The 56126-nt window shown below is 72.5% G+C and carries 53 protein-coding genes (2 of these 53 running past the window's edge); 28 read left to right on the top strand and 25 right to left on the bottom strand.

Features of this window, described 5'->3' with window-relative positions; genetic code table 11:
• On the bottom strand, positions 1-599 hold the 5' portion of the coding sequence (locus GE115_RS08585) for an MFS transporter (RefSeq protein ID WP_246190628.1). It extends 1027 nt beyond the left edge of the window; only the first 599 of its 1626 coding nucleotides appear in the window; the start codon lies at positions 597-599; the stop codon falls past the left edge of the window.
• Positions 596-1612, bottom strand: a complete 1017-nt coding sequence (glsA, locus tag GE115_RS08580) for a glutaminase A (protein WP_312855031.1) — start codon at positions 1610-1612, stop codon at positions 596-598. Before glsA ends, GE115_RS08585 begins: the two co-directional genes overlap by 4 nt.
• 157 nt (positions 1613-1769) lie before the next feature.
• On the opposite strand from glsA, the gene GE115_RS08575 reads away from it, so the two are divergent.
• Positions 1770-2396, top strand: a complete 627-nt coding sequence (locus tag GE115_RS08575; RefSeq protein WP_153684324.1) for a pyridoxamine 5'-phosphate oxidase family protein — start codon at positions 1770-1772, stop codon at positions 2394-2396.
• Between the two features lie 51 nt (positions 2397-2447).
• Here GE115_RS08575 and GE115_RS08570 read toward each other — a convergent pair whose 3' ends face one another.
• The gene (locus GE115_RS08570) at positions 2448-3806 is read right to left on the bottom strand and encodes a pyridoxal phosphate-dependent decarboxylase family protein (protein ID WP_153684404.1); all 1359 of its coding nucleotides are present in this window, start codon (positions 3804-3806) and stop codon (positions 2448-2450) included.
• A gap of 282 nt (positions 3807-4088) precedes the next feature.
• On the opposite strand from GE115_RS08570, the gene GE115_RS08565 reads away from it, so the two are divergent.
• The gene (locus GE115_RS08565) at positions 4089-5195 is read left to right on the top strand and encodes a phospholipase D-like domain-containing protein (RefSeq protein ID WP_153684323.1); all 1107 of its coding nucleotides are present in this window, start codon (positions 4089-4091) and stop codon (positions 5193-5195) included.
• On the opposite strand, the gene GE115_RS08560 is transcribed toward GE115_RS08565, so the two are convergent.
• Positions 5158-5436: a CDGSH iron-sulfur domain-containing protein gene (locus GE115_RS08560; protein ID WP_153684322.1), complete on the bottom strand. Its 279-nt coding sequence runs from the start codon at positions 5434-5436 to the stop codon at positions 5158-5160. The two genes, GE115_RS08565 and GE115_RS08560, sit on opposite strands and share 38 nt — an antisense overlap.
• A complete protein-coding gene (locus GE115_RS08555; protein WP_246190627.1) occupies positions 5433-6494 on the bottom strand; it encodes an iron-containing redox enzyme family protein in 1062 nt (353 codons plus the stop codon). The genes GE115_RS08560 and GE115_RS08555 overlap by 4 nt, the downstream gene beginning before the upstream one ends.
• A 179-nt stretch (positions 6495-6673) precedes the next feature.
• Between GE115_RS08555 and GE115_RS08550 the strand changes: the two genes are divergently transcribed.
• Positions 6674-7588, top strand: a complete 915-nt coding sequence (locus GE115_RS08550; protein WP_312855030.1) for a DNA-3-methyladenine glycosylase family protein — start codon at positions 6674-6676, stop codon at positions 7586-7588.
• 37 nt (positions 7589-7625) lie between these two features.
• Here GE115_RS08550 and GE115_RS08545 read toward each other — a convergent pair whose 3' ends face one another.
• Both GE115_RS08545 and GE115_RS08540 read right to left on the bottom strand, forming a co-directional pair.
• Entirely contained in the window at positions 7626-8537 is a 912-nt protein-coding gene (locus GE115_RS08545; protein ID WP_153684321.1) for a carbohydrate kinase family protein, read from the bottom strand.
• Positions 8538-8642: 105 nt separating this feature from the next.
• Positions 8643-9122: a DUF805 domain-containing protein gene (locus GE115_RS08540; protein ID WP_153684320.1), complete on the bottom strand. Its 480-nt coding sequence runs from the start codon at positions 9120-9122 to the stop codon at positions 8643-8645.
• A gap of 152 nt (positions 9123-9274) precedes the next feature.
• On the opposite strand from GE115_RS08540, the gene GE115_RS08535 reads away from it, so the two are divergent.
• Positions 9275-10240, top strand: a complete 966-nt coding sequence (locus GE115_RS08535; RefSeq protein ID WP_153684319.1) for an acetylxylan esterase — start codon at positions 9275-9277, stop codon at positions 10238-10240.
• Positions 10241-10244: 4 nt separating this feature from the next.
• On the opposite strand, the gene GE115_RS08530 is transcribed toward GE115_RS08535, so the two are convergent.
• Both GE115_RS08530 and GE115_RS08525 read right to left on the bottom strand, forming a co-directional pair.
• Positions 10245-12431 carry an alpha-galactosidase gene (locus tag GE115_RS08530; RefSeq protein WP_312855029.1) on the bottom strand — a complete coding sequence of 729 codons (2187 nt, stop codon included), beginning with the start codon at positions 12429-12431 and terminating at the stop codon, positions 10245-10247.
• A complete protein-coding gene (locus tag GE115_RS08525) occupies positions 12428-13453 on the bottom strand; it encodes a LacI family DNA-binding transcriptional regulator (RefSeq protein WP_153684317.1) in 1026 nt (341 codons plus the stop codon). Before GE115_RS08525 ends, GE115_RS08530 begins: the two co-directional genes overlap by 4 nt.
• Positions 13454-13727: 274 nt before the next feature.
• On the opposite strand from GE115_RS08525, the gene GE115_RS08520 reads away from it, so the two are divergent.
• From GE115_RS08520 to GE115_RS08495, 6 genes are read left to right on the top strand one after another with little or no spacing between them, the layout of a single operon-like run.
• On the top strand, positions 13728-15041 hold the full coding sequence (locus GE115_RS08520; protein ID WP_153684316.1) for an ABC transporter substrate-binding protein: 1314 nt from the start codon (positions 13728-13730) through the stop codon (positions 15039-15041).
• A gap of 23 nt (positions 15042-15064) precedes the next feature.
• Complete coding sequence (locus GE115_RS08515) at positions 15065-16060, top strand: carbohydrate ABC transporter permease (protein ID WP_153684315.1); 996 nt, start codon at positions 15065-15067, stop codon at positions 16058-16060.
• On the top strand, positions 16057-16929 hold the full coding sequence (locus tag GE115_RS08510; protein WP_153684314.1) for a carbohydrate ABC transporter permease: 873 nt from the start codon (positions 16057-16059) through the stop codon (positions 16927-16929). Before GE115_RS08515 ends, GE115_RS08510 begins: the two co-directional genes overlap by 4 nt.
• The gene (locus tag GE115_RS08505) at positions 16926-19544 is read left to right on the top strand and encodes a glycoside hydrolase family 2 protein (RefSeq protein ID WP_312855028.1); all 2619 of its coding nucleotides are present in this window, start codon (positions 16926-16928) and stop codon (positions 19542-19544) included. The genes GE115_RS08510 and GE115_RS08505 overlap by 4 nt, the downstream gene beginning before the upstream one ends.
• Positions 19541-20515: a glycoside hydrolase family 113 gene (locus GE115_RS08500; protein ID WP_246190626.1), complete on the top strand. Its 975-nt coding sequence runs from the start codon at positions 19541-19543 to the stop codon at positions 20513-20515. The genes GE115_RS08505 and GE115_RS08500 overlap by 4 nt, the downstream gene beginning before the upstream one ends.
• Complete coding sequence (locus GE115_RS08495) at positions 20512-21426, top strand: BadF/BadG/BcrA/BcrD ATPase family protein (RefSeq protein ID WP_153684313.1); 915 nt, start codon at positions 20512-20514, stop codon at positions 21424-21426. The genes GE115_RS08500 and GE115_RS08495 overlap by 4 nt, the downstream gene beginning before the upstream one ends.
• Positions 21427-21441: 15 nt before the next feature.
• Here the strand turns inward: GE115_RS08495 and GE115_RS08490 are convergent, their stop codons facing one another.
• Genes GE115_RS08490 through GE115_RS08480 form a run of 3 tightly spaced genes read right to left on the bottom strand, consistent with a single transcriptional unit; the run spans position 21442 to position 22521 of the window.
• Entirely contained in the window at positions 21442-21837 is a 396-nt protein-coding gene (locus GE115_RS08490) for a type II toxin-antitoxin system VapC family toxin (RefSeq protein ID WP_312855027.1), read from the bottom strand.
• A gap of 16 nt (positions 21838-21853) precedes the next feature.
• Positions 21854-22090, bottom strand: coding sequence for a type II toxin-antitoxin system Phd/YefM family antitoxin (locus GE115_RS08485; protein ID WP_153684311.1), 237 nt, complete (start codon positions 22088-22090; stop codon positions 21854-21856).
• Positions 22091-22128: 38 nt separating this feature from the next.
• Positions 22129-22521, bottom strand: a complete 393-nt coding sequence (locus GE115_RS08480; RefSeq protein ID WP_153684310.1) for a winged helix-turn-helix transcriptional regulator — start codon at positions 22519-22521, stop codon at positions 22129-22131.
• A 77-nt stretch (positions 22522-22598) separates the two neighbouring features.
• On the opposite strand from GE115_RS08480, the gene GE115_RS08475 reads away from it, so the two are divergent.
• Positions 22599-24866, top strand: coding sequence for an LLM class flavin-dependent oxidoreductase (locus GE115_RS08475; protein WP_153684309.1), 2268 nt, complete (start codon positions 22599-22601; stop codon positions 24864-24866).
• 30 nt (positions 24867-24896) lie between these two features.
• Here GE115_RS08475 and GE115_RS08470 read toward each other — a convergent pair whose 3' ends face one another.
• Entirely contained in the window at positions 24897-25892 is a 996-nt protein-coding gene (locus GE115_RS08470) for an SDR family oxidoreductase (protein ID WP_153684308.1), read from the bottom strand.
• Positions 25893-25986: 94 nt separating this feature from the next.
• Positions 25987-26178: a hypothetical protein gene (locus tag GE115_RS08465; protein WP_153684307.1), complete on the bottom strand. Its 192-nt coding sequence runs from the start codon at positions 26176-26178 to the stop codon at positions 25987-25989.
• A 171-nt stretch (positions 26179-26349) separates the two neighbouring features.
• Here GE115_RS08465 and GE115_RS08460 point away from each other — a divergent pair, with 171 nt between their 5' ends.
• The gene (locus GE115_RS08460; RefSeq protein ID WP_153684306.1) at positions 26350-27216 is read left to right on the top strand and encodes a DNA/RNA non-specific endonuclease; all 867 of its coding nucleotides are present in this window, start codon (positions 26350-26352) and stop codon (positions 27214-27216) included.
• On the opposite strand, the gene GE115_RS08455 is transcribed toward GE115_RS08460, so the two are convergent.
• Entirely contained in the window at positions 27206-28258 is a 1053-nt protein-coding gene (locus GE115_RS08455) for a cation diffusion facilitator family transporter (RefSeq protein WP_153684305.1), read from the bottom strand. The genes GE115_RS08460 and GE115_RS08455 overlap by 11 nt on opposite strands.
• 56 nt (positions 28259-28314) lie before the next feature.
• Here GE115_RS08455 and GE115_RS08450 point away from each other — a divergent pair, with 56 nt between their 5' ends.
• Both GE115_RS08450 and GE115_RS08445 read left to right on the top strand, forming a co-directional pair.
• Complete coding sequence (locus GE115_RS08450) at positions 28315-29952, top strand: FAD-dependent monooxygenase (protein WP_216648792.1); 1638 nt, start codon at positions 28315-28317, stop codon at positions 29950-29952.
• 265 nt (positions 29953-30217) lie between these two features.
• Positions 30218-31135, top strand: coding sequence for an NAD(P)-dependent oxidoreductase (locus GE115_RS08445; RefSeq protein WP_153684304.1), 918 nt, complete (start codon positions 30218-30220; stop codon positions 31133-31135).
• 130 nt (positions 31136-31265) lie between these two features.
• On the opposite strand, the gene GE115_RS08440 is transcribed toward GE115_RS08445, so the two are convergent.
• Positions 31266-31727 (bottom strand): MarR family winged helix-turn-helix transcriptional regulator, encoded by a 462-nt coding sequence (locus tag GE115_RS08440; protein WP_153684303.1) that lies wholly within the window; start codon positions 31725-31727, stop codon positions 31266-31268.
• Positions 31728-31771: 44 nt separating this feature from the next.
• Here GE115_RS08440 and GE115_RS08435 point away from each other — a divergent pair, with 44 nt between their 5' ends.
• The 11 genes from GE115_RS08435 (at position 31772) to GE115_RS08385 (ending at position 44351) form a co-directional block, all read left to right on the top strand.
• Positions 31772-31990, top strand: a complete 219-nt coding sequence (locus tag GE115_RS08435; RefSeq protein WP_153684302.1) for a hypothetical protein — start codon at positions 31772-31774, stop codon at positions 31988-31990.
• A 98-nt stretch (positions 31991-32088) separates the two neighbouring features.
• A complete protein-coding gene (locus tag GE115_RS08430) occupies positions 32089-32745 on the top strand; it encodes an asparagine synthase (RefSeq protein WP_153684301.1) in 657 nt (218 codons plus the stop codon).
• A 182-nt stretch (positions 32746-32927) separates the two neighbouring features.
• The gene (locus tag GE115_RS08425; RefSeq protein WP_312855026.1) at positions 32928-33836 is read left to right on the top strand and encodes a TIM barrel protein; all 909 of its coding nucleotides are present in this window, start codon (positions 32928-32930) and stop codon (positions 33834-33836) included.
• Entirely contained in the window at positions 33833-34981 is a 1149-nt protein-coding gene (locus tag GE115_RS08420; RefSeq protein ID WP_172979782.1) for a Gfo/Idh/MocA family protein, read from the top strand. Before GE115_RS08425 ends, GE115_RS08420 begins: the two co-directional genes overlap by 4 nt.
• A 56-nt stretch (positions 34982-35037) precedes the next feature.
• On the top strand, positions 35038-36447 hold the full coding sequence (locus tag GE115_RS08415; RefSeq protein WP_153684299.1) for an extracellular solute-binding protein: 1410 nt from the start codon (positions 35038-35040) through the stop codon (positions 36445-36447).
• Complete coding sequence (locus GE115_RS08410; RefSeq protein ID WP_153684298.1) at positions 36447-37382, top strand: carbohydrate ABC transporter permease; 936 nt, start codon at positions 36447-36449, stop codon at positions 37380-37382. Before GE115_RS08415 ends, GE115_RS08410 begins: the two co-directional genes overlap by 1 nt.
• Positions 37379-38251: a carbohydrate ABC transporter permease gene (locus tag GE115_RS08405; RefSeq protein ID WP_153684297.1), complete on the top strand. Its 873-nt coding sequence runs from the start codon at positions 37379-37381 to the stop codon at positions 38249-38251. The genes GE115_RS08410 and GE115_RS08405 overlap by 4 nt, the downstream gene beginning before the upstream one ends.
• The gene (locus tag GE115_RS08400) at positions 38251-39324 is read left to right on the top strand and encodes an ABC transporter ATP-binding protein (protein ID WP_153684296.1); all 1074 of its coding nucleotides are present in this window, start codon (positions 38251-38253) and stop codon (positions 39322-39324) included. Before GE115_RS08405 ends, GE115_RS08400 begins: the two co-directional genes overlap by 1 nt.
• Before the next feature lie 3 nt (positions 39325-39327).
• A complete protein-coding gene (locus tag GE115_RS08395) occupies positions 39328-40584 on the top strand; it encodes a CehA/McbA family metallohydrolase (protein ID WP_153684295.1) in 1257 nt (418 codons plus the stop codon).
• 77 nt (positions 40585-40661) lie between these two features.
• Entirely contained in the window at positions 40662-43502 is a 2841-nt protein-coding gene (locus GE115_RS08390) for a glycoside hydrolase family 38 N-terminal domain-containing protein (protein WP_153684294.1), read from the top strand.
• Positions 43503-43586: 84 nt separating this feature from the next.
• Positions 43587-44351, top strand: a complete 765-nt coding sequence (locus GE115_RS08385; protein WP_153684293.1) for a GntR family transcriptional regulator — start codon at positions 43587-43589, stop codon at positions 44349-44351.
• 47 nt (positions 44352-44398) lie between these two features.
• On the opposite strand, the gene iolD is transcribed toward GE115_RS08385, so the two are convergent.
• The 4 genes from iolD to iolC form a co-directional block, all read right to left on the bottom strand.
• A complete protein-coding gene (gene iolD, locus GE115_RS08380) occupies positions 44399-46297 on the bottom strand; it encodes a 3D-(3,5/4)-trihydroxycyclohexane-1,2-dione acylhydrolase (decyclizing) (protein WP_153684292.1) in 1899 nt (632 codons plus the stop codon).
• Positions 46294-47235: a 5-deoxy-glucuronate isomerase gene (gene iolB / locus GE115_RS08375; protein ID WP_312855025.1), complete on the bottom strand. Its 942-nt coding sequence runs from the start codon at positions 47233-47235 to the stop codon at positions 46294-46296. The genes iolD and iolB overlap by 4 nt, the downstream gene beginning before the upstream one ends.
• A 65-nt stretch (positions 47236-47300) precedes the next feature.
• A complete protein-coding gene (locus tag GE115_RS08370; RefSeq protein WP_153684290.1) occupies positions 47301-48206 on the bottom strand; it encodes a class I fructose-bisphosphate aldolase in 906 nt (301 codons plus the stop codon).
• Positions 48193-49179, bottom strand: coding sequence for a 5-dehydro-2-deoxygluconokinase (gene iolC / locus GE115_RS08365; protein WP_153684289.1), 987 nt, complete (start codon positions 49177-49179; stop codon positions 48193-48195). The genes GE115_RS08370 and iolC overlap by 14 nt, the downstream gene beginning before the upstream one ends.
• Before the next feature lie 147 nt (positions 49180-49326).
• Here iolC and GE115_RS08360 point away from each other — a divergent pair, with 147 nt between their 5' ends.
• A complete protein-coding gene (locus GE115_RS08360) occupies positions 49327-49830 on the top strand; it encodes a GNAT family N-acetyltransferase (protein WP_153684288.1) in 504 nt (167 codons plus the stop codon).
• Positions 49831-49851: 21 nt separating this feature from the next.
• Here the strand turns inward: GE115_RS08360 and GE115_RS08355 are convergent, their stop codons facing one another.
• The 5 genes from GE115_RS08355 to GE115_RS19225 form a co-directional block, all read right to left on the bottom strand.
• Positions 49852-51165, bottom strand: a complete 1314-nt coding sequence (locus tag GE115_RS08355) for an FAD-binding oxidoreductase (protein ID WP_172979780.1) — start codon at positions 51163-51165, stop codon at positions 49852-49854.
• 79 nt (positions 51166-51244) lie between these two features.
• A complete protein-coding gene (locus GE115_RS08350; protein ID WP_312855024.1) occupies positions 51245-53392 on the bottom strand; it encodes a S9 family peptidase in 2148 nt (715 codons plus the stop codon).
• Positions 53393-53424: 32 nt separating this feature from the next.
• Positions 53425-53865, bottom strand: a complete 441-nt coding sequence (locus GE115_RS08345) for a hypothetical protein (protein WP_153684286.1) — start codon at positions 53863-53865, stop codon at positions 53425-53427.
• Positions 53862-54284 carry a hypothetical protein gene (locus GE115_RS08340; protein ID WP_153684285.1) on the bottom strand — a complete coding sequence of 141 codons (423 nt, stop codon included), beginning with the start codon at positions 54282-54284 and terminating at the stop codon, positions 53862-53864. The genes GE115_RS08345 and GE115_RS08340 overlap by 4 nt, the downstream gene beginning before the upstream one ends.
• A gap of 54 nt (positions 54285-54338) precedes the next feature.
• Positions 54339-54830 (bottom strand): LysM peptidoglycan-binding domain-containing protein, encoded by a 492-nt coding sequence (locus tag GE115_RS19225; RefSeq protein ID WP_153684284.1) that lies wholly within the window; start codon positions 54828-54830, stop codon positions 54339-54341.
• A 113-nt stretch (positions 54831-54943) separates the two neighbouring features.
• On the opposite strand from GE115_RS19225, the gene GE115_RS08330 reads away from it, so the two are divergent.
• Both GE115_RS08330 and GE115_RS08325 read left to right on the top strand, forming a co-directional pair.
• Positions 54944-55264 carry a hypothetical protein gene (locus GE115_RS08330; RefSeq protein ID WP_153684283.1) on the top strand — a complete coding sequence of 107 codons (321 nt, stop codon included), beginning with the start codon at positions 54944-54946 and terminating at the stop codon, positions 55262-55264.
• Positions 55261-56126 carry the 5' portion of a hypothetical protein gene (locus GE115_RS08325; protein ID WP_153684282.1) on the top strand. Its footprint extends 211 nt past the window's final position, so 866 of the gene's 1077 nt are visible here — the first part of the coding sequence; the start codon lies at positions 55261-55263; its stop codon lies beyond the right edge, outside the window. Before GE115_RS08330 ends, GE115_RS08325 begins: the two co-directional genes overlap by 4 nt.

The raw sequence follows: 56126 nt of genomic DNA, 5'->3' as shown, positions 1-56126 counted from the left end.
ATGCCGGGGTCGCCGCGGTCGGAACGCAGCGTGAAGCTCAGCGCGAAGACCACCACGGCGAGCACGATGAGGATGACGAACACCGGTCGCCAGCCGACGAGCGTGCCGAGCGCGCCGCCGATGAGGAAGGCGCTCACGCCCGAGATCGCGCGGGCCGAACCGAGCGACCCGACCGCGGTCGCCTGCTGGCGCCCGTGGTAGTTCTCGGCGATCAGTGCGACCAGCGAGGGCACGATGATCGCGGCGGATGCCCCGGCCAGCGCCTGCGCGCCGATGACCCAGCCGACCGTCGGCGCGAACACCATCATGAGTTCGGCCACGCCGAAGAGCCCGACGACGACCCGGAACACGAGCACCCAGCCGAAGCGCTGGCCGATCTTCGCACCGACCATGACGAGGGCCGCGACCGCGAGCCCGTACATGACGATCGCCGTGCTCACATCGGTCGGGGAGACCCCGAACTCCTCGACCATGCCGCCGATCGACACCGGCAGGGCGGAGACGTTGAACGACATGAGCACCTGCGCCAGGAAGAGGCCGATCATCGGCCCCCAGGAGGCGCGGGCGGTGGTCTCGGCGGCGGGTGCGGCGGTCGTCATGACGGTGATCCCTTCGGAGGGGCGGATGCTGCGGGCGCGGAGGCGAAGAGGTTCAGCCCGAGCGCCCGCGAGAGGTAGGCGGCGGCGCGCTGGCCGCGCACGCTGTTGCCCGCCGGGTCGAGCCGCGGCGAATAGGCCCCGATGCCGGCCTTGCCCGGGGAGATCGCGACGATCCCGCCCGCGACACCCGACTTGCCGGGCAGGCCGATCTCGAACAGCCATTCGCCCGAGCGTTCGTACATGCCCGTGGCCGCCAGCACCGCCAGGGTGTCGCGGCACACCTCGGGCGCGACGACCCGCTCGCCGGTGACCGGGTTCACGCCGCCGTCGGCGAGCGTCGCGCCCATGACCGCGAGGTCGTGCGCCGTGACCAGCAGCGCGCACTGGCGCGTGTAGACATCGACCGCATCGAGCGGGTCGCCGGCGATGCGTCCGTAGCTCTCGAGGAGCCGCGCGATCGCCCGGTTGCGCTGGTTGGTCGCGGCCTCGGACTCGTAGACGACCTGATCGACCTCGAGCGGCCGGCCGGCGAACCGCGACAATCCGTCGACGATGAACCGCCACTGCTCGTCGACGTCGCCCGGCACGAGCGCGGTCGTCGCGATCGCGCCGGCGTTCACCATCGGGTTGCGCGGATGCCCCGCCGCGAGCTCGATCGCCATGACCGAGTTGAACGCCAGGCCGGTGTTGTCGACGCCGACCCGCTCGAGCACGACCTCGTGGCCGAGTTCCTCGCAGGCGAGCGCGTAGACGAACGCCTTCGAGATCGACTGGATCGAGAACGCGACGTCGACGTCGCCCGCGTCGTGGGTGCTCCCGTCGACCTCGACGACCGCGAGGCCGAAGGCCGCCGGGTCCGCCTCGGCGAGGATCGGGATGTAGTCCGCGACGACCCCGTCGTCGACCCCGCGATTGCGCTGCCACGCCTCGACGACCAGCGCCTCGACATCGTCCCAGCCGGGCAGCGACCCGGTCGACGCGCGCTGTGCGACGTCTCCGACCTCGAGATCCACGACCACCCCCGTAGCCAGCGGGCCGTGACGGCCGGCCCGAGTCCGATCCTGCTGGGTCGCGGGCGCGGGGCACAAGAGGCGCGCGGCGGGGGCGTCGGCGCGGCGGGGGCGCCGACGGGGCAGGTGCGCCGCCGCGGGGGAGGCGTACGTTGGAGGCATGGACCACGGAGGAACCCCGGTCACCTCGGTCGACGAGCTCGAGGCGCTCGTCGGAGAGCCGCTGCCGACGGCGAAGAACAAGACGCGCGATCGGCTGCACGAGATCGATCGGCGATGGCTCGAGGCATCCCCGTTGTGCTTCATCGCGACCGCCGACGCCGCGGGCAACGGAGACGTCTCGCCGAAGGGCGACCCGCCGGGCTTCGCGCTCGTGCTCGACGACCGCACCATTGCGATTCCCGAGCGCCCCGGCAACCGTCGTGCCGACGGGTTCCACAACCTGCTCGCGAACCCGCACGTCGGCCTCGTGTTCGTGATCCCGGGCCGCGGCGACACGCTGCGCATCAACGGGCGCGCGCGGCTGCTGCGCGACGTGCCGTACGCCGACCGCATGGCGGTGCGCGGCCACACCCCGACCCTCGTTCTGGAGGTCGCCGTCGACGAGGTGTTCTTCCACTGCTCGAAGGCGTTCCTGCGCTCGAAGGCGTGGTCGCCCGAGACGTGGAATCCCGATGCCGCACCCCGGCGCGCGGTCATCGCGCAGACGCTTGAGCGCCGCACCGACTCGCTCGAGGAACTCGAGGCGTACTACGGTCCGTCGTACGCCGAGCGCATCTACGGCTGAGCGCACCCGGCGCGGGCACCGGCCGCGACGACGTCGCCCGCGCCGGGCGCCTCAGCCCATGCCGTCGAGGATGGCCGTCAGCTGTTCGAACGTCGTGCGCGGGTTCAGGATCGCGAAGCGCGTGTTGGGTCGCCCGTCGTGCGAGCTCGGCACGACGAAGGCCCGCTGCTCGTCGAGCAGGTGCGCCGACCAGGCGTCGTAGTCGGCCTTGGCCCAGCCGTCGCGCTCGAAGACGACGATGCCCAGTTGCGGCTCGCGCACGAGCGTGAAGCCGTCGCGGCGGCGGATCTCGTCGGCGATCCGCCGGGCGAGCTCGATCGCGGCCGTGATGGCGTCGCGGTACGCCGCCGCGCCGTAGCTCGCGAGCGAGAACCAGAACGGGAGGCCGCGCGCTCGCCGCGTGAGATGCGCCGCATAGTCGGAGGGGCTCCAGTCGGCCGTCTCGGTGAGCGTGTCGAGGTACTCGGCGTGCTGCGTGTGCGCACGCCGGCCCGCCTCGGGGTCGCGGTAGATGAGTGCGCACGCGTCGAACGGCGCGAACAGCCACTTGTGCGGGTCGACGATGACCGAGTCGGCGTCTTCGACGCCCGCGAACCGGTCGCGCGCGAGCGGCGAGAGCATGGCAGCGAGCCCGTACGCGCCGTCGACGTGCAGCCAGAAGTCGTACTCGGCCTTCAACGCCGCGATCGAGGCGAGGTCGTCGACGATGCCGAAGTTGGTCGAGCCGCCGGTGGCGACGACCGCGAAGACGGATGCCCCGTGCTCGTCGAGTGCGGCGCGCACGGCGTCGCCGCGCAGCGTGCCGTCCTCGCCCGGGCGCACGGCGACGATCTCGATGTCCATGACGCGGGCGGCCGATGCGATCGACGAGTGGGCCTCGGCGCTGCAGACGACCTTCCACCGGGGCGGCTGGTCGACTCCTGCGAGGCCCGCGCGCACCCGCGCGGCCTCGCGCGCTGCGACGAGTGCGGAGAGGTTGCCGAGCGTGCCGCCCTGCACGAACACACCGCCCGCCCCGTCGGGGAGCCCGAACTCGTTCGCGAGCCAGGCGAGCACCTCGTTCTCGGCGTGCACGGCGCCGGCGCCCTCGAGCCACGACCCGCCGTAGAGTGCGCTCGCCGACACGACGAGGTCGAACGCGGTCGCGGCCTTCGTCGGCGCGGTCGGGATGAACGAGAGGTACCCGGGGTGATCGGTCGTGATGCAGGCCGGGGCCAGTACGTGCTCGAAGATCGACAGCGCACGCTCGGAGCCGATGCCGCGCTCGTCGATCGTGCGGCCCGCGAGCCGGGTGAGCTCGGCGGGCGACGCCGGCTTGTCGAGGGGCGTGTCGCTCGAGAGGATGCGACGGCGAGAGTAGTCGAGCACGAGGTCGACCAGCCGTTGGTTCTCGGCGGTGACGTCGTGCATGCGCGCGGGGGTCGGGGTGATCGGTCGGTCGGCGGCCACGGGGGCATCCTCTCATCGCTGGTCGTTCGCAGAGCAGGGTGACACGATCGGAGAGTGCGCGCAAAATCCACGCGCGGAACCTGCGTCATGCGCAATCGATCATGCAATCCGCACGCCGTGATGCACCTGAATGGATGCCTCAGGCCGATCTCGCGCATCACCGGTCAAGCTCGGTGCACGCCCTGATCCGGCGGCTCGCCGGTTCGTCGAGCATGAGGAAGACTCAGGAGAGCGGGGTGCGCGATGCCGATCAGGGTGGGCGGAGTCGAGCTGTACGTCGGACCGTCATCGGTCGGCGGACCCGATGACCTCGACCTCGCGATCCGCGAGTTCATCGGCGCGGCCGAGCACTCGCTCGCGATCGCCGTCCAGGAGATCGACTCGCGCCCCATCGCCGAGGCGATCATCGCGGCCCGGCAGCGCAAGGTGCGGGTGCGGGTCATCCTCGAGGGCGACTACCTGACCGAGGAGAAGGCGATCGCCGACCCGTGGCTCGGTGCCGGAGCGCACGACGAGAACCGCGTGATCCAGGGCGCACTGCTGAAGGCGAGGGTCGACGTCGTCAGCGACCTGAACCCGAAGATCTTCCACCAGAAGTTCATCGTGCGCGATGCGGGCAAGCCCGGCGCTGCCGTGCTCACGGGCTCGACGAACTTCACCCGCACCGACACCGGCACGAACGCGACCTCGGGCGCCGGATCGGGCCAGAACCTGAACCACGTCGTGGTGCTGCACGGCCAGCGCGCGGCCGCCCAGTACCTGCGCGAGTTCGAGCGGATGCGCTCGGGCACGTTCGGCGCCCTGCGCGACCGCGTCGAGCCGAGGCCCGCCGAGTTCGGCCTGCCGAAGCTGCGCGTGAAGCCGCTGTTCGCGCCGCGCCACGGCCCCGAGATGGAGATCATGAAGCAGATGCTGAAGTCGAGGCACCGCATCGACTTCGCGATGTTCACGTTCGCGCAGTCCTCGGGCATCGACGACACGATGATCCGCCTGCGGCCCTCACTCGGAAGCATCCGCGGCGTGCTCGACCGCGACCAGGGCGCGGCGACCTGGGCGGCGACCGCCGGGCTCGGCGACGGCGACGTCGACCTGTTCTCGAATCGCCGCGGCAGCGGCGTGCGCAAGCTCCACCACAAGCTCATGGTCATCGACGAGCGGCTCACGATCGTGGGCAGCTTCAACTACACCGCGCCCGCGAACACGCTGAACGACGAGAACATCGTCGTGCTCGGCGACCTCGAGGAGACGGATGCCGCCGCCGAGGACGCGCAGCGCGAACTCGCCGCCTACGCGCTCGCCGAGATCGACCGGATCATCGCCGACCTCGCGGTCCCGGTTCCAGCCGGGTGAGTTCGTCGTACACGACGGCCGGCTCGCGCTCGGGCCGCACGGTGCGGAATCCAGTGAGCTTGTGGCTGCCGTCGCAGAAGGGCCGGATCGCCGACGCGCCGCAGCGGCAGAGCGCGACGGTGCGCCGATGCGGGTCGAGCAGCTCGCCGCGCTCGTCGCGGATCTCGACGTCGCCGCGCACGATGAGCGGGCCGTTCGGGCACGCGACGACCGACGGGGCGCCGGCGCCGGCGCCGGTCATGGCCGCGCCTCGTCGAGCGGCTTCCGCAGGGCCGAGCCGCCGGCTTCGAACGCGGCGCGCACGCTCGCCCAGAGCCGGCCGTCGACCGTCAGGCACGCGGACGCCCCGAACAGGATGTCGTCCGCGAGGTCGGGTTCGTCGTCGGCGAGGGCGCCGGCCAGGTCGCGTGCGGCCAGCTGCTCGTGCACCGCGTCGGCCTCGACGTGCTCGTCGAAGTAGTCGGCGGCTTCGTCGCCGAGTCCCAGCCGGCGGAAGCCGTTCGCGTACGCGCGGCACGGGATCGAGCTCGTCATCTCGTACGCGGCGAGGTGCCCTGCGATCGCGCCGCGGAGGCGCCGCTGCAGGCCGAGCAGCGACATCAGGTTCATCGACGCGTAGACGAGCGCCGGCACGTGGTCGGCGTACGCGCCGTACCGGTCGTCGAGGTCGAGTTCGCGCATCGTCTTCGCGAAGATCTCGGCGTGCAGGCGCTCGGGCCGGCCGCCGCCGTACTCGTCGGCCTGGATCTCGACGAGCGCCGACTTCGCCCGGCCGTGCAGGCGCGGGATGGCCCAGCTGTGCGGATCGGCCTCCTTCAGCGTGTAGATCGAGCGGTGCACCATGACCTCGCGCACCTGCTCGGCCGTGGCATCCGTCTCGACCCAGCTCGACAGGCCGGGGCCGTCGTCGGCGGCCTCGACGAGCGCGAACAGCGCCTCGGGCACGTCGCGCGTCGCGTGCGGCTGCGGGATGAGCGCGCGCAGCGCGGCCTCGTAGCCGCGTTCGAGCTCGCGCCGGAAGGCGAGCACCTCGGGCTCCCACTCGAGCGCGTCGTCGACGCCGTCGAGGCCGCCGTAGTGCAGCTCGTACAGCAGGAACAGCGCGAGCTGCACGTCGTCGTCGTCGAGCAGGTCGGCCGAGCGGCGCACCGCCGCGGCCGCGACGGCCGGGTCGAGGGCGGATGCCACGTCGCCCCGCAGGCGCTCGATCACGAGCCCGCTCACCTCGCCCCGCGGTTCGGGCAGGCGCATCGGCCATCGCTCGCCCGTGCGGACCGGGACCGGTGCCGAGATCGTCATCGGATGCCTCCTCGCGTGGCTGTGGCTCAACCGTAGGAAGCGGGGGCCGCGCGGGCACAGGGGTTGACCCCGCGAAGCGGCCGGTGTTACCTGCTGGGACGAGCCGGGACGGCGCGTGGTCGGGCAGCGCGATCGGGCGCGCGGGGCGCGCTGTCAGCCGCCGGGTGCACACTGGAGCGGTGATCGCCGAGCACGCCCTCGAGTGGCGGCCGAGGCATCCGACCGACCTGCTGCAGACGGTCGGCAGCCTCCGCCGCGGTCCCGGCGACCCGGCGTTCCTGGTCGATGCGGGCGCCGTCTGGCGCACGACGCGCACCGCAACGGGTCCGGCGACCATCCGGCTCACCCAGCTCGCACCCGACGTGCTGCGCGCCCAGGCGTGGGGAGCGGGGGCCGCGCTCGCCGTCGCCCAGGCGCCCGAACTCTGCGGCGACCGCGACGACCCGGCGCCGTTCGACCCGCTCATCGACCCGCTCCGCGACGCGCACCGGCGCAACCCCGGCCTGCGCATCCCGCGCACGGCCGCCGTCTTCGAGGCGCTCGTGCCCGCCATACTCGAGCAGAAGGTCATCACGCTGCAGGCGCACGCGTCGTGGCGATGGCTGCTGCAGCGGTACGGCACGGACGCCCCGGGCCCGGTGCCGCGGCCCATGAAGGTCGTGCCGACGCCCGCCGAATGGGCGCGCATCCCGTCATGGGAGTGGCATCGGGCGGGCGTCGACCCGCGCCGGTCCCGCACGATCGTGGAGGCCGCCCGCTTCGCCGATCGCATCGACGAGGCATCCGCCCTGTCACCCGAGCAGGCGGCGGCGCGACTGACGCTCTTCCCGGGCATCGGGGCGTGGACCGCCGCCGAGGTCGCCCAGCGCGCGCTCGGCGACGCCGACGCGGTGTCGGTCGGCGACTACCACCTGGCGAAGCAGGTCGGCCACGCGCTCGCCGGCCGCGACATGACCGACGACGAGATGCTCGCCGCGCTCGAACCGTGGGCGGGCCAGCGGTACCGGGTCGTCCGGTTGCTGGGCAGCGCGGGCGGGCTGCGCCGGCCCCGACGCGGCCCGAAGCTGCCGTTCGTCGACCACCGCGCGCGCTGAGGGCCGCGGGCCGCGCCGGTCGCTCCGCCGCCCTGCTTCAGGCGCCCAGGATCGCGTCGAGCGACGGGTGCAGGTGGCGGGTCGTCAGCACGGATGCCGCGTGCCGGGCGCCGGCGCGAAGGGCGTCGTCGAGCCCCGAGCCGGTGAGACCAGCGCCCGAAAGCACGGCGTCGAGCACGCCCGACATGAAGGCGTCGCCCGCGCCGTTGGTATCGAGCACCTCGACCGGCTCGGCCGCGACCGTGTGGCGGGTCATGCCGCCGTCGACCGCGATCGCGCCGTCGGCGCCGAGGGTGCACACCGCGAGCGAGGCGCCGCCGCGGATGCACCGCTCGAGGAACGGCCACGGATCGCCGATGCGGTCGGCGTTCATGAAGACGACGTCGGCGGCGTCGAGGAAGGGGCGGTGGAAGGCCGACTCCCCGTCGTAGTCGTGTACGTCTGTCCAGATGGGGCGGTTCGCGGCCCGCGCGAGCGGGATGCGTCGCGCCGCGCGCGGCGAGAGGTCGAGCACGATCGCCTCGGCGGCCGACATCGCGGCGAGGGTGGCCTCGTCGGTACCGGCCTCGTCGGTACCGGTCTCGCCGGCCGGCTCGGCCGCCGGGTCGTCAGTCGGTGTCGACAGGTAGAGCGAGACCCGCTCGCCCGCTCGGGTCATCAGGTTGAGGTGGCGCTCGGTGCGGTCGGCGACGGGCCCGGTCAGGGCGATGCCCGCGGCCTCGAGTGCGCCCCTCACGCGCCGGCCGTCGGCGTCGTCGCCGATGAGGGCCTCGAGCGCGATCTCGCGGCCGAGCCCGGCGAGCCCGAGGGCCTTGCCCGCCGAGGTGCCGCCGAGCGTCTCCCACTCGTCGAGGGCGAACTGCATGTGCGGCACGGGCTCGGGGAGCCGGTCGAGCACGACGAGCCGGTTCCACGCGGCCGGGCCGATGATGTAAACGCTTGCAGGCATGCTCGCGATCGTAGCGGGATGGGCGCTCGCGGCGCCAGAACGCACCCGAGCGGGACGCGCGAGGGGCGGGCGCCGCACGGCGCCCGCCCCTCGGATCGGCGTGGATCAGGCGTCGAAGCGCGAGCCGGCCGGGTCGGTGTCGAGCGCCAGCAGCACGAGCAGGATGAGGCTGCCCACCGCGGGGATGAAGCTCAGGAAGAAGAACCCACCCGAGCGGTTCGTGTCGTGCAGGCGGCGCCAGATGACGGCCAGGCTCGGCACGAGCACCGCGAGCAGCCAGACGCCGAGGATCGCGTAGCCGATGAAGAAGCCCGGGCCGGGAACGGCCGTGCCGGTCGCCGGGTCGATCGTCGCCCCGGCGAGGCTGATCGGGACCAGGATGATCGACAGCACGAACACGACGAGCGCGTTGACGAGGAACCACCACCAGTACTCGCTGCGGCTCGCGCGGCCCGAGAACGTGGCGTACTTCTTGAAGAATCGCGTGACGGCCTGGCCGATGGTCGCGCCGTAGAGCGGCTGCGAGAGCGGAACGTCGCCCGTCGAGGCGGCGTACGACTGGGGCGGCGGGGGAACGGTGCTCATGATGCTCCTCGTGAGTGATCGCTGCTCCGCGGATCGCGGACGGCCCATCGTGGCATGCGCCGTCCCCGGCGCGGAAGACCTGCGAGGCACTGCGTCGCTTCGCTACGCTGGCGGGCGGCGCACGCTGACCCACGTCCAAGGAAGGACCCCGGATGCCCCGCTTCGACCTCTCGCCCGCTGAGCTGCGCGAGTACCGCCCCGAGGTCGCCGAGCCGGCCGACTTCGACGCGTTCTGGGCGCGTACGCTCGCCGAGTCGCGCGCGGTCGGGCAGGCACCGGAGTTGACCCGGGTCGAATCGCCGCTGGCGCTCGTCGACGTGTACGACCTCGCGTTCAGCGGGTTCGCGGGCGACGTCGTGCGGGCGTGGGCCGTGGTTCCCGCCGGCACGACCGAGCCGCTGCCGACCGTCGTGGAGTTCAACGGGTACAACGGCGGGCGCGGCCTGCCGCACGAGCGGCTCGCGTGGGCGGCGTCGGGCTACGCGTGGGTGTTCATGGACACGCGCGGCCAGGGCAGCGGGTGGGGCACCGGTGGTTCGACGCCCGACCCGCACGGCACGGGTCCCTCGGTGGCCGGGTTCATGACCCGGGGCATCCTCGACCCCGAGCAGTACTACTACCGCCGCGTCTTCACCGACGCGGCCCTCCTCGTCGACGCCGTGCGCGAGCTCGAGTTCGTCGACGCGGCCCGCGTCGCCGTGACCGGCACGAGCCAGGGCGGCGGCATCGCCTTCGCCGCCGCCGGCCTCAGCGAGGGGCTGGTCGCCGTGATGCCGGATGTCCCGTTCCTGTGCCACTTCGAGCGTGCGGTCGGCCTCACCGACCGCGACCCGTACCACGAGGTCGAACGCTACCTCGCCGTGCACCGCGGCGACGCGGAGCAGGTGTTCCGCACCCTGTCGTACTTCGACGGCGTCAACCACGCCCGACGCGCAACGGCGCCCGCGCTCGTCTCGGTCGCACTCATGGATCCCGTCTGCCCGCCCTCGACGGTCTATGCGGCGGCGAACCACTACGGCGGCGAGGCATCCGTCGTCGAGTACGCGTTCAACGAGCACGAGGGCGGGCAGGGCGTGCACTGGGAGCGCCAGGCCGCCTGGCTCGCCGACCTCGTCTAGGCCGCTATCGCGCCTCGAGGTGCAGGACGAAGGCCTGCTCGGGCCACAGCGTGGGCAACTGCAGGCCCACCTCGGCGAGCACCGCACCCGGCAGCTCGAGCTCGCCGGCGGCGAACCACCCGGGGGTGATCCAGCCGTGGGCGGCGGCGCCGATCTCGTCGCGCACGCGAACGCGATACGTGCGATCGGGGTCGAGGCCGGGCAGCCGCAGGCGTTCGGCCCGCGCGTCCTCGAGGCTCGCGACCGTGGCGACCACGAACACCGCCGCGTCGGATGCCACGTAACCCGTGACCCGCCACGCGGGGTCGCGCAGGTCGGGGTGCACGACCCGGCCGTGGTGCGTGATCGGGCGCAGCTCGCGGTACAGCGCGGTGAAGCGCGAGATCGCCGCGAGCTCGTCCTCGTCGCAGCCGAGGATGTCCCATTCGAGCCCGGCGGAGCCCATGAGGCTCGTCGCCATGCGGTAGGACAGCGCCGTGGTGCGGCCCGAGCTGTGCGAGGTCGCCGGTCCGACGTGCGCGCCCACGAGCTCGGGCGGCAGGAGCAGGCCCGTCCAGCGCTGCACGTCCTGTCGCTCGACCGGATCGTTGGAGTCGCTCGCCCACACCCGGTCGGTGTGCTCGAGGATGCCGAGGTCGGTGCGGGCTCCGCCGGAGGAGCACGACTCGATCTCGAGCGACGGATGCCGGCGCCGGAGCTCGTCCATCAGCCGGTAGGTCGCGAGCGTCTGCCCGTGCACCCCCGGGCGGCCGTCGTGCACGCTCTCGACGAGGTCGCGGTTGTGATCCCACTTGATGAAGTCGATGCCGAGGTCGGCGACGAGCGCGTCGACCTGCCCCAGCACGTGGTCGAAGGCGGCGGGGTTCGCGAGGTCGAGCACGAACTGGGTGCGCCAGCTGAGCCGCGGGTCGTGGTCGAGGTGCCCGGCATCGTGGAGGAGCCAGTCGGGGTGCGCGCGCGCCACGTCGGAGTCGCGGCTCACCATCTCGGGCTCGAACCACAGCCCGAACTGCATGCCGAGCTCGTGCACGCGGGCGGCGAGCGGACCGAGCCCTTCGGGCCACACGGCGCGGTCGACGACCCAGTCGCCGAGCGAGGTCGTGTCGTCGCGACGCCCGAGGAACCAGCCGTCGTCGAGCACGAACCGCTCGACGCCGACCGCCGCCGCCTGCTCGGCCAGCGCGAGCACGCGCGCTGGGTCGTGATCGAAGTAGACCGCCTCCCACGTGTTGAGCACGAACGGCCGGGGCGTCGTCGGGTGGTGCGGCCGGCTCCGCAGCAGGGTGTGGAATCCGTCGGCCACGCCGTCGAGCCCGGCGCGCGAATGCGCGAACAGCACGCGCGGCGCGGCGTAGGCGTCGCCGGGGGCGAGCACCACCTCGCCGGGCCGCAGCAGCTCGCCGCCGCCGATCAGGGTCGCCTGGTCGGTCACGCGGTCGACCCGGTACGAGGCATCCGACGACCAGGCGACGTGTGCCGCCCAGACGCGGCCGTCGCCCCACCGCGGCGCCGCCTCGAGGGCGGCGAACAGCGTCGGCGCGTCGTGCCCGGGCCGGCCGCGGCGCGACTGCCGCACGGTCGAGCCGGCGGGCATGTCCGTGGTGACGGGCCGCTTCTCGCGGGTCCAGCGGCCGTCGAAGCTCAGCAGGCGGTCGGTGGTCGAGGGCACGGGCAGCGTCGCCTCGAGCCAGTCGACCTCGATGGCGGGTGCCGCGTCGCCGGCGGTCTCGCCGCCGGCTGTGTCGTCGCGGCGAAGCCGCTGGTCGACGGCGACGACGCCGCCCGCCTCGATCGACAGTTCGAATTCGAGCACCAGGTCGGATGCCTCGTCGCGCGCGACGACCTCGAATCGCGTGGCCGTCGCGCTCGAGTGCTGCACCGCCCAGCGGGGATGGTGCAGGACGCCGCCGACCCGGACCTGGAGGCCCGGCCGGCCGCTCCACCCGTCGCCCTCGAGCGGCGAGAGCGAGAGCTGCCAGGCGGCGTCGAGCGTTCCGGGTGCGGCCTGCCGATCGACCGCGGCGACGATCGCCGCCGCGCTCGCGTCCGCGGCCGCGGACGTCGATCCGTCGTCGTCGCCGATGCGGCGGCCGAGCGCCGCGCCCCAATGCAGCACGCGCGGCAGACCGGGCGCCGAGGCGTCGATCAGCACGGCCACGCCGTCGGACTCGAGGTGGACGAGGTCGCTCACTGGGCTCCTTCCGCCGGCGGTCGTTCGCCGGTGCCGCGTTCGACCAGCCAGGTCGGCAGTTCGATCTGCTTGGTGAATCCGGCCGGTTCGCCGATGCGCTCGAGCGCGAGCCGGGCGGCCTGGCGGCCGAGAGCGACCGGATCGTACGAGATGACGCTCACGCCGAGCACGTCGGCGGTGTCGAAGTCGTCGAACCCGATGAGCGCGATGGCGTCGGCGTCGCCCCGCGCGCGGAACGCCCTGAGGGCCCCGATGGTCATGCGGTTGTTGCCCGTGATGATCGCGGTCGGTGCGTCGTCGCGCGCGAACAGATCGGCGACCAACTGCTCGGGCGCCGCGCTGCGGTCGTCGACGAGCCGCTCCCAGCGATGGGTGTCGTGGATGCCGGCGGCCGCCATCGCGTCGCGGTACCCGCGCACGCGCTCGGCCTGCGTGTAGACGGCGGCCGGGTTGCAGGCGTACGCGATCCGGCGGTGCCCGAGCGCGAGCAGCCGTGAGGTGGCCTCGAACGCGCCGCGGTGGTTCTCGAGCACGAGCGCGTCGGCCACGAGGTTGCGGGCCGGGCGGTCGATGGCGATCACGGGAGTGCCGAGATGACGCTCGCCCTCGAGGTAGGACTGGTCGTCGGCCACGGGGATGAGCAGGAGCGCGCCGATGCGCTGGGCGAGGAGGGCGTCCGCCACGCGTTCTTCGCCATCGGGGGTGTCGTCGGTGGTCGCGACGAGCAGGGCGTGCCCGTTTCGCGCCAGTTCCTGCTCGATGCCGGCCGCGACCTTGTAGTAGAAGGGGTTGCCGAGCTCGCCCATGATGAACCCGATCGTGTTCGTCGACCCACCGCGGCGGAGGTTGCGGGCGAGCGAGTTCGGGCGGAACCGCAGGCGCTTCGCCGCGGTGAGCACCCGTTCGACGGTCGCGGGGGAGACGAGCTCACGGTCGGCGAACACCCGTGACACGGTCTTCGAACTGACCCCGGCCAGACGAGCCACGTCGTCGAGCGTGGCTCGTTGCTGTTGCCCCGACATGCTCGGCCCCTTCGTCGATGCCGCGAGCCTAGCAACGCGATGCGGCCGGTGTCCAACGTCGGACATTCACGAGACATTCGCGGACAGGTTGCGACATCCAGTGCTTGAGAAATCCCGGTTGAAACGCAGATTCGTATCGATTCGAGATTCTCGATGCCGATCGGACAGCGTTGTCATCATCATTGCGGAGAGCGCTCTCGTGCCCCTAATCTGGCGACGCGTTCGCATCCTGAGGCGGGCGGCGTTCAAGGGTGAACTGACAAGGAGTACACACATGGCAAAGAAGGCAGTGGCGGGTTTCGCGCTCCTCGCCGTCGCCGGACTCGCGCTCAGCGGGTGCTCGGCTGGCGGCGCTGACGACGCGTCGAACACGATCGACGGTGAGGTGAAGGGCGACATCACGGTCGTCACCTGGCGCACCGACCTCGTCGAGGACGGCACGTTCGACGAGTACGAGAAGGAGTTCCAGAAGCTCCACCCCGACGTGAACATCGAGTTCGAGGGCATCACCGACTACGAGGGCGAGATGAAGACGCGCCTCTCGAGCACGAACTACGGCGACGTCATCGGCATCCCCACGATGCAGCCCAGCCAGTTCGAGCAGTTCCTCGAGCCGCTCGGCGAGACCGCCGACTTCGAGGACACCTACCGGTTCCTCACCACGCACACCTACGAGGGCACCCAGTACGGCCTCGCCATCGGCGGCAACGCGCAGGGCGTGCTCTACAACAAGCGCGTCTTCGAGGAGGCCGGCGTCACCGAGCTGCCGACGAGCGAGGCCGAATGGCTCGCCGCGCTGCAGAAGGTCAAGGACAACACCGACGCGATCCCGCTCTACACGAACTACAAGGACGGCTGGCCGCTCTCGCAGTCGTTCAGCAACCTCGGCTCCATCACGAACAACCCCGACGCGGGCATCGACATGGCCGAGGACCCGGCGCCCTGGACCGAGGGCAGCGACATCTACGCCATCGACTCGCTGCTGTACGAGTCGGTCGCCGCAGGCCTCACCGAAGAGGACCCGCTGACCACCAACTGGGAGCAGTCCAAGGTCGACATCGCTACGGGCAAGATCGGCGCGATGACGCTCGGCTCGTGGGCGATCTCGCAGATGCAGGCCGCCGCTGAAGACAACGGCGCCTCCGCCGACGACATTGGCTACATGGCGTTCCCGTCGAACCTCGACGGCACCCAGTACTCGCTCATCGGCGGCGACTACAACCTCGGCGTGAGCAAGCACTCCACGTCGAAGGCCGCCGCGTGGGCGTGGATCCAGTGGCTCATCGAGGACTCCGGGTTCACCGAGACGCAGGGCATGATCTCGACCGTCACCGAGAAGCCGCTGCCCGACAACCTCTCGGGCTTCACCGAGAACGGCGTCGAGCTGTTCGAGGTCAATCCGGCACCCGCCGGCAAGGAGAGCCTGCTCAGCGACGTCTCGAACGACTCGCAGATCGACCTGTGGGGCCAGCTCTACCGCCAGAAGATGGTCGACATCGCGCGCGGCGCCGCCGAGGGCGACAAGGACAGCTACTTCGCCGAACTCAACGAGCGCTGGGGCGCCTCGGTCGAGAAGCTCGCCGGCTGACGCCGGAAGCATCCGGGACGATCATGACGAACACGGCAGTCGATACCGCTCCGGCGGACACACGCGCCGCCGTCACCGTGCCGGCAGCAGGTCGCCGGTTCCGCGGGGCACCCCGCGGAGCCGGCGACCGGGCGGCCGGCGGGGTGGCGCGCCGGCCCATCATGCGGCACCTCACCCCTTGGCTCTTCGTGGCCGGGGCGGTGGGACTGCTGCTCCTGTTCACCTACTGGCCGGCCGTCAACCTGGTGTACTACAGCCTCACCGACTGGGACGGGCTCGACCTCACCAAGACCTTCATCGGGTTCGACAACTACGTCGAGGTGTTCACCAACCCGCGCATCTTCAGCGTCTTCGGCGTGAGCCTCTACTACTTCGCGGCGTCGTTCGTGCAGATGGCGATCGCGCTGTATTTCGCGGCGCTGCTGAGCTTCAGCACGCGGTTCGCGAACTTCTTCAAGGGCGTGCTGTTCTTCCCCTACCTGATCAACGGCGTCGCCATCGGCTTCGTCTTCCTCTACCTCTTCCAGCCCGGCGGCACGCTCGACACGGTGCTCGGCTGGTTCGGCATGAGCGACCCGCCGCACTGGCTGGGCGACCCCGACATCGTCAACACGTCGCTCGCGGCGACCTCGGTGTGGCGGTACACGGGCCTGAACTTCGTGCTGTTCCTCGGCGCGATCCAGTCGATCCCGCACGACATCTACGAGGCGGCCGAACTCGACGGCGCGAACCGCTGGCAGCAGTTCTGGGCGATCATCTTCCCCGGCATCCGCCGGGTGGTCGGCCTCTCGTTCATCCTGGCGATCGCGGGCAGCCTCAGCGTCTTCGAGGTGCCGTTCATCATGACGGGCGGCGCGAACGGCTCGAGCACGTTCGTCATCGAGACGATCTCGACCGCATTCAACTTCCGCAACGTCGGACTCGCGTCGGCCATGGCGGTGGTGCTCCTCGTCATCGTCCTGATCGTCACGTGGATCCAGCGCAAGGTGTTCCCCGACGAGAAGGTGGACCTGACATGAGCACCCTGACCGCGCGCGACCGCCGTTCCGGCCTCACACCGGGCGCCCGGATCCGCGGGCTCAGCGCGACGACCGCCAAGTACCTCAGCCTCGGCATCGCCGTGCTGGTGACGCTGCTGCCGCTGTCGGTGGTGCTCATCGCGAGCCTCAAGACGAGCCAGGAGTACGGGCAGACGGGGCCGTTCGACCCGCCGTCGAACTGGCTGAACTTCGAGAACTTCGTGACGGCGTTCACGAGCGGCGAGATGCTCGAGGGCTTCTTCAACACCCTCGTGGTGCTCGTGATCTCGCTGATCGGCACGATCCTGCTCGGCACGATGTGCGCGTACGCGCTCGACCGGTTCGCGTTCCGCGGCAAGAAGTTGATCTTCGGGCTCTTCCTCGTCGCGACGCTGATCCCGAGCGTGACGAGCCAGGTCGCGACGTTCCAGCTCGTCAACGGGCTCGGGCTCTACGACACGAAGGCCGCGCTGATCCTGCTCTTCATGGGCACCGACATCATCGCCATCTACCTCTTCATCCAGTTCATGCAGGCGATCCCGCTCTCGCTCGACGAGGCCGCGATGATCGACGGCGCGAACCGGTGGACGATCTACTGGCGCATCATCCTGCCGCTGCTGAAGCCCGCGATCGCGACCGTCGTGATCATCAAGGGCATCGCGGTCTACAACGAGTTCTACATGCCCTTCCTCTACCTGCCGTCCGAGGGGCTCATCTCCACGTCGCTGTTCCGGTTCAAGGGACCGTTCGGCGCGCAGTGGGAGGTCATCGCGGCCGGCACCATCCTCGTCATCGTCCCCACGATCATCGCCTTCGTCCTGCTGCAACGCTGGATCTACAAGGGCCTGACCTCCGGAGCCGTGAAGTGACCCTGCCCCTCTCCCGCCGCGACCTTCACGACGGCTGGCGCCTGCGCGCCGCCGCCGGGCCGGTGCCCGCCGCCCTCGCCGACGCGCTATCGGGCGACGCGACCGGCGCCGCCGTGCCCGCGACCGTGCCCGGCTGCGTGCACACCGACCTGCTCGCGGCCGACCTCATCCCCGACCCGTACCTCGACGACCACGAGTCGCTGCTCGCCTGGATCGGCCAGGTCGACTGGACCTACGAGACGACGTTCGACTGGCGGCCCGACGGGCACGAGCGGCACGACCTCGTCTTCGACGGGCTCGACACGGTCGCGACGGTGCGGCTCAACGGCCGCGTCGTGCTCGAGGCGGCGAACCAGCACCGCTCGTACCGGGTCGACGTGCGCGACGTGCTGGCCGAGGGCGAGAACACGCTCGAGGTCGCGTTCCGGTCGCCCGTTCGGTACGCGAACGCCCAGAGCCTCGAGTTCGGCGCGCGCCCGCGGCCGTATCCGCTGCCGTACGAGGCGATCCGCAAGTCGGCGTGCAACTTCGGCTGGGACTGGGGCATCGCGACCTACACGAGCGGCATCTGGCGGCCCGTGCGGCTCGAGTCGTGGTCGACGGCGCGCCTCGCCGAGGCGCGCGTGGTCGCGACGCCCGACGGCGACGGCGGCACGATCGACGTGGACGTGACCATCGAATGGGCGACGGATGCCGCTTCGGCGGGTGCCGGCGCGACGGATGCCGTGGCGAGGGCTCCGTTCGTGAGCGTCGCGGTGGCCGGGCCCGGGCTCGGTGACGGCCCGCTGCCGTCGGCGATGGACGACGTCGAGGGCGACCGCGCGCGCGTGACGCTCGCGCTGCCGAAGGCCGAGCGCTGGTGGCCGGTCGGCCACGGCGGCCAGCCGAGGTACGTCGTCGACGTCCGGCTGCACGGCGACGGCCCGCACACGCTCGACGCGACGCACCGCGTCGTCGGCTTCCGCACCGTGCGCTGGGACACCGAGCCCGATGCCGAGGGCACGCCGTTCACGCTCGTCGTGAACGACCGGCCGATCTTCGTGAAGGGCGTCAACTGGATTCCCGACGACGCGCTGCCCGTGCGTGTCGACCGCGCCCGCTACGAACGCCGGCTGCGCCAGGCCGTCGCCGCGAACCTCAACCTCGTGCGCGTGTGGGGCGGCGGCATCTACGAGTCGGAGGACTTCTACGACCTCTGCGACGAGCTCGGCCTGCTGACGTGGCAGGACTTCCTCTTCGCGTGCGCCGCGTACCCCGAGGAGGAGCCGCTGCGCAGCGAGGTCGAGGCCGAGGCGCGCGAGCAGATCGTGCGCCTGGCATCGCACCCGTCGCTCGTGCTGCTCACCGGCAACAACGAGAACCTCTGGGGCTACGAGGACTGGGGCTGGAAGCAGTACCTGGATGGCAAGACCTGGGGAGCGTACTACTACCACGACCTGTTCCCGCGGCTCGTGGCCGAGCTGGCCACGCACGTGCCGTACTCGCCGGGCAGCCCGTTCAGCCCGAACGGCGAGCACCCGAACGCCGAACCCCACGGCACGATGCACCTCTGGGAGCAGTGGAACCGGCAGGACTGGCTGACCTACCACGATCACCGGCCGCGGTTCGTCGCCGAGTTCGGCTGGCAGGGCCCGCCGGCGTGGTCGACGCTCGTGCGGTCGGTGTCGGATGACCCGCTGACGCCCGAGTCGCCCGGCATGATCGTGCACCAGAAGGCCATGGAGGGCAACGTCAAGCTCACCAACGGGCTGCTGCCGCACTTCCGCGTGCCCGCCGACATGGAGACCTGGCACTGGGCGATGCAGCTCAACCAGGCGAACGCGGTGCGCTTCGCGCTCGAGCACTTCCGCTCGTGGGCGCCGCACACGATGGGCGCCGTCGTCTGGCAGCTCAACGACTGCTGGCCGGTCACGTCGTGGGCCGCGATCGACGGCGACGAGCGGCTGAAGCCGCTGTGGCACGGTATCCGCGCGGCGTTCGCGCCGCGGGTCGTGAGCGTGCAACCGCGCGACGGCGGGCTGGCCGCCGTCATCGGCAACGACACGGATGCGCCGTGGCCGGGCGAGCTCGTCGTGCGGCGGCTCTCCTTCGACGGCGCGGTGCTCGCCGAGCGGTCGGTGCCGTTCGAGGTCGAGCCGTACGGCAACGCCACCGTCGCGATCGCGGCCGACATCGCGACGCCGGGGGATGCCTCGGCCGAACTCGTGACGGCGACGGTTGCGGCGAGCGGCGAGCGGGGCCTCTGGTTCTTCGCGGAGCCGCGCGACTCCCGGCTCGAGTCCGCCCGGTTGTCGGTCGAGACCGCCCCCGCCGACGGCGGCACCGCGGTGCTCGTCACGGCGGGGAACCTCGTGAGGGACCTCTGTCTACTTGTAGACAAGTTGCGGGTAGACAAGTTGCTCGATCCGGCGGTGGGTAGTGGGGAATCGGGTGGACTTGTCGACAAGTCGACCGCGGTGGGTGAGGCGTACACCGAGGACGGGCTCGTCACCCTGCTGCCGGGTGAGACGGCGCGGTTCCTCGTACGGCACGGCGGCGATGCCGGAACGCTCGACGCGGCGGCGCTCGCCGACCAGCGCGTGCTGCGCTCGGCCAACCAGTTGGTGGCCGGATGAGCGCGCGAGCTGCGGGCGACGCCCAGGCGGCGCTCGCCCCCTACCTCGCGGGCATGACCTGGGGCTGGACCGGCGTGCACGGCACGTGGGCCGTGCCCGAGGCATCCGAATCGATGCGTCTGATGGCCGAGCACGGCGTGAACTGGACCGCGCTCGCGTACTCGGCCGGGCAGGAGACCGCGCAGTCGACCGAGGTGCTCTTCGGCGGGGCGCCGGGGCTCGTCGACGACGAGATCGTCTGGGGCATCCGCGAGGCGAAGGCCCTCGGCTTGAAGGTCTGCCTGAAGCCGGTCGTGAACGTGATCGACGGCACGTGGCGGGCCCACATCGGGTTCTTCGATCACGATGTGCCCGGCGAGCCGACGTGGGGCGAGTGGTTCGCGTCGTACGGCGAGTTCATCCTGCACGCCGCTCGCATCGCCGAGGCCGAGGGGTGCGAGATGCTCTGCATCGGCTGCGAGATGGTGCGCGCCGACGCCCGCGAGGTCGAATGGCGCGCGCTCATCGCGGCCGTGCGCGAGGTGTACTCGGGCCTCGTCACCTACAACTGCGACAAGTACCAGGAGGACCGCGTCACCTGGTGGGACGCGGTCGACGTGGTCACCTCGAGCGGGTACTACCCGATCGACCGGTGGGAGGCAGAGCTCGACCGCATCGAGCGCGCGGTCGAGGCATCCGGCAAGCCCTTCCTCTTCATGGAGGCGGGCTGCCCGTCGCGCGCGGGCTCGCCCGCCCGCCCGAACGACTGGACCCTGCCCGGCGCACCCTCGGGCGAAGCGCAGCTGCGCTACTACGAGGCGATGTTCCGGGCGTGCGACGCGCGCCCGTGGGTACGCGGCTTCATGCTGTGGGACTGGCCGCCGCGCCTCTACGCCGAGGCGGATGCCGCGGCGAACGACGACTACTGCCCGTACGGCAAGCCCGCGGGGGCGTTCCTGCGCGAGGTGTACCGCGCGAGAGGCAGCGCATGAGCACAGTGCTCGCGATCGACGCGGGGCAGACCGGCATCAAGGTGCGGCACGTCGGCGAGGGGGTCCACGACGAGTGGGCCGCCCCCGGCATCCGCACCGACCTGCCGCTGCTGCCGCAGCTGGTCGCCGTGCTCGGTGCGACCGCGGCCGGCGGGCGGCGGGCCGAGGCGGTCGGTGTCGGGGTGTCGGGACTCACCGACCGCGACGCCGACGCCCCGGCCCTGCTCGACGCCGCGCGGGCGCTCGGCGCGCGGTCGGTCACGCTCGCGCACGACTCGGTCACGGCGTACCTCGGCGCGCTCGGCGACGAGCGCGGCGTGGTCGTCGCCGCCGGCACCGGGGTCGTGACGCTCGCCGTCGGCGCGCGCGACGTCGCCCGGGTCGACGGCTGGGGCAACCTCATCGGCGACGCCGGCAGCGGATACTGGATCGGGCGGGCGGCCCTCGAGGCGGTAATGCGTGCCCACGACGGTCGGGGGCCGCGCACGGCGCTGACGGGTGTCGTCTCCGAGGAGTTCCCCGACCTCGAGCTCGCGTACATCGAACTGCAGGCCGCGCCCGACCGGGTGCAGCGCATCGCCGCGTACGCGCGCGCGGTCTCGGAGCTCGCCGGCGACGACCGGGTCGCCGCATCGATCGTTCGCCGCGCCGGTCGCGAGCTCGCGCGCTCGGCCGTGACGGGTCTGCGCCGCGTGGGCGAGGACCTCGCCACCGAGCCGCAGGTGCGGGCGGTCGGCGGCGTCTTCCGCTCGGCGCACGTCACGCGGGAGTTCGAAGCGGCGATCCACCAGGTCTTCCCGGGCGCGCACCTGCACGTCGGCACGTCCGACCCGCTCGACGGCGCGGCGCGGCTGCTCGAGGTGACCGACGCGAGCGCCCTCAGCCGGCGGCTCGTTCGCGCGAGCGCGTGAGCTTCGGCAGCATCATCAGCTGTCGAGGAGGGGAACCGGTCGCAGGTCGAGCCTGGGGATGCCGGTGAAGTCGGCTGGATTGCAGGTGTGGAGCGGGAGTCCTCGGGAGATCGCCGTGGCCGCGATGAGGGCGTCGTAGGCACGCGCTGCAGGCTTGCGCCCTGCTGCGCGCAGTGAGCTCGCGACGATGGCGAAGGCGCGTGCCGCGGCGGAGTCGAAGGGGATCGGGTCGAAGTCCGATTCCGCGAGCTGGAGGTGCGCGAGGCGCGCGACCCGTTCCTCTTCCGTCGCGGCAACGACTGGCCCGACGGAAAGCTCGGCAAGCGTGATCGCGCTGATGGTCGGCTCGTCGGGAAGCGCAGCCGGGTCGCTCACTCGGGCGAGCAGGATCAGCGTGGACGTGTCGAGCACGCCTACGGAGCCCATCTCAGAGGGCCTGATCGATCAGCGCGTCGATGTCGGCGCGGAGCCCTGCCGGATCGACTCGCGGGAGCAGCCGTCGCCGGTCGATCAGGACCGACACCTGCTGCCGTGGCGCCGGCACGGGAACGAGTTCCGCGACCTCGGTGCCGTCTCGGGTGACCACGAGATGCTCCCCGCGGATCACTCGGTCGAGGATCTCTCCACCGTGGTTGCGGAGTTCGCGAACGCTGACGGTCTGCATGCGGTCAGTGTATCACCCGTGATACACAGCCGTGTCTGCTAGCCGGCGGCTCGTCCGCGCGAGCGCGTGAGGTCCCATTCGACGAGCGGCTGCAGCGCCTCGATGAGGCGGAGTCCGGCCGCGGTCGGCGTGTAGCTGATCGACACGGGCGTGGTCGGCCGCACGTGCCGCTCGATCATGCCCTCGGCCTCGAGTTCGCGCAGCCTCGCCGCGAGCACGCGGTCGGAGATGCCCTCGACGGTGTCGCGGTACTCGCTGAAGCGTCGTGCGCCGCGCACGCCCGCGAGCAGGATCGCGGCGCTCCACTTGCGGCCGGCGAACTCGATCGAGGCGGTGAACCGGCGGCACGCCTCGTCGTCGATGTGGCCGAGTTCGCGCAGCCGCGCGGAGCGGTGCGCGTCGAGGTCGTCGCCCGGTACCCGCTTACTCATGGTTAGCAGCTTACCAGCGGGATGCCTCGGGTGGGGCATCCGTCGGAGGATGGAGGCACCGCGAGGAACGGAGCACCATGCACTACGGCCGCGACCTGCAGTTCGGCACCTTCATCACCCCGACCAACGACCCGCCCGAGCTGCCCGTGCGCCTCGCGCAGATCGCGGAGGCCGCCGGCTTCGACCTCGTCACCTTCCAGGACCACCCGTACCAGCCGGGCTTCCATGACACGTGGACGCTGCTGTCGTGGGTCGCCGCGTCGACCGAGCGCGTGCACCTCGCGGGCAACGTGCTGAACCTGCCGCTGCAGCGCGAACCCGTCGTGCTCGCGCGCGCGGCCGCGAGCCTCGACCTGCTCTCGGGCGGCCGGTTCGAACTCGGGCTCGGCGCCGGCGGCTTCTGGGACGCGATCGAGTCGGTCGGCGGTCGCCGCCTGACGCCCGGCCAGGCGGTCGACGCGCTCGCCGAGGCGATCGGCATCATCCGCGGAACCTGGGATGCCGCCGACCGCGGCCGCTTCGCCGTCGACGGCGACCACTACCGCGTCGACGGTGCGAAGCGGGGGCCCGCGCCCGCGCACGACATCCCGATCTGGATCGGCGCGCTCAAACCGCGGATGCTCCGGCTCACCGGCCGGATCGGCGACGGCTGGCTGCCCTCGCTGGCCTACCTCCAGCCGGGGGAGTACGCCCGGTCGGCGGCCCGCATCGACGAGGCCGCGGTCGACGCCGGGCGCAACCCCGCCGAGATCCGGCGCCTGCTGAACGTCTTCGGGCGCTTCTCGGCGGGCGGCGGGCGCCTCCTCGACGGCCCGCCCGAGCAGTGGGTCGAGCAGCTGCTGCCGTTCGTCGTCGAGGACGGCGTCGACACGTTCATCCTCGCGAGCGACGACCCGGCGACGATGCAGCGGTTCGCCGCCGAGGTCGCGCCCGGCCTGCGCGAGGCGGTCGCCCGCGAACTCGGCGATGCCGCGGTCGCGCCCGCCCGTGCCCCGCGCTCGAGCCTCGCGATCGCGAAGCGCCGCACTGGCATCGACTACGACGCGGTGCCGGCCTCGCTCGCGGCATCCGCCGTCGAACCGGGCGACGCCGGCTACGCGCGCGTGAGCTCCACCTATATGCGAGGCGGCGCGCCCGGCCTCGTGCTCCAGCCGGCGACGACCGCCGAGGTGGTCGACGCGGTCGCGTTCGCGCGCGAGCACGCCCACCTGCCGCTCAGCCTCCGGAGCGGCGGCCACGGCATCAGCGGCCGCTCGACGAACGAGGGCGGCATCGTCATCGACCTCTCGCGCCTGCGCGCGATGGCCGTGCTCGACGAGGCATCCCGTCTCGTGCGGATCGAACCGGGCGCCCGCTGGCAGGACGTCGCCGCCTTCCTCGAGCCGCACGGCTGGGCGCTGTCGTCGGGCGACTCCGGCGGCGTCGGCGTCGGCGGACTCGCGACCGCGGGGGGCGTCGGATGGCTCGTGCGCGAGCACGGCCTCACGATCGACCATCTTCGCGCGGTCGAGTTGGTGCTCGCCGACGGCCGGATCGTGCGCGCGAGCGCCGAGGAGCACCCCGACCTGTTCTGGGCCGTCCGCGGCGCGGGCGCGAACATCGGCGTCGTCACGGCGTTCGAATTCGAGGTCGACAAGGTCGGCGACCTCGGCTTCGCGCAGCTCGCGTTCGACGCGACCGACACGGCCGGGTTCCTCCAGGCCTGGGGCGACTGGGTCGTCGACTCGCCGCGCGACGTGACCAGCTTCGCGATGTTCGGCGGCGGACGGCCGGGGCAGCCGGTCACCGCGCACGTCATGGCCGTGGTCGACTCCGGCGAGCCCGACACCGTCATCGCCAGGCTGCAGCCGCTGGCCGAGGCCGCCCCGCTCGTCGCACAGGAGGTGCGCCTGACCAGCTACCGCGCGATCGTCTCGAACGCCGGCGACGGGGCGCACTCCGGCGAGGGCGAGCCGCTCGCGCGCTCGGGCCTGATCGGCCGCATCACGCCCGAGTTCGCGCGCGACGCGGCGCGGTTCCTGGAGTCGGGCGCGACGCACTTCTTCCAGCTGCGCGCGATGGGCGGCGCCGTGCACGACGTGCCGGCGGATGCCACGGCGTTCGCCCACCGCGACGCCGAGTTCTCGGTCGTCGCCTTCGGCACGCGGGGACGGCGCACGAGCGCCGCGTGGGACGAGCTCATCGCGCCGCACACGCGCGGCGCCTACCTCAGCTTCGAGACCGAACAGGGCGCGGCCCAGGTCGAGGCGGCGTTCCCGCCCGCGACCCTCGAACGGCTGCGCGCGATCAAGCGCGAGGTCGACCCGGGCGACCTCTTCCGCGACAACGGCCCCGTCGGCGTGTGATCAGCGGCGCGGGTCGAAGACCGCCGGACGTCAGCGGCGCGGGAGGGCGAGGATGCGCTCGAACGCGGCATCCGCGACGGGGTCGACGACCTGCTGCTCGGGGTGCGCGTCGTACCACTCGATGATCTCCCGCGCGCCCTCGTCGAAGGTGACCGTCGTGCCGAACCCGGGCACCAGCGCGCGCACCTTGGCATTGTCGAACACCATCGAGTGGGCCTTGTCGCCGACGAGGCCCGGGCCCCACTCGGGATTCACCGCGGCGATCGTCTCGGAGGCGACGTGCACGAGATCCGGCTCGACGCCGGCGGCTTCGCCGAGCCATCCGTAGATCTGGTTCCAGGTGGGCGAGTGGTCGCCCGTGAGGTGGAACGCCTCGCCGATCGCCATCGGGTTGCCGAGCAGGCCCGTGAAGCCGACCGCGAAGTCGCGGGCGTGCGTGATCGTCCAGAGGCTCGTGCCGTCGCCGTGGACGACGACGGGCTTGCCGGCGCGCATGCGCGCGATGTCGGTCCAGTGCGCGAGCGTCGGCAGCAGCGTGCGGTCGTAGGTGTGCGAGGGCCGCACGATGGTGGCCGGGAATCCGCGGTCGCGGTACGCGGCGACGAGCAGGTCCTCGCAGGCGATCTTGTCGCGCGAGTACTGCCAGAAGGGGTTCCGCAGCGGCGTCGACTCGGTGACCGGCAGGCGCGACGGCGGCGTCTGGTACGCCGAGGCCGAGCTGATGAAGACGTACTGGCCCACCCGTCCCTCGAACCGGTCGACGTCGGCCTGCACCTGGTCGCGCGTGAACGCCAGGAACTCGGCGACGACGTCGAACTCGCCGCCGGCCGCCTCGAGCGCCGTGCGCGTCGCATCGGCGTCGCGGACGTCGGCGAGGATCGATCGCACGCCGTCGGGCAGCGGCCGCGTCGTGGTCGTGCCGCGGTTGAGCACGCTGACGTCGTCGCCGCGCTCGAGGGCGCGCCTGACGCACGCCGAGCTGATCACGCCGGTGCCGCCGATGAAGAGGATCCGCTTGCCGCTCATCCGTCCATCGTCGCATCACCGGCGGGGCATGGATGCCTCGTGCGGATGGCCCCTGCGGATGCCTCGGCGTCGCCGTCGGCGCGCTCGCTCGGGCTCACTCGAGGTAGAGCCGCAGGTCCTCCTCGGCGATCGGGATGCCGGCCTCGTCGAGGCGCTGGCGCAGCAGCGCCTCCTCGTCGTGGGCGTGGCCCATTCGCACGTCTTCGCGCACCTGGGCGAGGATGCCCCGGATCTGCTCCTCGCGCGTGGCCTCGTTCGAGCCATCCTCGACGGGTGCGTCGCTCATCTGGTCCTCCGATCGGGTCGTCGATCCGATCGTGCGCGGCGGATGCCCCGTTGTCGAGGCCGTTGACAGCGCACCCGGCCCGTGCAGCGCCGTCGTCGCCGCATCGTGCGCGCCGTGTCCGCCGCGCCGTGTCGCCCGCTCCGTGTCGGGGGCGCATGATCGACTGGGCGCATGGGCTTCGACGCGCGCTTCCTGGGAGTTGAGGCGGCACTGCCGCGAGTACCCGAATCCGAGGCCGACGCGACCGTCGAACTCGACTACGTGCACTTCACCGTGCTGCTCGACACCGCGCGACGCCTTGCGCGCGTGACCGGCGTGAACGTCGACGGCGCGAGCCTCATCGACCTCGCGCGGGGCGACGACTGGCAGCTCGACGACCGCGTGCCCGCCGATTGGCAGGCCGGGCCCGAGGTGTACGCCGCGAACGACCTCGACCGGGGCCACCTGGTGCGGCGTCGCGATCCCGTCTGGGGCGCGCGACCGGTCGCCACTCGCGCCAACGCCGACACGTTCCGGTATCCGAACGCCGCGCCGCAGGCCTCGGGCTTCAACCAGTCGAAGGAGCTCTGGCTCGGGCTCGAAGACCACGTGCTCGCCTTCGCCGAGGTGAACGACCTGAAGCTCTCGGTGTGCACGGCACCCGTGCTCGAGCCGGGAGACCCCGCCTACCGGGGCATCCGGGTGCCGCTGCGATTCTGGAAGGTCGTCGCTTGGCGCACCGACGGCGCGGCCGACGTCGACCGATCCGACGACGGCGCGACGGTCGACGGTGGCGCGCTCGCCGCGGCCGGCTTCGTGCTCGACCAGGCGCCCGTGCTCGACGAGGGCGAGCTCGAACGCGGCGCCCGCCCGGTCGAGCCCGGCGTCGCGGGCGTGCCCCAGCTCGGACCGTTCCGCACCTTCCAGGTGCCCATCGCCGACCTCGCCGCGCTCACCGGCCTTGGCATGGACGAGTACGTGGCCGCCGACCGCTTCCCGCCGACGCTGGCCGCGACGGGCTGGCGTCGCCTCGACGAACCCGGCGACGTCATGCTCTGAGGCGGTCGGGCCCGTCGTCGGTGGCCGCGCGGCCACCGACCGGGCCGTCGGCTCCTCCCGGCCGCGGCCCCCAGCCGCCGTCGCTCCCGTCGAGCGGCAGCGACGCCTCGTCGGAAGCGCTGAGGGTGAGCACCGCCGCGCCGACGTGCTCGCGTCGCACGATCGCCTCCTCCAGCCGGCGGAGCGTCTCGGCGACGGCGGCCTCGGGCCGGTCGCCCGCGAGGTCGACCGCGGCGATGAGCAGCACCCGGCCGGGCCCGATGAACTCGAGGTGCAGCGCGGTCACCCGTTCGATGTCGGGGGTCGCGAGCAGTTCGCGCAGGGCCGCCGCGCGCACGCCGTCGTCGACGGGCTCGCCGAGCAGGAACGCGCGGTTGCGGGCGATGAGCACCACTGCGACGACCCCGAGCAGCACGCCGACGAGGATCGAGCCGATCGCATCGGGCACCGGCGAGTCGAGGAGCTGGTGGAGCAGCACGCCGCCGAACGCGACGACGAGGCCGATGAGGGCCGCGGCATCCTCGGCGAACACCGCCCGCAGCGTCGGGTTCGAGCTCTCCAGCACGTGGTCGAGGGTCTGCACGTGGCGGCGGTGCGCGTCGGCGCGCGCCTGCCGGAGCGCCCGCACGAAGGACACGCCCTCGAGCACGAAGGCGAGCCCGAGTACGACGTAGGCGACGACGAAGTCGCCGGCCGGATCGGGGTCGATGAGCTCCTGCACGCCGTGCTGGATCGACACCACGGCGCCGACCGTGAACAGCCCGAAGGCCGCGAACATCGACCAGATGTAGGCATCCTTGCCGTACCCGAACGGATGCCGCCCGTCGGCCGGCCTGCCCGACCGGCGCTCGGCGATGACGAGCAGCACCTCGTTGCCGGTGTCGGCCCACGAGTGCGCAGCCTCGGCGAGCATCGACGCCGACCCGGTGATCGCCGCGGCGATGGACTTCGCGATCGCGATCAGCCCGTTCGCGATGAGGGCGACCAGCACGGTCGTGAGGCTCTCCCCGCTCGCGGGCCGGGTCGTCTCGTCGGTCGTCATGCGCGCACCCCCGATCGAGTCTGTCAGGGCGCGGACATCCGTGCGACAGTGGAGGCGTGGTCGCAGGCGGGGAGATCGACACCGACGTGCTCGTCGTGGGCGCCGGCCCGACGGGCCTGATGCTCGCGGTGACGCTCGCTCGCCTCGGCGTGCGTGCGGTCGTGGTCGACGGCAAGGACGGCCCGACGCGCGAGTCGCGAGCGCTCGTCGTGCAGGCGCGGTCGCTCGAGATCTTCGACCAACTCGGTCTCCTCGACCCGGTGCTCGTGCAGGGCAGCCGGGCCGACGCGCTGGTGCCGGGCTTCCGCGACCGCCCGTTCGGCCGGTTCGACCTGCGCCGTGCGGGCGCCGACGTGAGCGTCTTCAACGGCGTCTTCGTGCTCGAGCAGAGCCGCAACGAGCGCATCCTCGCCGACGCGCTCGCCGCCGCCGAGCGCGCGCCGTTCTGGCGGCACCGCCTGACCGAGCTGCGACTCGGGCACGAGGGCGGTCGCACGGGCGAACCGGATGCCGCCGACGCCGCGGCGGCGACGGGCGTGCTGGCGACGCTCGCCGGGCCCGACGGCGACATGGTCGTGCGCGCCCGGTACTGCGTCGGCGCCGACGGAGCGCACTCGGCCGTGCGCTCCGCCCTCGGGGTGCCGTTCGGCGGCGTCACGAACGCCCACACCTTCTTCGTCGCCGACGCGGTCGACACGACCGGGCTCGTCGACGACGCGATCAACGTCCGGGTCTCCGAAGACGACGTGCTGCTCGGCTTCCCGATGGGGCCGGGCGGCCGCGAGCGGCTGCTCGGCGTCGTGCGCGACCGCGACCTCGCGCCCGACGGCTCGCTGCCCGAGGAGCTCGCGCGCGACCGGCTCCGCGACACGTTCGGCGTCGAGTACCGCGAACGCACCTGGTTCGCGACGTACCGGCTGCACCACCGGCTCGCCGAGCGGTTCCGCGTCGGACCGTGCTTCCTTGCCGGCGACGCCGCGCACATCCACTCGCCCGTCGGCGGACAGGGCATGAACACCGGCCTGCAAGAGGCGCACGGCCTCGCGTGCGCGTTCGCCGACGTCATCCTCGGAGGGATGCCCGACGCGCGCCTCGACCGGTACGAGGCCGAGCGCCGCCCGGTCGCCCGCACGCTCGTCGAGACGACCGACCGCCTGTTCGCGGCGATCACCTCGGAGACGCCGCGGGCACGGTTCGTGCGCGGGCGCGTGGTGCCGGTCGTCGGCCCGTTCGCCATCCGCTTCCTCCCGCGGCTGGTCGGGCCCCAGCGCCTGTTCGGGTACGTCTCGCAGACGCGCATCCGCTATCGGATGTCGCCGGCCGCCGCCGACCCGGCCGCGCACGACGCACGGCGCGCTCGCGGCGATCGGCGCGCAGGCGGCCGCTGGCGCGCTCGCGGTGCCGCCGCCGACCCGGCCGTCGGGCTCCGGCTGCCGTGGGCCGGCGACAACCACGTCGCCCTGCGGGCCCTGACGTGGCAGGTGCACGGGTACGGGGCATCCGCGGCGCTCGTCGAACGGATCGCCCGCGATCTCGGCCTCGAGCACCACTCGTTCCCGCCCGACGTGCAGGGCCCGCTGCGCGCCGATCGCGTGTACCTGGTGCGCCGCGACGGGTTCGTCGCGGCCGCGGCATCCGCCGACCCGGCGCGCCGCGGCGTGCCGCTCGCATTCGTCGAGCAGCTCGCCGGCTGACGCGCCCTCGGCGGTTCAGGAACTTCTCGGCGCCACGGCGGCGGTCCCGCGCTGCGCACCGGCGTGCCGCAGAAATGTTCCTGAATGGCGGACGGAAGGCGGGAGGGGAACGGCGGAGGGGCAGGCATGAACGGCGGGCGGGAGGCCGGGGGCGGTCAGCGGGAGCGGGAGGGGAGGGGCGGCGATGGGACGCGGGGCGGCGGTGGCGCCGATCGCGCCGCCGTCGTAGCGTGAGTGCACACGACGCCGGAGTCGAGGAGGGGCCATGGCCGCCATCGCGTGGATCGGACTCGGACACATGGGCGCACCCATGTCGGCGCACCTCGTCGCGGCGGGGCACGACGTGCGCGGCTTCGACCTCGACCGCGACGCGCTCGCCGCGGCATCCGCACAGGGCGTGCGCGCGGCCGAGTCGATCGCCGAGGCGGTCGACGGCGCCGAGGCGGTGTTCACGTCGCTGCCGCGCAACGAGCACGTGCGGCAGGTCTACGATGCGACCGCGGGGATCTGGTCGACCGCGTCGCCCGGAGCGCTGCTGCTCGACACGTCGACCGTCGATGTCGAGACGTCGCGGTGGTGCCACGCCGAGTCGGCGGCGCGCGGGTTCCGGTTCGTCGACGCCCCGATCTCGGGCGGCATCCCGGGCGCGATCGCGGGCTCGCTCACCTTCATGCTCGGCGGCACGGCCGACGCCGTCGCGGCCGCCACGCCGCTCGTCGAACCGATGGCCGGGCACGTCTTCGACCTCGGCGGCCCCGCGCTCGGCATCGCCGCCAAGCTCGCGAACAACGTCATGCTGTTCGCGTCGCTGCTCGGCGTGGCCGAGGGAGCGCAGCTCGCGGCATCCCTGGGGCTCGACCCGCAGCGCTTCTTCGAGGTCGCGTCGGTGTCGTCGGGCGACTCGTGGCCGCTGCGCACCTGGTATCCGGCACCGGGCGTCGTGCCGACGAGTCCCGCGAACCGCAACTACGACGCGACCTTCGCGACCGCGCTCGCCGAGAAGGACCTCTCGTTCGCGCTCGCCGCGGCCGAGGCATCCGGTCTTCGGATGCCGGTGTCGGGCATCGCGCTCGAACAGTTCCGTCAGCTCATCGCCGAGGGGCACGGCGGCAAGGACGCGAGCCTCGTCGCGAAGTTCCCGTCGCCCGACGGGACGGTCGCGGGCTTCGACCCCGAGGGGTGAGCGCTCCGGCTGGTGCGGGTGCGCGCATCGCGCAGGGTGAAGGAGAAATCGTGCGACGCGCCGGTCGCGCGCGGCGTGTCGCCTCGGATCTCCTTCAGGATGCCGCGCCGGAGGGCGCTGCGCTAGGAGCTCAGCCGCGCGCGCCGACCGCGGCGATCACGTCGGTGAGGCGGTCGCGCAGGGACCCGAGTTCGTCGAGGCTCATGCCCAGCCGGTCGACGACCTGCGGCGGGATCGCGAGCGCCTGCTCGCGCAGCGCGCGCCCCGCGTCGGTCAGTGTCACGTCGAGCGCGCGTTCGTCGCGCGGGCTGCGTGCGCGCGTGAGGTAGCCCTGCGCCTCGAGTCGCTTCAGCAGCGGCGAGAGGGTCGCGGGGTCGAGTTGCAGCGCGTCGCCCAGGTCGCGCACGGTGCGGGGGCTGCGCTCCCAGAGCGCCAGCATGACGAGGTACTGCGGGTGGGTGAGGCCCAGCGGCTCGAGGATCGGCCGGTAGACGCCGATGACGCCGCGCGCGGCGACGGCGAGGGCGAAGCAGACCTGGTTCTCGAGGGCGAGCACGTCGACGGATGCCTCGGCGGCCGGTTGCTCGTTCATGCCTCCAGTATGCCGTGGACGCGAATAGTTAGTACACTAATGATATGACCTCCCCCGATCCGCAACCCGGCCGCCGCGGCTACGCGGGCTTCATCGACCGGCTGAACGCGAGGCTGCTGCCGTGGCTCGGTCCGCCGCCGCTCGGGCCCTACGACGAGCCGGCACAGGCGCCCGCCGCTCCGGGGTGCCCGCTCTGCGGTGAGCCGATGTCGGAGCACGTGATCGACCGCGGGGCGCCGCGCACGCAGCTGCACTGCCCCTGAGCGTTCGTCGCCCAGCGTTCGTCGCCGGCCCTCGGTAGGCTCGGAATCGCGATCATCGCCCGGTCGGCGTATCGGGCGTGCGACAGGGAGGTGGGTCGATGGGCTGGATCGAGCGGCTGCGCGCCCGCCGGCGCACCCGGTTCAAGCCGTTCGACCGCTCGGCGCTACCCGAGGCGCCGCAGGCCTCGTTCGAGGAGATGGTCGACGACGGCCTCATGATGGCCGAGGGCGCCGGTCGGCTCGCGCTCAAGAACCGCTTCATCGTGCAGGCCCTGCGCGGTGAAGAGCCCTACGATGACCAGCGCGCGGCGGCAGCGGCGCGCGAGGTGCTGTACGAACTCGTGCAGGAGGCCGACGAGAGCGCCGAGCTCTCGCACGAGGAGCGCGAGAGCGCCCGCAACCGCGACGGGCGGTCGCAGCACCAGCACGATTACCACCGCGCCGACGTGCTCAACCTCCGCCGCCGCGAGAAGGTCTACGCCGAGATCGCGAAGCGGCTCTGGGAACTGCGCGAGGACCCCGAGTACCTCGCCACCTTCGCGAACCGCGCCCGCGACGCCGCCTGGGGCGAGGTCGCCGAGGTGATCGAGCAGCGCCTCGACCGCGAATGGCCCGACATCGAGGTCGACGCCGAGTACGAGCTCGCGCGCGACCAGCGCATGCGCGAACTCGCCGAGGACCTCGATCTCGCGGTTCGGCGTGCCGACGAGCGGCGGGCCGAGCTCGAGGATCCGTTCGCGGGGTTCGTGGGCTGACGCGCGCCGCGTCGCCCGTTCCGCCCACCCCGTCGATCGACTCGCGGGTGCGGTCGACCGCGCCTCCGAACGCGCGCGTGAACGTTCGGCGAAGTCCTGACGTGCAGTTGTAAATATGTCAGAACCTAGTAACGTGGTCGGCGCAGGCGCGGAGCTGCGCCTGGACCGTCGAGAGGACCCCTGTGATCCGCACCGCGAACGCGCCAGTGAGCTATGGCGTCTTCGAGCTTTCACGCCCCGATCTCGTGCCGTTGCCCGACGGAGGGCAACTCGCCGCGTGGGTCGCCGAGGCCGGTTACGACGGCGTGGATCTCGGGCCCGCCGGCCTGTTCGGCGATCGCGACACCCTTCCCGGTTTCCTCGCCCGGCACGGCCTCGCGCTCGCGGGCGGATGGGTCGACCTGCCCTTCGCCGGCAGCGACGACGACTTCGAGCGGGCGATGGGCGACCTCGACCGCATGCTCGAGATCTTCCGCGCGGCGGCCGACGCCGATCCCGAGCGGGCGCCGAAGCCCACGCTCGCCGACTCCGGTTCCGCCGAGCGGAAGGCGACGCCGGGCGGAGCGCCCGAGCTCGAACTCGACGACGCCGCGTGGACCCGGTTCGCTTCGCGCGTGCGCCGGGCGGCCGACCGCACCCGCGAAGCGGGGCTCGAGCCGACCTTCCACCACCACGCGAGCACCTACGTCGAGACGCCGCGTGAGATCGAGCGGCTGCTCGCCGACACCGACGTCGACCTCACCTTCGACACCGGGCACCTGCTGATCGGCGGCGGCGACCCGCTGCCCGACTTCCTGCGCTGGCGCGACCGGGTCAACCACATCCACCTCAAGGATGCCGATCGCTCGATCCTGCGGCGTGCCGCCGGAACCGCCGACCCGATGCGCGAGGTCTGGCAGCAGCGCGTGTTCGTCGCGCTCGGCGACGGCGACCTCGACGTCGACCGCATCGTCGACGCCATCGTCGACTCGGGCTACGAGGGCTGGCTCGTCGTCGAGCAGGACGTGATCCTGCAGGACGCCGACGCCGTCGACCGCGCGCGCCGCGACCAGGTCGCCAACCGCGAGCGGCTCCGGCGGTGGTTCGCGTGAGCGATCGCGTCCGCCTCGCCGTCATCGGCCTCGGTGCGATCAGCCAGAGCGTGCACCTGCCGCTCATCCGCCGCAACGCGGATCGCATCGAGCTCACCGCGGTCGTCGACCTGTCGGCGCGCCGAGCCGAGGCCATCGCCGCGGCATCCGGCGCCGGTGTCGCCGCGTTCACCTCGATCGACGCACTCCTCGCGGCCGTCGACGCCGGCGACCTCGCGGTCGACGGCGCCATCCTCGCCACGTCGGGCTCGCACGCGCCCGACGCCGGCCGCCTCATCGGCGCCGGCATCCGCGTGCTCGCCGAGAAGCCGCTCGCGTTCTCGCTCGACGAGGTCGCCGACCTCCGGGCGATCGCCGACGACCGTGGCATCGACCTCGCCGATTGGCTGCGCGTGGGCTACATGAAGGAGCACGACCCGGCGACCGCCGAGGCGCTGCGCCTGCTCGCCGACGTCGAGCTGCGACACGTCTCGGTCGAGGTGCTGCACCCGGCCGACGGTGCGCAGCTCGCGTTCGCGAACCTGGCCCCCGCTCCCGACGACGTCCCGGCGGACGTCATCGCGGGCCTGGTCGCGCAGACGGATGCCACGGTCGCCTCGGTCATCGGCGACGCGCGCCACCCGCTGCCGAAGCTGTACACGAACGTCGTGCTCGGCTCGATCGTGCACGACATCGGGCTGCTCCGTCACCTCGTCGGCGGCATCGGCGAGGTCGACCGCGCCCACCAGTGGGGTGGGTTCCCGGGATCGGTGTCGCTCGGCGGGCGGCTGGCGGCCCACCCCGACGTGCCGTGGTCGATCGACTGGCACTTCATCCCGGCGTATCCCGAGTACCGCGAGACCGTGACCTTCCACCACGAGCGGGGCAGCATCTCGCTGCGCTTCGCCGTGCCGTACGTGCTCAACGCACCCACCGTGCTGACGGTCGTCGACGGCGACGCCCGACTGGGCAGCCGGAGCGCCGAGTCCCGCTGGATGCAGGAGGAAGCGTTCGAGAACGAGCTGCGCGCGTTCGCCTCGCTCGTCGCCGGCGCGCCGGAGCCGGGCCCGTCGGCGGATGCCTCCGCCGACGACATCGCCGTCGGCCGGCGCATGATCCGTGCCCTCGCGGGCTCCCTCGGCTCCGGCCGCGGCGACCGCGCGTAGGCCGTGCACCACCCGTCCGCACGAGCGGACGGCCCCCACCGAGAGAGAGGTCGAAGATGATCCACCACAGCAGGCGCGGAATCGTCGCGGCGTTCGCCGTCGCGACCGCGAGTGCCCTGGTCCTGGCCGGATGCTCCGGCGAGGCCCAGCCGGAGGAGACCGAGGACGGTCCGGTCACCCTCACCATCACCGCGAACGCCATCACGGGCGGCAAGAACGCCGCCGAGGCGGACTGGATCGCCGACTGGGTGATCCCGCAGTTCGAGGCGGCCATGGAGGAGGAAGGGCGCGACGTCACCGTCGAGTTCGAGCCCCAGGGCGTCGACGACGAGAACTACAAGACCAAGATCGCCCTCGACCTGCAGTCCGGCGAGGGTGCCGACATCATCGGCATGGACGGCATCTGGGTCGGCGAGTTCGCCGAGGCCGGCTACATCAAGCCGCTCTCCGAGGTCGCCGGCGACGCCGTCGACGACTGGGAGGGCTGGGAGCAGATCCCCGAGGCGGTGCAGGCCGCGGTCTCGTTCGACGACGAGCGCTACGGCGTGCCGCAGGGGGCCGACGGGCGCGTGCTCTACTACAACAAGACGCTGTTCGAGCAGGCCGGCCTGCCGGCCGACTGGCAGCCCGAGAGCTGGGACGACGTGCTCGACGCCGCTCGCGACCTCAAGCAGGTCGAGGGCGTCACGCCGATCCAGCTCAACGCGGGCACCGCGATGGGCGAGGCGACGACCATGCAGGGCCTCCTGCCCCTGATCGTCGGCACGGGCGAGCAGGTCTACGAGGACGGCGAGTGGCTCGGCGACTCCGACGGCCTGCGCGACGCGCTCGACCTCTACAAGACGATCTACATCGACGAGGGCCTGGGCGACGCGGTGCTCCAGCAGGAGGCCGCCGGCCGCGACACCTCGTTCCAGCTGTTCGCGCAGAACCAGATCGGCATCCTGCTCGAGGGCGACTACTTCTGGCGGAGCGTCATCAACCCCGCCGAGGGCGTCGGCACCGCGCCGATGGCCGACCGCGACACCGTCGTCGGCTACGCGAAGATCCCCGCCATGGAGCCCGGCTCGGGCATCGAGGGCCAGGACTTCGTCTCGATGTCGGGCGGCACCGGCCGCGTGCTCAACCCCAACAGCGAGCACCCCGAGCTCGCCTGGGAGCTGCTCGCGTTCATGAACTCGGCCGAGGCCTACGAGGAGCGCAACGCGACGACCATCTCGATCACGCCGCGCACCGACGTCAACGACGCGATCCTCTCCGAGGACCCGATGCTGACCTTCGTCAGCGAAGAGGTGCTGCCCGTCACCGCCTACCGTCCGCCGCTCGCGGCGTACCCGCAGGTGTCGACGGCGCTCCAGCAGGCGACGCTCGACGTGGTCTCCGGCTCGAGCGTGGACGACGCGATGTCGGCCTACGTCGACGCGGTCACCGACATCGTCGGGGAAGACGCGGTCGCGGGCAACTGATGACCAGCAGTACCGTCACACCGCCGGCGGGGCGCGTGACCGCGCCCCGCCGACGGCGGGCCGACGACGTGGCCGGCCTGGGCAAGGCCCGGGCCGGACTCTTCGTCGCCCCCGCCCTCATCATCATCGGGATCTTCCTGCTCTTCCCGGCGGTCTGGACCGTCTGGCTCGGCATGACCGACTACCGGCTGACCGGCCTGCAGGCCGCGTCGCCGGAGTTCGTCGGCCTCGAGAACTACACCGAGGCGCTCACCGACCCGGCGTTCTGGAACTCGCTGTGGCTGACGCTCATCTTCGTGGTCGCCTCCGGCATCGTCGGACAGACCCTGATCGGCTTCGGGCTCGCGTGGAGCGTCCGCAACATCACCGGCTGGGTGAAGGCGCTGATCGAGGGGCTCGTGCTCGCGGCCTGGGTCATCCCGGCTTCCGTCGCGTCGTTCCTCTGGCTCGCGCTGCTCGACCGGCGCACCGGCACCGTCAACGCCCTGCTCGGCACCGAGGGTGCCGCGTGGCTGATCGACCACCCGATGGAGGCGATCATCCTCTTCAACATCTGGGTCGGGACCGCCTTCTCGATGCAGCTCTTCTCGTCGGCGCTGAGCGCCGTGCCGCCCTCGCAGATCGAGAGCGCCAAGATGGTGGGCGCGTCGGGGTGGCAGCAGCTGCGCGACGTGATCGTGCCCAACATCAAGGGGCACATCCTGACCAACACCCTGCTGATCACCCTGTGGACCTTCAACACGTTCACGCCGTACCTCGTGACCGCGGGCGGCCCGAACGGGAAGACGGAGATCCTCTCGGTGTACATCTACGAGACGGCGATCCCCGGCGGCCAGCTCGGCCTCGGCGCGGCGATCTCGCTCATCATGCTGCTGATCAACCTCGTCATCGCGCTCGGCTACGTGCGCGTGGCGCAGGGAAGGAGGAAGCGATGACCGCGACGCCGGCCAAGACCGGGCCCGTGACATCCGTCGCCCGCAATCGCACCGTGCGCCAGTACGTCGCGCGCGTGCTGTTCGCCGTGCTCATGACGCTCGTGGGCGTGCTGTTCGCGCTGCCCATGGTGTGGCTCGTGCTGGCGCCCTTCGACGCGACGCCGACGCTGTCGCTCGAGTGGCCCGACTGGACGCTCGACAACTTCGCCCGCCTCGCCGAGAACCCGTACGCCCTGCGCTCGATCGGCAACTCGCTGATCCTCGGCGTCGGGACGATGGTCATCGTCGTCGGGCTCGGCGCGCTGGCGGCCTACGCGATGAGCCGCATCCGCATCCCCGGGCGCGACGGCATCCTGTACGCGCTGCTGCTGCTCTCGTCGATCGTGACGGGCACCGCGGCAATGGTGCCGACGTTCCAGATCATCACCCAGCTCGGTCTCATCAACAACTACGTGGGCGTGCTGCTGGTGCTCGCGGGCGGCATCCTGCCGACGGTGATCTTCATCCTCAAGGACTTCATGGACTCCATCCCGAAGTCCTACGAGGAGTCGGCCCGGCTGTACGGCGCCGGTCCGTTCCGGATCCTCCGCGACGTGGTCGCGCCGATCGCCCGGCCGGGTCTCGCGTTCATCTCGATCTGGACGATCGTGCAGGTGTGGGGCAACTTCCTGGTCCCGTTCATCCTGCTGCGCAGCCCCGACCTCCAGCCGGCGGCGGTGCTCATGTACACGTTCTACACGGAGAGCGGCCAGGCCGACCTCCGGCTCATCTCCACCTTCGCACTGCTGTTCTCCGCGCCGGTGCTCATCATCTACTTCGTCGTGAACCGTCGCTACGGGTTCCGCTTCCATGGAGGTATCAAGTCCTGATGGCAGGCATCACCGCCACCCAGCTCGTGAAGGAGTACCCCGGCGGGGTCCGCGGCGTCGACGAGGTCGACGTCGAGATCCGCGACGGCGAGTTCTTCGCGCTCCTCGGCCCGTCGGGCTGCGGCAAGACCACCCTGCTGCGCTCCATCGCCGGCCTCGAGGCGATCACGTCGGGCTCGCTCGTCATCGGCGACCGCGACGTGACGAACGCCGAGCCCGGCGTCAGGGGCGTCGCGATGGTCTTCCAGGACTACGCGCTGTTCCCGCACATGGACGTGGGCGACAACATCGCGTACCCGCTGCGCATCAAGCGCGTGAAGCGCGACGAGCGCCGCGGCACGGCGGCGAAGGTCGCCGACGGGCTCTCGCTGCAGGGCCTGATCGAGCGTCGCCCCGGCCAGCTCTCGGGCGGGCAGCAGCAGCGCGTCGCCCTCGCGCGCGCCGTCGCGACCCGCCCCGATGTGCTCCTGCTCGACGAGCCGCTGTCGAACCTCGACGCGCGGCTCCGCCTCGAGGCGCGCACGTTCCTGAAGGAACTCCAGCGCGATCTCGGCGTCACGACCGTGTTCGTGACGCACGACCAGGCCGAGGCGCTCGCGCTCGCCGACCGGATCGCGGTCATGCGGGCGGGCAAGCTCCAGCAGATCGGCACGCCGCGCGAGGTGTTCCAACGCCCGAACAACACGTTCGTCGCGGGGTTCATCGGCTCGAACCCGATGAACCTGCTGCCCGCGCAGGTGCGTGAGTCGCGGCTCGCCGTCGGCGACGCGACGGTGTCGCTGCCGCCCGGCACGGAGCAGCTCGTGCGCGAGGGGCAGGACGTGGTCTGGGGCATCCGCCCCGAGTACGTGCGCTGGGTCACCGCCGAGGAGGCGGGCGCGATCCCGGCCGAGGTGAGCGTCGTCGAGAACCTCGGCGCGAGCGTGCTCATCGTCGTCAACGCCGGCGATCGCAAGCTGCAGGTCGCCGTGCCGGAGGACCAGGAGCCGGCCCCCGGCGACCGCGGCTGGATCGTCCCGCAGCTGTCGAAGACCCTGCTCTTCGACGCCGAGACGACCGAACGGATCGGCTGACCGGTGGCGCTCATCCGGCGCCGCGTGCACGTGACGGTCGACCTGCAGAACGAGCGGCGCTACCTGCCGGTGCCCTTCGAGGTGCCCGCCGGCACCGACTCGCTCGAGGTCGTCATCCGCTTCGATCCGGCCGAGGCGGGCATCGACCTCGGCTGCGAGGGCGCCGCCGGCTGGCGCGGCTGGTCGGGCGGCGCCCGCACCGAGTACCTGATCCACGCGGATGCCGCGACCCCCGGCTATCTCCCCGGCGCACCCGAGGCGGGGGAGTGGAACGTCGTGCTCGGACTGCACCGCGTGCCGGCGCAGGGCGTCGACGTCGAGGTGGAGATCACGATGCCGGCGAGTCGCCCGGTGCCGCCGGTGCCGGACGCTCCGCCCGCGAGCCGCACGGTGCGGGGGAGCGATCGCGGCCTGCCCGCCGAGCCGGGGCTGACCTGGTTCGCGGGCGACTTCCACGGGCACACCATCCACTCCGATGGGCGCCTGCCGATCGGCGGGCTCGCGGCGCTGGGCGTGGCATCCGGCCTGGACTTCATGGCCGTCACCGACCACAACACGGTGAGCCACCACGCCCACCTGGCGGCCGAGGGCTCCCGGCACGGCATCACGTTGCTGCCCGGGCAGGAGGTGACGACCCACCTCGGGCACGCGAACGCGTTCGGCGACATCGGCTGGATCGACTTCCGCGGGCCGGCGCAGGACTGGGTCGACGAGGTCGAGCGCCGGGGCGGCGTGCTCAGCATCAACCACCCGATCTCGGGCGACTGCTCGTGGGTGCACCGGCTCGAGCGCCGGCCCGCCGCCGTGGAGCTGTGGCACTCGACGTGGTACCGCGAGCTCATCTCGACCGCGCCGTTCGCGTGGTTCCGCACCTGGCCCGAGGGCGCGACCCTGCTCGGCGGCAGCGACGTGCACCTGCCCGAGGAGCCGCAGCGCCCGGGCACGCCGACGACGTGGGTCGCGGCGGAGGATGCCTCGGCCGAGGCGATCCTCGAGGGCGTGCGCGCCGGGCGCACGGCCGTCACCGGCAGCGCGCGCCTCGAGGGCTCGGTGCTCGTGCCCGAACTCATGCGGGCGCCGGCGCTCGTGCGCCTGGGCGACGAGGTGCTCGCGGTCGACGCGGAGGGGCTCGTGCTCGTCGACGGCGCCGGCCGGCGCCGATCGGTCCGCTCCGGCCACGAGGCGTTCGCGGCGGACCGCGCCGACGGCCCGTTCCACCTCGTGCTCGCCGACCGCCGAATCCTGGCGCTGTGCGCCTGAACCCGACCGCCGGGTCGTCCACCGTCCCGGCAGCAGTGCCGACCCACCACCAGTCCGACCGAAGGAGTCCCGCACCCATGTCGTCACCCGATGAACTCGTCATCGTGCCGCACACCCACTGGGACCGCGAGTGGTACGAGCCGCACGACGTCTTCCGGCTGCGGCTCGTGCACATGGTCGACCGCCTCCTCGACACGCTCGAGCAGAATCCGGGGTACCGGTTCACGCTCGACGGGCAGGCCGCCGCGGTCGACGACTACCTCGAGATCCGGCCCGAGCAGCGGCAGCGGGTCGCCGCGGCGGTCGAGCGCGGGCAACTCGCGATCGGGCCGTTCCTGATCCTGCTCGACGAGTTCCTGTGCGACGGCGAGACGATCGTGCGCAACCTCGAGCTCGGACTTCGCGCGAGCCGGCGCATCGGCCCCGAGATGCGCATCGGCTACCTGCCCGACATGTTCGGCCACGCGGCGCAGATGCCCCAGGTGCTGCGCGGCTTCGGCATCCGCGACGCGATGCTCTGGCGGGGCGTGCCCGCGCGGGTCGACCGGCACGCGTTCGCGTGGTCGGCGCCCGACGGGTCGGTCGTGCGCACCGAGTACCTGCTCGACGGCTACGGCAACGCGCTCGACCTGTTCGCCCTGCCGGGCCAGCTCGAGGCGCTCGTGGCCGAGTACGGCCGCTCGATCGCCTCCTGGTACGGCGCCGACCCCATCCTCGGCATGCTGGGCACCGACCACAGCGCGCCTCCGGCCGACCTCATGCAGGTCGTCGCGGCGGCGGAGGCGGCGGGCATCGAGACCGCGCTCACGGTCGACACGGCCGAGGGCTACGTGCGTCGCGCCGCGCCCGAGTGGGCCTCGGGCGACGACGACGCGCTCGCGGGGATTCCCTCGGTGGCGGGCGAGCTGCGCTCGCACGCGCGGGGCAACCTCCTCCCGGGCGTCTTCTCGATCCGCACGAACCTGAAGCAGGCGATGGCCGACGCCGAGCGCCGCCTCTCGACGGCCGAGCGCCTCGACGCCGCGTTCGGCGCCGACGACCACCGCGCGTTCTTCGACACGGCGTGGTACCGGCTCGTGGAGTCGACCGCGCACGACTCGGTCACGGGCTGCGGGGTCGATGCGACCGCGAACGAGGTCGAGTCGCGGCTCGCCACGGCCGCGAACGTGGCGCGGGGCGTGGTGCTCCGCACGATGGAGCGCCTGGCGGCCTCGGTGGACCCCGACCGTCACGTCGTCGCGAACCCGACCGGCTTCGCGCGCCGCGCCCACGTCGAAATCCGGCTCCACGCCCCCGACCCGGCGCGGCTGGGCGAGGGCGTGCAACTGCTGCGGTCGCTGCCCGAGGTGCTCGGCGACGAGACGATGACGAGCGTCGAGCTGCGGAAGCTGCTCGCCCGCATCCACGGTCGCGAGCTCTTCGGCCAGCTCATCAACGACTGGACCTTCACCGACGACGGCATCCGCTTCCGGGTCGCCGAGGCGCCCGTCGGCGAGTTCGACCTCGCCGCATTCGTGGAGGCGCTCGAGGCCCGCATCGCGGCCGACCCCGACGGATCGGGCCGCTGGCGGGTCGAGATCCTCGCCGATCCGCGCACTGTCGCGGTCGTCGGGGTCGAGGTCGGGGGCATCGGGGTCGCCGAGCTCGATCCGGCCACCGCCGCGTCGGCCGGGGACCCGGTCGTCGTCGGCGACCGCACGCTCGCGAATGCGCAGGTCGCGGTCGAGGTGCTCGAGTCGGGTTCGGTTCGCATCGAGGCCGCCGACGGCACGGTGCTCGACGATGCGCTCCGACTCGTCGACGAGGGCGACCGCGGCGACTCCTACAACTTCGGCCCGCTCGCAGGCGGCGAAGCGGGCGAAGCGGGCGATTCGGGCGGCGACGCGGTCACGACGCCGGCATCGGTCGAGGTCGAGGTGCTCGAGGCCGGGCCGATCCGCGGCCGACTGCTCGTGCGACGCACCTACGCGATCCCGGCCGCCGTCGATGCGATCGACCGCGACCGCCGCAGCGACGCGACCGTGCCGCTCGTCGTCGACACGGTGCTCGAGCTGCGCGAGGGCGAGCCGATCGTGCGCGTCGCGGTCGACTTCGTGAACCCGGCGGCCGACCACCGGCTGCGCGTGCTCGTGCCGACCGCGGTCGCCGACCTGCCCGGCTCGTCGGCTGCCGGCCAGTACGCGGTCACCGAGCGCGGTCGCACCGGCGAGGGCGGGTGGGGCGAGCACCCGCTGCCGACCTACCCCGTCGCGCGGTTCGTGCACGCCGGCCGCGCGAGCCTCATCGTCACCAAGCATTCCGAGTACGAGATCGTCGGCGACCCGGTGTCGGGCTCCGACGCGATCGCCCTCACGCTCGTGCGCGCCGTGGGCATGATGAGCGTCAACATCCACCCCCTCCGCGACGAGCCGGCGGGCGCCGAGTTCCCGGTGCCGGGCGCGCAGTACCTGGGCACCCGCGTCCGTACCGAGTTCGCAGTGCTGCCCTCGTCGGCCGGATGGGCCGAGTCGGGGGCGGCGCGCTGGGCCGAGCTCGTGCGCGTCGAGCCCGAGGTCGCGCGCGGCACCCGCGGCGGCCCCGCCGTCGTGGGCGGGGTCGCGGGTGCGGGCGGCACCGCAGAGGGCGCGAGCCTGCCGGCCGTTCCCGCGATCGAGGTGCCGGGCGACGTCGTGCTGGAGTCCCTGCGCGAGGTCGCCGCGGCTTCCGGCGAGGGCACCGACTGGGAGGCGCGGTTCGTGAACTACCGCGACCGGCCGCAACGGCTCGGGGCCGTGGCATCCGGAGCCTGGGATCGCACCGACCTCGCCGGCGACGTGCTCGAGCGGAACGTCGATCTCGAGGCCTTCGAGATCGGCGCTGCGCGCATCGAGACGTTCCGTCGGCGGTCGCCGCGGTCGGCGGTCGTCGACCGGGACTGACCCGGATGCCCCTCGATCGGGGTGGCCTCGCCGGTACTCGGCGCGGCGTACTGTCAGATCATTCGAACAACCTGGAGAGGCCCCATGCCCCAGCTTCCCGAGCAACGGCTCCCGGTCGAGCTGTTCCTCGACCTCGATCGAGGCGGGCCCGTGCCCCTCTACTACCAGGTCGCGAGTCGCCTCGAGCGCGCGATCCGCGACCAGACGCTGCCGGCGGGCGCCCGGCTCGAGAACGAGGTGGCGCTCGCCGCGCGCCTCGGGCTGTCGCGGCCGACGATCCGGCGGGCCATCCAGGATCTCGTCGACCAGGGCCTCCTGGTGCGCCGCCGCGGCATCGGCACGCAGGTCGTGCACGGCAAGGTGACGCGCAACGTCGAGCTGACGAGCCTCTTCGAGGATCTCGAACGCTCGGGCCAGAAGCCCGAGACCTCGGTGCTCTCGATCGAGCAGGTCGTGGCCGACGAGCACGTCGCCGAGGGGCTCGGCGTGGAGCGCGGCAGCCCGGTGCTGCACATCTCGCGCCTGCGCAGCGCCGACGGCGTGCCGCTCGCGATCCTCGACAACGTGCTGCCCGAGGCGTTCGTCGACCTCGACCGCGCCGACCTCGAGCGGCACGGGCTCTACCAGCTGCTGCGGGCGCGCGGCGTGACGATGCGCGTCGCGAAGCAGCGGATCGGCGCGCGCGCCGCGACGACCAAGGAGGCCGGGCTGCTCGACCTGCCCCGCAGCGCCCCCGTGCTCACGATGTCGCGCACGGCGTTCGACAACTCCGGGGTCGCGGTCGAGTTCGGCCAGCACTGCTACCGGCCCGACCGCTACTCCTTCGAGGTCACCCTCGTCGATCGATGAACGGGCGGATGCCTCCGCGCGCGGCGCGCCCGGGGCATCCGTTCGATTCAGCCGAGCAGCGGCCGCTGCTGCTCGCGGGCGTGCTCCCACTCGCGGCGGGCGTCGCGCGCCGACGCGAGGTCGGAGACCTCGGCGACCGGGACGTCCCACCAGCCCTCGCTCGACGGCGTGACCGAGCTCGGGTCGGCCTCGACGTGGATCACCGTCGAACGGTCCGAGGCCTTCGCGGTCGCGATCGCGCGCCCCAGCTCGGCCGCGGCGTCGGGCCCGGTCGCCACCTCGATCACGTCGACGCCGTAGCTGCGCGCGTTCGCCGCGAGGTCGACCGGTACGCGCTCGCCGCGTTCGAAGTCGCCGTGCTCGGCGTCGTAGCGGCGGTACCTCGTGCCGAACCGCTCGGCGCCGACGGACTCCGACAGGCTGCCGATCGACGCGTACCCGTCGTTCTGCACGATGACCACGATCACCTTCAGGTCCTCGGCGACCGCCGTGGCGAGCTCGGAGTGCAGCATCAGGTACGACCCGTCGCCGACGAGCACGATCACGTCGCGGTCGGGCGCGGCGCGGTGCACGCCGAGGCCGCCCGCGATCTCGTAGCCCATGCACGAGAACGCGTACTCGACGTGGTAGCCGAGCGGATCGCGGACCCGCCACAGCCGGTGCAGGTCGCCGGGCATCGACCCCGCCGCCTGCACCACGACGTCGGTCGGCTCGCTCGCCGCGTTGACGGCGCCGATGAGCTCGGCCTGCGTCGCGAGTGGCCGGCCGCTCGGCGCGAGCACGGCGTCGGCCCGAGCGAACCACTCGCGTCGCTCGCGGTCGACGCGCTCGGCGTACTCCGGCGCCACGCGGTACCCGTCGAGCGCCGCCGCGAGCGCCTGGAGCGCTTCGCGGGCGTCGGCGATGACGGGCAGCTGGGTGCCGTGCTTGTACGCGTCGAAGCTCGCGACGTTGACGTTGACGAACGCGACATCGGGGTTGCGGAACGCCGTGCGGCTCGCGGTCGTGAAGTCGCTGTACCGGGTGCCGATGCCGATCACGAGATCGGCCTCGGCCGCGAGGCGGTTGGCCGCGGGCGTGCCCGTCGCCCCGACGCCGCCGAGGTTCGCGGGGTGGTCCCACGCGAGGGCGCCGCCGCCGGCCTGCGTCGTGCCGACCGGGATGCCGGTCGCCTCGACGAGGCGCAGCAGGTCGCGCTCGGCCTCGGAGTAGAGCACGCCGCCGCCGGCGACGATGAACGGGGCCCGTGCCTCGCGGATCCGGGCCACGGCGCGCTCGAGCGGACCGCGTTCGGGCAGCGGCCGGCGGACGTGCCAGTCGCGGTCCGCGAGGAACGCGTCGGGCACGTCGAGCGCCTCGGCCTGCACGTCCTCGGGCAGGGCGATCGTGACGGCGCCCGTCTCCGCGGGGTCGGTGAGCACGCGCATCGCCGCGAGTGCGATGGAGAAGAGCTGCTCGGGCCGCTCGACCCGGTCGAAGTACCGCGACAGCGGCCGGAAGGCGTCGGTCACCTGCAGGCTGGTGTCGTGCGGGTGCTCGAGCTGCTGCAGCACGGGGTCGGCCACGCGCGTCGCGAACGTGTCGCTCGGCAGGAGCAGCGCCGGCAGCCGGTTGCTCGTCGCGAGGGCCGCGCCGGTGAGCATGTTCGCCGAGCCCGGCCCGACCGAGGCGATGCTCGCGAACGTCGCCCGCCGCCGCCGCATGCGGGCGAAGCCCACCGACTGGTGCACCATCGCCTGCTCGTTGCGCGCCTGGTGGTAGGGCATCAGCCCGGGATCGCGCCGGTGCGCGGCCAGCAGCGCCTCGCCGAGGCCGGCGACGTTGCCGTGCCCGAAGATCCCGAACACGCCCGGGATCGTGCGCTCCCGGTGGTCGCCGTCCACCGTCCACTGGTGGGCGAGGAACTCCACGAGCGCCTGCCCGACCGTCATCCGCCGCGTGCTCATCCGAGTGCTCCGTCCTGGTCATCCGTCGCGTGGCGCACGGCGCCGAAGGGCAGCCGCGGGTCGGCCGGCTCCTCGGCCCACGTCTGGCGCACCCACGCGTGGTCGGGGTGGTCGGTGATCTCCCAGACCCGGTCGCCGGGCCCGGCCATCACGTTGAGGTAGTAGAGGTCGTACCCGGGCGCGGCGGCCGCGGGCCCGTGGAACCCGCCGGGCACGAGCACCACGTCGCCCGAGCGCACGCGTTCGTCGAGTTCGATCGTCGTCGCCGGCGACGACGAGGCGCTGAACAGCGCGTACGCGTCGGCTCGCTCGCCGCCGTCGACCGGTCGGACCTCGAAATAGTAGATCTCCTCGAGCCGCGACTCGGCCCCCGGGAGGTGTTCGTCGTGCTTGTGCGGCGGGTACGACGACCAGTTGCCGGCCGGCGTGAGCACCTCGCACACGATGAGGCGGTCGGCCTCGAGCACGGCCGGCGTGCCGAGGTCGTGCACCTGGCGGCTCGACTGCCCGCGACCGCGCAGCTCGACCGGTGCCGCCGCTGCGGGCAGGTGGCGCACGGCTCGTCGTGTCGTCGCGGATGCCTCGGCGACCGCCACGCGCCCCGTGCCGGTGATCCGGGCCGAGGAGCGCGGCGGCAGGTAGCAGGTGTCGGTCGGGCCGTCGAAGAACGAGGGGCGGCCGTCGAGCCGCACGTCGGCGGGTCCGTCGGCGCCGTCGACCTCGATGCGGAACGTCCCGTGCAGGGGCACGACCAGCCGCTCGACGTCGGCGGATTCGAGATGCAGCGCGGGCGGGCCCGCCGTGTCCTCGCCGAGATCGCCGACCCGGAGCCCCGTGTACGCCCATCCCTCGATGCGCGTATCCACGACCGTGCGCCACTCGCCGTCGGCGAGCGTGCCGTCGGGGCGGAACCAGCGGCGGCTCCCGTCGTCGGTCACGGTGACTCCTCTCGGGTCGGATGAATCGGATCTCGGATGGATCGGGGCGGATGCCTCGGTGGTCGTCATCGCGCGTGCACGAGTGCCGCGGCGGTGTCGACGGCGCGTTCGACGTCGCCGTCGGGAGGGTAGACGAGCGCACGCCCGACCACCAGTCCGCGGACGCCCGGCAGGTCGAGCGAACGCTGCCAGCTGGCGTAGGTCGCCTCGGGGTCGTCGGCGCGCTCGCCGCCGAGCAGCAGCGTCGGCAGCGTCGTCGCGGACATGACCCGCTCCATGTCGTCGACCACGGGCAGCTTCATCCACGTGTAGGCCGAGCAGGTGCCGAGGCCGGCGGCGATCGCGACCGAGGTGATGACGGCCTCGGCACTCAGGTCGTTGACGATCGCGCCGTCGCGCCGCAGGCTCATGAAGGGCTCGAGCATGATCGGCACGCCGGCTTCGGCCGCGGCGGTCACGGCGCGCGCCGTGGCCTCGAGCGTGCGGCTGGTGCCCGCGTCGTCGAGGTTGATGCGCAGCAGGCACTTGGCGAAGTCGAGCCCGTCGCGCACGATGCCGGGGATGTCGTAGCCCGTGTAGCGGTCGTCCATCTCGAACGAGGCGCCGCGCAGGCCGCCACGGTTCATGGAGCCGACGACGACCTTGTCGTCGAGCGCGCCGAGCAGGGCGAGGTCGTCGATGATGTCGGGCGTGGCGAGCACGCCGTCGACGCCGGGCCGGCTGAGCGCGAGGGCGAGCCGGTCGAGCAGCAGGTAGCGGTCGGCCATCGCCATCGGCTCGTCGCCGACGCCGAGGGCACCGCGGGCCGGGTGATCGGCCGCGAGGATGAAGAGCCGTCCGTTCTCGCCGAGCAGCGGCCGCTTGCTGCGCGCCGCGTGCGCGCGGGCGATCGCCGTCGGATCGGTCGCGCGCACGTGCCGGACCTCGGCGAAGCGCTCGGGGGTCACGTGGCGGAGCTCATGGCCGGCCATCGACGGCTCCCTCGACTCGGGGGAGGTCGGCGACGAGCGCTTCGACCTCGCGCGTGTTGGGCATCGCGGTGGAGCACTCGCGGCGGGTGGCGACGATCGCCCCGGCGGCGTTCGCGAACCGGATGACGCGCTCGAGCGGCCAGCCGGCGATGAGGCCGTGCGCGAGCGCGCCGCCGAAGCCGTCGCCCGCGCCGAGGCCGTTCACGACCTCGACGGGGATCGCCGGGGATTCGACGGTCTCGGTCGCGGTCTTCGCGACCACCCCGGCAGGTCCGCGCTTGACGATCGCGAGGTCGAGTCCGAGGTCGAGCAGCGCGTCGGCCGCGCGGTGCGGGTCGCGCTCGCCGACGGCGACCTCCACCTCGTCGAGGTTGCCGACCGCGACCGTGACGTGCTCGAGGGCGCGCCGCACCTCGCGTCGGGCCGTCTCGGGCGACTCCCAGAACATGGGGCGGTAGTCCAGGTCGAGCACGGTGAGGGGTCGGCGGCCCCGCGCCTGCCAGGCCGCGTGGTGGGCGTCGCGACTCGGCTGCTCGCTGAGGCCCGTGACGGTCGACCAGTACATGGCCGCGTCGCGGATGGCCTCGAGCGGGAGGTCGCCGGCGCGCAGGTCGAGGTCGGGCGCGAGGGGTCGCCGGTAGAACGTGAGCGGGAAGTCGTCGGGCGGGAAGATCTCGCAGAACGTGATCGGGGTCTGCAGGTCGGGCGAGACGCCGAGGTGGTCGGCGTCGACCCCGAGGCGACCGAGCTCGCGCCGGAGGTAGCGGCCGAACGCGTCGTCGCCGGTCTTGCTCACGATGGCGCTGCGTCGTCCGTGTCGGGCGGCCGCGACGGCCACGTTCGCGGCGCTGCCGCCGAGCGATCGGGTGAAGGTCTCGACCTCGTCGAGGTGGCGTTCGATCTCGCTCGGGTAGAGGTCGATGCCGATCCGCCCGATCGTGATGAGGTCATGGGTCGCTGCTGATGTGGTCATACGTCGCCGTGCAACTCCCTCGCTTCGCCGCGGACGGTGAGGCCAGTCTACACAGAATGTCCTAACAAACTAGCAACCACTGCGAAGCGCGAGGCGTCCGCGTGGCCGTGCAGCGCCGCCCGTGCGGGGCGCGGCTACGATCGACGGATGCCCCTCCGCCCGGTCGACGACCGCGATCGCGCCCTGCTCCGCGAGGCGACGCTCGGCAACCTGAACTGGAGCGGCGAGCGCATCTCGGAGGCCGAGTTCGATGCGACGCCCGAGCTCGCGCACTACGCGACCCGCTTCGATGCCCGCCGCGACTTCGGATTCGTCGACGAGGTCGCCGACGTCGAGGCCGACGATGCCGACGACTGCCGGCCGCTCGGCGTCGCCTGGGTGATCTTCCTCCCCGCCGACGATCCCGGATACGGCTACGTCGCCGACGACGTGCCCGAGTTCAGCATCAACGTGATAGCCGAAGCCCGCGGCAGGGGCGTGGGCGCCCGCCTGGTCGACGCCGTCGTCGCCGAGGCCGAACGCCGAGGCATCCGCGCGATCAGCCTGAGCGTCGAGGACGGCAACCACGCCCAGCGACTCTACGAGCGCGCGGGCTTCGTCGCGGTCGGACGCAACGGCGGCTCCGACACCCTCCTGCTCGAACTGGCCTGATGGGCCCGCGCGCCGACGCCGCTACGGCGCGATGTGGTGCGCCGCCCGGAACACGTCACCCGGGTCGAACTGGCGCTTCACCCGGCGCAGCCGCTCGAGCGTCGCCGGCGGGTAGATCATCGCGGTGACGTCGTCGCCGAACTCCTGCGTGAAGTTGGCGTACCGGCCGACCGTGTGGTCGAGCGGGGCCGTGAGGTCGAGCAGGGCGTGCTCGGCCTCGTCGTCGGTGGCTTCGGCGGGAAGCACGCCATTGACCATGACGAGCGCCTGGGCGTCGCGATGGGCGATGGGCGTCGCATCGGGCGCCACCCGCGCGTAGGCGCCGCCGAGCGCACGCAGCAGCACCATGGTGGGGATCGGCCCGTCGAGCACGCGCTCGACCGCGGCGAGCAGCTCGTCGGAGAGTTCGGGCGCGAAGCCGTTGCCGCCGACGAACCGGAACGGCGGCTTGCCGGGCGGGGCGGCCTCGAGGAGGTCGCCGTAGGCGATCGGGCCGAGCGAGACCTCGGTGACCGACGGGAGCGCGAGGATCGGGGCGAGCAGGTCGCGCAGCTCCTGCTCGGTGCCGAGGAGCGCCACCCCGAGCTGCGGACCGCCGGGCATCTCGGGCCCGAAGGGCGGCATCACCATGAGGGTCGAGTTCAGCTCGTCGGGCGAGGCGAGGGTGACGTCGCGCCACGCGCGCAGCACGGCCCCGACATCGGATCGGTCGAACTGCACGTGGCCGCCGACGAGGCCCTCGACCGGCGCGGCCTGGACCAGGAACCGCGTGACGATGCCGAAGTTGCCGCCGCCGCCGCGGATGCCCCAGAACAGGTCGGGATGCGTCTCGGCGTTCGCCGACACGACGGCCCCCGCAGCGGTCACCACCTCGACCTCGCGGATGAGGTCGACCGTGAGCCCGTGCGTGCGCACGAGCCAGCCGATGCCGCCGCCGACGGCCAGGCCCCCCACGCCGACGTCGAGCGTGTCGCCCGACGAGATGCCGAGGCCGTGCGGCGCGAGCGCCGCCGCGACGTCGCCCCAGCGCGCACCGGCGCCGATCGAGACGAGGCCGCCCTCGCCGACCGTCACCGAGTCGAACTCGGCGAGGTCGACGACCAGGCCCTCGGTGGCGGGCATGCTGCCGTGCCCGCCGCTGCGGACCGCGATCGGGCGCCCCTGCGCGACGGCCGTGCGCACCGCCAGGGCGAGCTCGTCGGCGGTGGTGGGCCGCACGACGGCCTCGGGTTCGCCGACACCGGCGAAGACGGTACGACCGGCGTCGTACTCGGGCGAGCCGGGGCCGAAGGCCCGACCCGGGACGCGTTCACTCAGCGCGGAGAGGATCGACATGCGAGGCAGTCTCGCAGTCGCCGGCGACATCGGGCACCCCTGCTCGCCACGGGCGAACGGCGCCGCCCACGGCCGACCCCTACTCGCCCGACGGGTGCGCCTTCGCCCGGTCGATCACCCACGCGTACGCGAACGCCCGCTCGCGCCACGCCGAGTACCGCCCCGAGACCCCGCCGTGCCCCGCGGCCATCTCGATCCGCAGCAGGGCGTCGGCGCCGGCCTCGCGCAGCTTCGCGACCCACTTCGCGGGCTCGACGTACAGCACACGGGTGTCGTTCAGCGAGGTCACCGCGAGGATCGGCGGGTAGTGCGACCCGTGCGCGCCGTCGTGCACGTTCTCGTACGGCGAGTACGCCTTCATGTACGCGTACACCTCCGGGTCCTCGAGCGGGTTGCCCCACTCGTCCCACTCGATGACGGTCAGCGGAAGCGACGGGTCGAGGATCGAGGTCAGCGGGTCGACGAACGGCACCTCCGCGAGGATGCCGCTGAAGTGGCGCGGCGCGAGGTTGGCCACGGCGCCCATCAACAGGCCTCCCGCGCTGCCGCCCTGCGCGACGAGCCGGTCGGGGGCCGTGACATCCGTATCGATGAGGTGGCGCGCCGCCGCGACGAAGTCGGTGAACGTGTTGCGCTTGTGCAGCTGCTTGCCGTGCTCGTACCAGAGCCGGCCCATCTCGCCGCCGCCGCGCACGTGCGCCACCGCGAACACCATGCCGCGGTCGAGCAGCGACAGGCGCGCGATCGAGAAGCCAGGGTCGATGGAGTGCTCGTACGACCCGTAGCCGTAGAGCAGGGTCGGCGCGGGCGTTCCCCGCTCGACGAGGTCCTCGCGGTAGACGAGCGAGATGGGCACGCGTGTGCCGTCGTCGGCGATCGCCCACTCGCGGCGCTGTGCGTAGCGCGCGGGGTCGTAGTCGCCGAGCACGGGCTGCTGCTTGCGCACGATCCGCTCGCCGGTCGCGACCACGACGTCGATGACCGTCGTCGGCGTGACGAAGCTCGTGTACCCGACACGAAGCACGGGCTGCTCCCACGCGGGATTGCCGCCGACGCCGACCGCGAACAGCGCCTCGTCGAACCCGAGTTCGTGCAGCGTGTCGTCGGGTGTCGCGTCGGCCGGCAGGCCCTGCGGCGGCACCTTCGCGATCGCGACGCGCGGCAGGCCCTCGCGGCGGTACTCCACGGCGACGAAGTCGCGGAACGCGTCGACGCCCTCGAGCCGCACCGCCTCGTCGTGCGGCAGCAGCACGCGCCGCTTGCCCCGCGGGTCGGATGCTGCGACGCTGACCAGCTCGAAGTTCACGGCGTCGTCGTTGTGCACGATGAGCAGGCGATCCCTGCCGCCGGCCACGACGTGCTCGACGTCGTACTCGACGCCCTCCTTGCGCGGCCACACGACCTCGAACGCGCCGGTCGGGTCCGAGGCATCCAGCAGCCACGTCTCGCTGGTGACGTTCGAACCGGCCTCGATCATGAGGAACCGGCGGCTGCGCGTCAACCCGACGCCCAGCCAGAACCGTTCGTCGGGTTCGGTGAACACCTGCACGTCAGCGGATGCCTCGGTGCCGACCTCGTGGCGCCAGACGGTGTCGGGCCGCCAGGCCTCGTCGACCGTCGTGTAGAACACGTACCGGCCGCTCGGGTCGAACAGCGCGCCGCCGGCCGTGCCTTCGATCACGTCCGCGAACGCACGGCCGCTGCCGTCGACGGCCCGGATGCGCAGCGTGTACCGCTCATCGCCCTCGACGTCGACGCCGGTCAGCAGCAGCGACCCGTCGGCCGACACGTCGAAGCTGCCCAGGGCGAAGAACTCGTGGCCCTCGGCCTCGGCGTTCTCGTCGAACAGCACCTGCTCGCCCGGGAGCGCTCCGGCTCCGGCATCCGTCACGGGCGGATCCCAGTCGTCGGGTCCGGCCGCCGCAACCCGGCAGTGGATGCCGTACTGCTGCCCCTCGACCGTGCGCGTGAAGTACCACCAGTCGCCCTCGCGGCTGGCGACCGAGAGGTCGGTCTCCTTCGTTCGCGCCTTGATCTCCTCGAACACCTGCTCGGTCAGCAGCGAGAGGTGCTCGGTGCGGGCCTTCGTGTACGCGTTCTCGGCGTGCAGGTGCGCGATGACCTCGGGATCCTCCTTCTCGCGCAACCATTCGTAGTCGTCGACCACCACGTCGCCGTGGTGCTCCCTCGTCGTCGGACGCTTCGGGGTCTCTGGCGGAGTCAGCACGCCACCACGCTACGCCGGATGCCCGGCGAGGGTCATCCGCCGGAGGACTCGACCTCGCGGATCTCCCAGCGATCGCCGTCGAGGTGGTGCAGCGTGCCGCGCACCCGCTCGCCGTCGTGGACGGCCTGGAACGCGAGCGGCGGAAAGGCCTCGTCGCCGGCTGCGAGCGCACCGCTGAACGTCGCCGACTCGTAGCCCGCGTCGCGGAGGGCGTCGATGCGCGCCCCGCTGTCCCACATGCCGGCGAGTGAGAACGGCAGTGCGGCGAGCAGGAGCCCGCCCACGAGCACGCCCGCGTAGCCGGCTTCGCGCATCGGCTTGGAACGCCGGCGCGCGCCGGCGATCGACGCGGCGACGCCGAGCGCGAGCAGCGCGATCGGGAAGACGAGCGGCCACGGGTTCCACGGTTCGATCGAGACGACGACGACGCCGGCGGCGCGCTCGACGGCGGTGACCCCCGCGACCGCGGTCACGTGCCGCTGTCCTTCGGCTGCGAGTCCCGGAATCCCTCGACGACCTGCCATTGCGCGTCGCCGAGCGGCACGAGCCGGCCCACGACGAGCTCGCCGTCGCGCTGCGCATGGAAGTCGATCACCCCCGGCGCGCCGCCCACGATGCCGTCGCCGCCCGAGAACGTCGGCTGTTCGTAGCCGAGGCCGACGAGGGCTTCGGCGCGCTGCGCCTGGTCCCACGACCCCGACAGGAGCCCGAGCAGGGCGAGCCCGGCCAGTCCGCCGCCGACCACGAGCACCATGCCGATGTCGCGGACCCACCGGCGTTCGCGCAGGTGGCCGGTGAATGTCATGACCGCACCGGTCGCCAACACGATGGCGGGGAACACGAGGGGCCACGGATGCCACGGCTCGAGCGTGACGACGGCGACCTCCTCCATGCCGACGACCCTACGCGACCCGGCTGGGCCTCGGCCGCGCGCCGGGCACGGGCCTCACCCGAGGCCCGTCTTGGTCCAGTCGAGGTTGATCTCGTCGCCGATGTACACGGTCTCGCCGAAGTCGTGGATCTGCGGGTTCATGCGCAGCAGCTGCTGCTGCGGCAGGTCGAACCGCTGGGCGATGTCGAAGAAGCTGTCGCCCGCGACCACCACGTAGCGCACGGGCATGCCGTTGCCGTCGACGGCGGGGCTGCCGTTCGCGCCGGTGATGGGCCCGTTGTCGTACGCCGGCCCGGGTTCGTAGACGGGCGCCGGATCGTTCGGAACCGGCGCCGGGGCCGGCGCGGGAGCCGGCTCGGCCACGGGCGGAGGCGTCGGCGTGGGTGTCGGGGTGGGCGTCGGCGTCGCGGTGACCGTCACCACGACGGTCGGCGCGGGCTCGGCCTCGGCCGGGAAGCATCCGGCCATCGCGACGGCGACCAGCGTCGCCGCGGCGGTCGCGACCGCGACGCGCGCCGATGAACGGATGCCCCGCGCTGGATTCACTCGCCCCATCGGGCCTCCCCGTCGTCGTCCCGGTCGGGCCAGCATATTCACCCATGGCGTCCGTCGGGGAGGAGTCGCGCGGCTGTGGATGGCGGACGCGGCAGAATGGGGGGATGCCCGAACGACGCACGCCCACCCGCCGCACCGCGTGGGGCTCAGGCGCCCTCGTCGCCGGCGTCGGCCTGCTGCTCTGGGTGGGCTGCCTGTTCATGATGTCCCGCGTGGGCTGGGACCTCGCGGAGCCCGTCGGCAGCGGCGGTCGCGGCGGCGTGCGAGTGCCGGCAGGGGTCGCCCTGGGCATCCTCGGCACGCTCGGACTCGGCGCGATCCTGCTCGGCGTAGCGATCACCTGGTCGGTGCTCGGCACGATCCGCGAGGTCGAGCGATCGGGCGGTGCGCCGGAACCGGAGACTCACGTACGCTCTGACCGATGACGTTCTCGATCCAGCCCGCCGCCCTGAGCGCCCAGGCCTCGTCGCTGCGCGCCCTCGCCGACTCGACTCCTCTCGCCGACACCTACGCGACCGATCACCTGACGCTCGAGTGGGTCGACACGGTCGTGCTCTTCGCGCGAGCGCGCGACGCGGCGCATTCGACGCGTGATGCGGTCACCGCGTACCTCGCGTCGATCGCCGACGCGCACGGAAGGTCGGCCGACGAACTCGTCGCCATCGCCGACGACTCCGTGGCCACCGACGATGCGATCGAAGCCGAGCTCGACGCCGCGTATCCCGAATCCGGCGCCAGTTCCTCCCCGCCCATCGCGCCGAGCAACCAGGCCGTGTACACGGCGCCCGCTCCGCCCGAGGACTCGCTCGTCGCTCCGGCCGACGGCATGCCCGAGGATCTCGTCTCGACCATCCTCACCACGGACTGGCTCAGCCCCTCAACGGTCGTCGCCCAGATCATCGACTGGATCTTCGACTGGAACTACCTCGACGAGATCTCGAACAAGTTCTCCGGCGACTGGGACCGCCTCTACTCGGTGTCGTCGGCGATCGGCCACCTCAGCGCGTACCACGAGGCGCAGGGCGCGGGCGTGACCCACGCGATGGCGGTGTGCGCCTCGAATTGGCGCGGGAACGCCGCCGATGCCGCGAACGTCTTCTTCCATGAGACGTCGGAACTCCTCCGCGAAGCCGCTGCCCAGCTCACCGCCCTCGCCCCCGAGTTCGAGACCGTCGCGAGGGGGATGAAGGACACCGCCGACCTCGTCGCGGGCCTGTTCGCGACGATCATGGATCTCGCGATCGCCACCGCATGGTTCTACATCGCGGGCACGGTGCTCATCGAGAC

The sequence above is a fragment of the Agromyces agglutinans genome, assembly GCF_009647605.1.
GTDB lineage: Bacteria > Actinomycetota > Actinomycetes > Actinomycetales > Microbacteriaceae > Agromyces > Agromyces agglutinans.
This window is presented reverse-complemented; position numbering and strand designations above follow the sequence as displayed.

Excerpts from the sequence above, each read along its gene's own strand:
- GE115_RS08485 (WP_153684311.1), bottom strand. The coding sequence starts at position 22,090 with ATGCAGACCGTCAGCGTTCGCGAACTCCGCAACCACGGTGGAGAGATC.
- GE115_RS08400 (WP_153684296.1), top strand. The coding sequence starts at position 38,251 with ATGGCAGGCATCACCGCCACCCAGCTCGTGAAGGAGTACCCCGGCGGG.
- GE115_RS08330 (WP_153684283.1), top strand. The coding sequence starts at position 54,944 with ATGCCCGAACGACGCACGCCCACCCGCCGCACCGCGTGGGGCTCAGGC.
- iolC (WP_153684289.1), bottom strand. The coding sequence starts at position 49,179 with ATGACCACATCAGCAGCGACCCATGACCTCATCACGATCGGGCGGATC.
- GE115_RS08475 (WP_153684309.1), top strand. The coding sequence starts at position 22,599 with ATGCACTACGGCCGCGACCTGCAGTTCGGCACCTTCATCACCCCGACC.
- GE115_RS08560 (WP_153684322.1), bottom strand. The coding sequence starts at position 5,436 with ATGACCGGCGCCGGCGCCGGCGCCCCGTCGGTCGTCGCGTGCCCGAAC.
- GE115_RS08430 (WP_153684301.1), top strand. The coding sequence starts at position 32,089 with ATGGGCTGGATCGAGCGGCTGCGCGCCCGCCGGCGCACCCGGTTCAAG.
- GE115_RS08510 (WP_153684314.1), top strand. The coding sequence starts at position 16,057 with ATGAGCACCCTGACCGCGCGCGACCGCCGTTCCGGCCTCACACCGGGC.
- GE115_RS08495 (WP_153684313.1), top strand. The coding sequence starts at position 20,512 with ATGAGCACAGTGCTCGCGATCGACGCGGGGCAGACCGGCATCAAGGTG.
- GE115_RS08555 (WP_246190627.1), bottom strand. The coding sequence starts at position 6,494 with ATGACGATCTCGGCACCGGTCCCGGTCCGCACGGGCGAGCGATGGCCG.
- GE115_RS08385 (WP_153684293.1), top strand. The coding sequence starts at position 43,587 with ATGCCCCAGCTTCCCGAGCAACGGCTCCCGGTCGAGCTGTTCCTCGAC.
- GE115_RS08520 (WP_153684316.1), top strand. The coding sequence starts at position 13,728 with ATGGCAAAGAAGGCAGTGGCGGGTTTCGCGCTCCTCGCCGTCGCCGGA.
- GE115_RS08405 (WP_153684297.1), top strand. The coding sequence starts at position 37,379 with ATGACCGCGACGCCGGCCAAGACCGGGCCCGTGACATCCGTCGCCCGC.
- GE115_RS08355 (WP_172979780.1), bottom strand. The coding sequence starts at position 51,165 with ATGTCGATCCTCTCCGCGCTGAGTGAACGCGTCCCGGGTCGGGCCTTC.
- GE115_RS08540 (WP_153684320.1), bottom strand. The coding sequence starts at position 9,122 with ATGAGCACCGTTCCCCCGCCGCCCCAGTCGTACGCCGCCTCGACGGGC.
- iolD (WP_153684292.1), bottom strand. The coding sequence starts at position 46,297 with ATGAGCACGCGGCGGATGACGGTCGGGCAGGCGCTCGTGGAGTTCCTC.
- GE115_RS08465 (WP_153684307.1), bottom strand. The coding sequence starts at position 26,178 with ATGAGCGACGCACCCGTCGAGGATGGCTCGAACGAGGCCACGCGCGAG.
- GE115_RS08455 (WP_153684305.1), bottom strand. The coding sequence starts at position 28,258 with ATGACGACCGACGAGACGACCCGGCCCGCGAGCGGGGAGAGCCTCACG.
- GE115_RS08460 (WP_153684306.1), top strand. The coding sequence starts at position 26,350 with ATGGGCTTCGACGCGCGCTTCCTGGGAGTTGAGGCGGCACTGCCGCGA.
- GE115_RS08360 (WP_153684288.1), top strand. The coding sequence starts at position 49,327 with ATGCCCCTCCGCCCGGTCGACGACCGCGATCGCGCCCTGCTCCGCGAG.
- GE115_RS08500 (WP_246190626.1), top strand. The coding sequence starts at position 19,541 with ATGAGCGCGCGAGCTGCGGGCGACGCCCAGGCGGCGCTCGCCCCCTAC.
- GE115_RS08515 (WP_153684315.1), top strand. The coding sequence starts at position 15,065 with ATGACGAACACGGCAGTCGATACCGCTCCGGCGGACACACGCGCCGCC.
- GE115_RS08545 (WP_153684321.1), bottom strand. The coding sequence starts at position 8,537 with ATGCCTGCAAGCGTTTACATCATCGGCCCGGCCGCGTGGAACCGGCTC.
- GE115_RS08535 (WP_153684319.1), top strand. The coding sequence starts at position 9,275 with ATGCCCCGCTTCGACCTCTCGCCCGCTGAGCTGCGCGAGTACCGCCCC.
- GE115_RS08410 (WP_153684298.1), top strand. The coding sequence starts at position 36,447 with ATGACCAGCAGTACCGTCACACCGCCGGCGGGGCGCGTGACCGCGCCC.
- GE115_RS08445 (WP_153684304.1), top strand. The coding sequence starts at position 30,218 with ATGGCCGCCATCGCGTGGATCGGACTCGGACACATGGGCGCACCCATG.
- GE115_RS08435 (WP_153684302.1), top strand. The coding sequence starts at position 31,772 with ATGACCTCCCCCGATCCGCAACCCGGCCGCCGCGGCTACGCGGGCTTC.
- GE115_RS08440 (WP_153684303.1), bottom strand. The coding sequence starts at position 31,727 with ATGAACGAGCAACCGGCCGCCGAGGCATCCGTCGACGTGCTCGCCCTC.
- GE115_RS08575 (WP_153684324.1), top strand. The coding sequence starts at position 1,770 with ATGGACCACGGAGGAACCCCGGTCACCTCGGTCGACGAGCTCGAGGCG.
- GE115_RS08565 (WP_153684323.1), top strand. The coding sequence starts at position 4,089 with ATGCCGATCAGGGTGGGCGGAGTCGAGCTGTACGTCGGACCGTCATCG.
- GE115_RS08415 (WP_153684299.1), top strand. The coding sequence starts at position 35,038 with ATGATCCACCACAGCAGGCGCGGAATCGTCGCGGCGTTCGCCGTCGCG.
- GE115_RS08525 (WP_153684317.1), bottom strand. The coding sequence starts at position 13,453 with ATGTCGGGGCAACAGCAACGAGCCACGCTCGACGACGTGGCTCGTCTG.
- GE115_RS08480 (WP_153684310.1), bottom strand. The coding sequence starts at position 22,521 with ATGAGTAAGCGGGTACCGGGCGACGACCTCGACGCGCACCGCTCCGCG.
- GE115_RS08390 (WP_153684294.1), top strand. The coding sequence starts at position 40,662 with ATGTCGTCACCCGATGAACTCGTCATCGTGCCGCACACCCACTGGGAC.
- GE115_RS08370 (WP_153684290.1), bottom strand. The coding sequence starts at position 48,206 with ATGGCCGGCCATGAGCTCCGCCACGTGACCCCCGAGCGCTTCGCCGAG.
- GE115_RS08570 (WP_153684404.1), bottom strand. The coding sequence starts at position 3,806 with ATGCACGACGTCACCGCCGAGAACCAACGGCTGGTCGACCTCGTGCTC.
- GE115_RS08340 (WP_153684285.1), bottom strand. The coding sequence starts at position 54,284 with ATGGAGGAGGTCGCCGTCGTCACGCTCGAGCCGTGGCATCCGTGGCCC.
- GE115_RS08470 (WP_153684308.1), bottom strand. The coding sequence starts at position 25,892 with ATGAGCGGCAAGCGGATCCTCTTCATCGGCGGCACCGGCGTGATCAGC.